Raw genomic sequence first — 57,671 nt, forward strand, 5'->3', positions numbered from 1 at the left:
ATCGAAGGCGCCATTTGCGAGGCGTTGTAGTTGAGAATGCGCCCGTCGGCCTCGACGCCGTAACGGCCGTTGAGGGATTCGAGGGGCAACCCGTAGAGATGGAAATGCAAGGTCGCCTGCTCGCCGTCCACGCGAATCCCGTGCAGATCCTCGCCGAGGAACGAAATCGATGTGCCAGGCTGCACGACCACTTCGTTTTGCAGGTGCAACGTGGTGTAACCCGGCTCGCGGCCTTCGTCACTGCGGGCATAGACGTAGTTGATTTCCTGACCCTCCACGGCGCTGATGATCGCCCAGGTCTCGTGGTTGTGAGGAAGGGTGCTTTTGCCCGGCAGCAGTGAATTCAGGTACAGCGTCGGCGTGTCGCCGTCATCGTTGAGACGGTAGCGAAACGCCGTGCTGCCCTGCCCCGGCACCGGCGCCGGGAACTGCTCGAAATTGAACAGATCACGCCGCTCGGCCAGCGCTTCGAGCAACACCACGATGTCCTTCAGGGCGGCGCGGTCGACGCCGCGTTGGTTGATGACGCGGACTTTCTTCAGGAAATCCTCGATGACATCGACTCGGTTTGCGGTACTCATTCAAAACTCCTCGGGTCAGACAGACAGGCTGTAGCGGCTCAGATTGCTCAACAGGTACGGGTCGTTCGCCAGCACCGGACGGCGGCCCGGATCGCCCAGAGCATGGCGCAGAAAGGTTCGGGTACGCTCGCTCGCGGGGTTCTGGAAAATCTGCGCGGTACTTCCGTGTTCGACGATCACGCCGTTCTCGGTGAAATAGACGACGTCGCTGATTTCTTCGGCAAAGCGCATCTCATGGGTGACCAGCACGCAGGTCATGCCCTCTTCGGTCAGTTCCCGAATTACCGTCAGCACTTCGCCGACCGTCTCCGGATCGAGGGCCGAGGTCACTTCATCGAACAGAATCAGTTCCGGGCGCATCGCCAAGGCACGGGCAATCGCCACGCGTTGTTGCTGACCGCCGGACAGTTGTCCCGGATAGGCATCGGCCTTGTGTTCCAGGCGTACCTTGGCGAGTAGCGCGCGTGCGCTTTTCTCGGCGTCGCTGCGGTTGTGGCCGAGCACCTTGCGCGGCGCCACCACCAGATTCTGCAAGACCGACAGGTGCGGAAACAGGTTGTATTGCTGGAACACGAACCCCACGCGCTTGCGCAATTCGATGCGCTGCGCTTCCTGCTGCAAGGTGTGCACGTCAGTGTTGCCGACGCGAATACTGCCGCGCTGGGGCTGCAACAACCCGGTGATGCAGCGCAGGATGGTCGACTTGCCCGAGCCGGACGGGCCGATGATCGATACCGCTTGCCCGCGATGCACGTCCAGGTCGATGCCTTTGAGCACCGGGTTGCCGGTAAACGACAGGTGCAGATCGCGCAGCCTGACCAGCGGTTCGCCGACGGATTCAATAGAAGGCATAACGGCGCTCCAGGGCTTGGGTGAGTCGGGAAATCGGATAGCAATAAGCGAAGAACAGCGCGAGCAGACTCAAGTAGATCACCACGGTGAACCCGGTCTTGTTCACGGTGTTGCTGGCGATCTGCGCGGTGTCGATCACGTCATGCACACCCACCAGCGACGCCAGCGCCGTGCCCATGGTGATCACCGCATACAGGTTCATCCACGGCGGCAGCATGCGTTTGAAGCACTGCGGCAGGATGATCGAGCGGAAAATCTGGCCTCGGGTAAAGGCCAGCGAACGCGCGGCCTCCCATTGAGTGGCCGGGATCGACGCCACGGCCCCACGGAAGATTTCCGCGATGTTGGCGCTGGCCGGCAGGGCCAGGCCGATGGTGACCTTGAGCCAATCGGGAAACGCGAAGTAGACACCGCCAATGCGCAGTTCGAACGGAAACACGTAGGTGGTGAAATAGATCAGCACCAGCCACGGTGCATTACGAAAGCACTGCACCCAGATCCGCGCCGGCCAGCGCAATCCACGCAGCGGCGACAACGCCAGAGCACCCACCAACAGCCCGAGCAGCGAGCCAATGGCGATCGCCACCAGACTGATCAATATGTTCTGCGCAAAGCCTCGCGCCAGTGCCGGCGACCATTGCAGCAAAGCCTTGGACACCGGGCTTTGCAGGGCGAAATACAGCAGCACCGCCCCCAGGCCGATCAACAGGAACAGTTTGCCGAGGTGGCGTCGCGGCCAGGCCGGCATCACCACGCCGGAAGCTTCAATGGCCATAACCGGGCATCCTCAGGCGCGCTTCAAGCAAACGCCCCACACAATTGACGAAGAAACTTAGCAGGCCGAAAAAGCCCAGGATCAGGATCATCAGTTCCAGCACGTTGTCGCTCTGGGTCCAGATCATGATCGCGGCGTAGGTGATATCGCCCACCGCGATGGCCGATGCCACGGCGGTCATTTTCACCAGGTCAATCAGGTTGTTGATCAGTGATGGCAAGGCAAAGCGCAGTGCCAGCGGCAATTGCACATTCCACAGCAACTGCCGCTTGCTGAAGGCCAGCGAGCTGGCGGCTTCCAGCGTCACGCTCGGTACGGTCTCGATGCCGGCACGCAGGGCTTCGGCATGGAACGCGCCCTTGTGCAGGGAAATCACGATCACCACCCAGGCGAACGGCGTCAGCGGATTGGCTGCGCCAACGGCCTGGGTCAGCAGCATGTTCAGCACCAGGAACGCGCAATACAGTTGCACCAGTGTCGGCGTATTACGGGTGACTTCGATGAACACCCGGGCCGGTTTCGCCAGCCACGGGTTGCCCGAGGTCAGCATCGCCGCCAGAGCGACCCCGGCCAGCAAGCTGCCGACGATGGTGAACGCGCACAACAGCAGCGTGGTCAGCGCGCCCTGCCCCAGGGTGCCGCGCTGGAAGGCGTCGAGCAAAAAGCCGTAATTCAAACCGAGGCCGCTCGCCCAGTGGACGAAAAGCTCAAGCCAGTGCCCCATGACTCAGGCGCCGTTCGCTTGAAACTGCTTTTGCAATTCCACCAGTGCCGGTGACGCGGGCGTAATGTGGTTGCGGGTCTGGGCGTCGATCAGCCAACCGCTGCGGTGCAGTTGCTTGATGATCGGATCGATACGGGCCTGAGTGTCCTGTTCGCCACGACGGGTCCAGATCACCGACGGCGCCGGGTTCAGCTCCGGGGAAATGGCTCGATAACCCTGCCATTCGCTGCTGTCGGCGATCAGCGGGTTGATCAGCGTTGCGTCATGTACCGCCGCGACGCAGTTGTTGCCGCGCAGCGCCAGCAAGGATTCCGACGAACTCTTGAAGGCCTTCAGCTCGGCGCCCAGTTCAGTCAGCGGCTTGATGTAGCTGCTGCCCTGGGAGGTGCAGACCGGTTGGCCCTTGAGGTCTTCCCAGCGGGTGATCTTGCTGTCCTTGAGCACGGCGGCCGTACCGCCCACCCGGTAAAACGGCGTCGGCACGAAACCGAGGATCTCGCCACGCTCAGCGGTCCATTCCATGTTGGCGATCAGCAGATCGACCTTGCCCTGCTGCAAAAACTGCACGCGATTGGCCGGCAGCACCGGCACCAGTTGCACCTCTGCTCCCAACTGCTTGCCCAGCTCTTGCGCCAGATCGACATTCAGCCCGCGCGGCTTCTGAGTGGCTGGATCAATGCCGCCAAACGGCCCACCCGACAGCAACACGCCGACCACCAGCACATGCCGTTGCTCGATCTTGTCCAGCGTCGCGTCAGCCTTGGCGGCAGCACCTGACAAGGCAATCAAGGAACCCAACATCACAGGCAAAAATCGTTTAACAGACACGCGCTTGAGCAACATGGGCTTCCCTTTCATGGACGATCGGCCAAGCCGATCCGATTGGGTCGCATCGTAGGTAGAGTGAATCGGCAACGGAAATTCTAAGATCTAATATCGTTATAACTTGCCGCGCGGCGAAAAATCACCCGAGCCTTAGATCCCAGTATTTATTGGGATTTCCTGCATTAGCGATTGTTAAATCCGCACTAATACATAACGATACGTGATGCTTATGTTTGCACCGCTGATGTAAAACACCTTCTGGAACCGAGCCATGTCGACGCTTGATCTCGAACTGCTGCGCACTTTCATCGCCGTGGTGGATCACCACAGTTTTGCCGAAGCCGGCGTGCATCTGAACCGCACGCAGTCGTCCGTCACCCAGCACCTGCAACGTCTGGAACAACAGGTTGGCGTGAGTCTGTTCGAGAAGCGCGGGCGACAAAAACACCTGACCGAATCTGGTTTGCAGTTGCTGCGCCACGCCCGGCAAATGCTCTCGCTCAACGACGACGCATTGAGTTCCCTGCGGGAAAACAGCTTGAGCGGGGTCTTGCGCATCGGCTCGCCCCACGACATCGCCGACACCATCCTGCCGCCGATCCTCAGCCACATCGCCCGCTCGGCGCCGCGCTTGCGTCTGGAGATCGATGTCGGTCGCAGCCCGTTCCTGATGGACGATCTGCACCGGGGCAAAGTCGACATGGTTATTTCCACCCGCTCCGACCCGAATCTTGAAGGGTTTGCCCTGCGCACCTCGCCGGTGTGGTGGATCTGCTCGGCGCAATACCTGCACACCCCCGGCGAACCGCTGCCGCTGATCCTGGTGGATGAGCCGAGCATCTATCGGCGTTACGCCATTGAAGCGCTGGAGCGGGCGAACATTGCCTGGCGCCAGGCCTATCTGGCCTCTAACCTGATCGGCATCAAGGCGGCCACCCGCGCAGGCCTGGGCGTCACCGCCCGCAGCATGGAAATGCTCGGCCCGGACATGCGCGTGCTCGGCGAAAACGACGGCCTGCCGCGCCTGCCGGACGTGACCTACCACCTGTGGATTCGCGCCAACACCGTCAACCCGCTGGTGCGCCGCGCCTATGAGCTGATCAGAAACAGTCGGGGGCTTTGACTGTCCGGCTTGCGTCGGAGCTGCCGACAACCCTGTATTCCGGCCGGGAATACGCCCATGAAAATCATGCATTTTATTTGTCGTCCGGGATCTCGTAGCGTGTCCCTTCCATGCATAAGGAGATCGCCCCGTGAACCCTTCCCCGCTGCGCCTGTATGTCGACGCCCAATTCACCAGCCCCTACGCCCTCTCGGCTTACGTGGCACTCCGTGAAAAAGGCCTCGAGTTTGAACTGAGTACGCTGGACCTCGACGCCGCCGAAAACCAGGCAGAAGGTTATGCCAGCCTTTCGCTGACCCAGCGGGTGCCGACCCTGGTCCATGGCGACTTCGCCTTGTCCGAGTCGTCGGCGATCACCGAGTATCTGGAGGACACGTTTCCTCAGTCGCCGGTCTACCCACAGGACCTGAAGCAACGGGCGCAAGCACGCCAAGTGCAGGCCTGGTTGCGCAGTGACTTGCTGCCCATCCGCCAGGAGCGATCCACGCTGGTGGTGTTTTATGGCCTCAAGTCCGGGCCGTTGTCGCCCGGCGCCGAATCAGCCGCGCGCAAGTTGTTCGCCGCCGCCCAGGCGCTGCTGGCCGACAGCCGCGAGCACCTGTTCGGCCAATGGTCGATTGCCGATGTCGACCTGGCCTTGATGCTCAACCGCCTGATACTCAATGGCGACGCCGTGCCGCCGGTACTGGTGGAGTACGCGCAACGGCAATGGCAGCGGCCGAGCGTGCAGGAGTGGGTGACGCGGCAGCGGCCTGCGCTGTAGACGTCACCCGTCGACTCAGCCCGCACTGCCAAGCAGGGTCTTTGGCTCCAGATACGCGCTCATCCCCCACTTGCCCATTTCTCGCCCGAGCCCCGAGTGTTTGAAGCCACCGAAGGGGGCGCGCGGTTCGTGGGACAAGGTGTTGATGAGCACGCGCCCCGAGTCGATCTGCCGGGCGATTCGTTCGCAACGCTGCGGATCCTTGCCCAGAACCAGAGCGCTGAGACCGTAATCGGTGTCGTTGGCGATGGCAATTGCCTCGGCGTCGTCCTCATAGCCGATGATGGTCAGCACAGGGCCGAAGATTTCCTCACGGGCAATGCGCATCTGATTGTTGGCCTGGGTAAACAGCGTCGGTTTCACGAACCAGCCAGCGTGCAAACCCTCGGGCCGGCCTTCGCCACCGGCGAGCAGTGTCGCGCCCTCCTCCTGCCCGAGACGGATGTAGCGCTGCACCCGTTCCCATTGCTTGCGGCTGACCATCGGGCCAATGTCGGTTTGCGCATCGCGCGGGTCACCGGACTGAATGTGCGAGACGGCGACTTTCGCCACTTGCTCGAACTCGGCCAAGCGGCTGCGCGGCACCAGAATGCGCGTACCGGCGATGCAGGCCTGGCCGCTGTTGAGGAAACCGGCGCCCAAGACCAACGGCATGACGGCTGCGAAGTCGGCATCGTCGAGCACCACGGTGGGCGACTTGCCGCCCAGCTCCAGGGTCACGCGCTTGAGCGTGGCGGCCCCGGCGCCCACCAGATGCTGGCCCACGGCGGACGAACCGGTGAACGAAATCTTCGCCACATCCGGATGACGGGCGATTTCCTCACCCACCACATCACCACGACCATTGACGACGTTGAACACACCCGGCGGCAAGCCCGCCTCGTGCAGCGCTTCGATCACGATCTGCGTCTGCAGGGCGCTCATCTCGCTGGGTTTGATGACGGCGGTGCAACCTGCTGCCAATGCGGTCGCGAGCTTGTTGCAAATGAAACCGGCATTGCTGTTCCAGGGCGTGATCAGACCGGCAACGCCCACCGGGGTCTGGATCACTTTCGCCGAACCGACCTGCTCTTCGAAAGCGAAGGATTCCAGCGCATCGATCGCCTGGGCGATGACATCGGCCGGATACGTCGCCATCCAGCGGCCACGGACCAGCGGCGCGCCGTATTCCAGCAGGATGGCCTCCATCAACTCGTCTTCCCGAGCGGCCACGGCGGCGTGCATCCGTTTCAGCACCGCAACGCGCTCCTCGCGGGAGGTCTGCGACCAGGTGCGGAAAGCAGCCTTGGCCGCCGCGATGGCGCGCTGCGCATCTTGGGCATCGCCCAACCGCACCTGGCCGATGACTTCTTCGGTGCTCGGGTTGTGGAGGTCGAACCATTCCTGACCGTGAGGCGTGACAAATTCACCGTTGATGTAGATGTGTTCGATGCGTTGCATGAGCGTTCCTCGTCAGAGGCTCTTTGAGAGCGAGCCGGTATGAAGCGGAGTCTAGGAATGCTTTACTGTTTCGATAAGACGCTCTTTCGCTGATGACATATCCCTGATTTCAGGACAATCCATGCACAAGACAGGAATGATCGAGCTGGAAGTGGTGCTGGCCGTGGCCCGCCGCAACAGCTTTCGCGGTGCCGCGCAGGAACTGGGCATGTCCACCACGGCGGTCAGCAGCGCAGTGGCCGGGCTGGAGGCGCGCTTGAAGGTGCGCCTGTTCAATCGCTCGACCCGCAGCGTGGCCCTGACCGATGCAGGCCAACGCTACGTGGAACGCATCGCCCCTGCGCTGGCGGAAATCAAAAGCGCCGGAGAGGAAATCGGCGCCGGCCCCGACCAGCCCAGCGGCACCCTGCGGATCAACGTCCCGTACGGCGCGGCGAATCTGCTGCTGGTGCCGCTGTTCGACCAATACGCCCGGCGCTATCCCGAGGTGTCGATCGATATCGTCAGCGAGTCGCGCCTGATTGACGTCGTCGCCGAAGGCTTCGACGCCGGTATTCGCCTGGCCGAATTCGTACCACAAGACATGATCGCGGTGCCGCTCTCGGGCGACACCCGCATGCGGGTGGTGGCAACCCCCGAATACCTCGAACGTCACGGCACGCCCGAGCACCCGCGCGACCTGCTCAATCACCAGAGCATCGGCATGCGCATGGCCCACGGCGGCCTCTATCACTGGGAACTGGAGCACGGCGAGCAGAAACTGCAAATGGACCTGCCAGTGCGCCTCGTCTTCAATGAGTTGCCGGCGATCAAGCAGGCGGTGCAGCTTGGATTGGGCATCGGTTTCATTTGCGAATGGTTCATTCAGGACGAATTGAAAACCGGCGCACTGGTGCCCGTGCTGACTCAGTGGTGCCCGCCGTTTGGCGGACTGAGGCTTTACTACTCGGGGCATCGTTTCGTGCCGGCGCGGTTGCGGGCACTGATCGATCTGGTGCATGAACTGCGGTTGGCTGAATCTTGAATCAGACAGCGCGTTGATCGAGCAACGGTGTCACAGAGTGGGTGAACTCAAAGATGGCTCAGTCCTTGTAACGCAGCGCATCAACCACGACGCCAAACGCCGACGAATGCTCCCGGCGGTTAGGGTAGTAAAGATGGTAACCGGGAAAAGGCTGGCACCAATCCTCCAGCACCCGAATGAGGCTTCCATCGGCCAGTTCTTTGACCACCATATCTTCCGGCAGGAAGGCCAGCCCACAACCGGCGACAGCCGCACGCAGGATCGGCATGCTGCTGTTGAACGTCCACTGGCCTTCGACACGTGCCTTCAACTCATGCCCGTCCTTCTCGAAATCCCATTGCAGAAGGCTTCCGTGGGTGGGCAGGCGCAGATTGATGCAGCTGTGTTCGGCAAGGTCGCCAGGCACTTTCGGCCAAGGTCGCCGGTTGAAGTACTCGGGGGAACCCACCACCGCCATGCGTAACCTTGGGCCGACCGGCACGGCAATCATGTCCTTGGCCACTTGATCGCCCAGACGTACGCCGGCGTCGTAACGTTGGGCGACGATGTCGGAGAGTGCGTAGTCGACGGTGATTTCAACTTTGATGTCCGGGTAGCCGGGAAGCACTTTCAACAGCTTCGGCCAGAGAATGTTGTTGGCTGCATGCTCAGAGGCTGAGATGCGCACGTTACCGGCAGGGGTATCACGAAACTCGCTGACCGCCGCCAATTCGAACTCGATTTCTTCGAAACGCGGTGCCATGGAAAGGTACAGCCGCTCGCCAGCCTCGGTCGGGGATACGCTGCGGGTGGTTCGGGTCAGCAACCGAACCCCGAGCCTTGCCTCCAGCGCACGCATTGTGTGGCTCAGGGCCGATTGCGAGACACCCAACTGTGCCGCAGCGCGGGTAAAGCTGCCTTCACGGGTGATGACCACGAAGGCTTGCAGGTCGTTGAGGTTGGCACGGGACATTGATGAGAACCTCTCATGAGGGGTGCTGGATTGTCCCATGTAATCATTCTCGGGCGGATACACGCACGAATTTCTGTTGATCTACACCCCTCAACAGAAATTCGCCGCGCACGCACGCGGGTCAGCGACCGGCTCTCGGTTGTGGCTGCTGAAGCTTCAAACCGCGTGACTTTCTGATCACAGGGTTCTCGCATAGAACGCGTTCAGCTTGTCCAGGGCCGCATCGACGTACCGGGGGACCCAGTAGGTTTCGATATGAGTGGCCCCCTCGATAATGAACAGTTCCTTGTCTTGAGTACCGGTGGCCTTGGGAAAGGCATCCTGAGTCATGTACAGGCTGTCGGCCTTGCTGCCCGCGATCATCAGCAACGGCTGATCGATCAATTCGATCTGGTTGGTGGCGTCGAAACGCATCAGATCCAGGAGACTGCTCGTGGTGTACTTGAAGGTAGAGTTCGGGTGCGCATGGGTCTTCCAGTAGTACTCGTAACCCTGGCGGTACAGCGCGAACGGCAGCCTGGCTATCTGCTCGTCGGTCAGGTTGGCATCCCCCGAGTAAAGCACCTCGCCGCCGGCCGCTTCCTGGGCACGAGCGGCAGACGCCTGTTGCAGGCGTTGCGCGATGGTGTCCAGTTGCGAGTCGTTGTAGCCGTTGCGACGAACCCGCCCGGAGTTGAACATGCTGACCGTCGCCAGCGACTTGAAACGCTTGTCGGTCTGCGCCGCCGCCAACGAATACCCTCCGCCGCCGCAGATGCCGAGCAAACCCAGACGCTTGCCGTCGACACCCGCGTACTGCGTGATGAAGTCTGCCATGCCGTGGATGTCTTCGATGCGGTACGCAGGCTTGTCGATACTGCGCGGCTGGCCGCCACTGGCACCCTGGTAGGCGGCATCGGCCGTAATCGTGATATAGCCCTGTTCAGCCAGTCGCTGCGCATACAAACCGGCAACTTGTTCTTTCACCCCACCGTTGGGATGCGCCACGACCACCGTCGGATAAAGCTTTTTCGCGTCGTAATTGGCCGGGGTGTAGACGTTGGCGGCGATGTCCAGACCGTTGAGTTTGTACGTGACCGGATGAATATTGACCTTGCCAGGCTCGTTGTGGGTGATGGCACCGTCGTAAACCAGCGTGAACGGGTTCTTTTTGTAATCGGCGGCGGCGACCTCACCGGCAGAAGCACCGACCATGGCAGCCATCAACGAAGCTTTCAGAATTTTGTTTCTCATGTGATTTCCCTGGGTGTCATTTGAAATGCGCGATGCCTGTTTTTTGGGGAGTCGCCTCGGGTTTCAGCGATGCTGACCCGATCAATCCAGGCCTTTCTCATGGAGAAAACCGGACACCAGATCGGCGATCTGAACGTTGTTCAAGTCCGACATCGGAAAGTGGGTATTGCCCTTGATGCCGATCTCCGGCAAATGAATCAGCCTCACATCGCCGCCGTGCCGATTGACGGCATCACGCCATAGCCGGGCCATCTCGAGTCGGGCGCGCCAACTGTCCTGCGCGGGCAGCTCCACGGGCTGCTCCGGAATGTTGTCGCCGTAGAGGACAAGGATCGGAATTCGCGTGAGCGCCTTGAACTGCTCCATTGGCACTGCTGCCCCTTGCACGGTGTCGAAAGCGCTGGGAATCGGCGCCGGCAGTTCACCTTCCGGGAAGACGAAACTGCTGCCCGGTTCGAAAGCCACAATGGCCTTGACCTGATTGTTCCTGATCGCCGTCAACCAGCCCGGGCCGCCACCTTGCGAGTGCGTGAACAGGATGCCCGGCCCGACTTTGTCGAAGACCGACGACACGCCAGCGGAGACCACGTTCATGTCGAACGCTCCAGTGTTTGGCGTCATTGCGCGGAAGAACTGATTGCGTGTCGACGCATCCTGCGCAACCTGAACACCGTCGAAATAGTTCGGCCACAGACCGATGCGGAACTGGTTGAACCACAATTGCTCGTCCGGTACAGGCTTGACCGTCGCCTCGACCATGCTGCGCCCGGCAGCGCCACGGCGCGGCTGATCGATCAGATACACGCCGAACTGGCGGCGCAGAAAAATGGTCTGGAACCCTTCCCGGCCATCCGCCGTGGTTTCCCAGGTTTTCGAGAATTGGCCGGCGCCGTGCCACATGACGATGGGCAGCTTCCGGGCATCGACCGGGATTTGATAGAAAGCGTAGGCATGGTCGCCGTGGTAGGTCTGACCATCAGGCGTCAGGGGCTTGTATGGGTTGAAGGTCCCGGGGGCGGTTGTCATTGTCCCGCCAGCCGCGAAGCTGCCCTGCTCCTGAATCACCAAGGGGGCAGTGACATTGTCCGGACGATCAGAATGAGCCGCGCAAGCGGCCAAGCTCGATACGAAGCCAAGGCACAGCGCAACGCGCGCACCTCGCGGCCGGGTCGAGCAATGAGCAGTGTCTGATTCAGACGTCATCGGAAAGTCTCCATTCATCTTGATCACTTGCTTTGGTATTGCGCATCCGAGACTTTTTCCGCCCATGTGACGGTTTTTCCATCCAGTGCTTCGGCAATTGCGATATGGGTCATTCCGGAATTGGCCGTCGCCCCGTGCCAGTGACGCACCTGCGGCGGGATCCAGACGATGTCCCCCGGATGGATTTCCCGACGCGGACCACCCTCTTGCTGCACATAGCCGACACCGGCCGTGACAATCAGCGTTTGCCCCAGCGGATGGGTGTGCCAGGCCGTTCTCGCGCCGGGCTCGAAGGTCACCGTAGCGCCGCCGGCACGGGCCGGCGGGTGGCCCCTGAACTGGCCATCGACACTGACTGAACCGGTGAAGTTTTCGGCTGCCCCCCGGATTGATGGCTGAGAGCCCGCAGTGCTGATCCGGATGTCGTCGGCAGCCTAGGCATCCCTGTCCCCAGCAAGAAGCGACAGGGCTACGAGTGGAGCGAGCAACGCGTTCATCGACGAATGCCTCCGCTTCATTTCGGTTATCGCCCGACTCGCGCCTTTAGGGCTTCGGGGTAGCGGTCACCTTGAACGGGAATCTGCGACAGCACCGAATCAATGGCGCCCAGATCCGCCGCATCGAGCGTGATCGCCGCACCACCGAGGTTTTCTTCCAGACGATGCAGTTTGGTGGTGCCGGGAATGGGTACGATCCAGGGGGCTTGAGCCAGCAGCCAGGCCAGGGCTATCTGTGCCGGCGTCGCCTGTTTGGCGGCGGCAATCTTGCGCACCTGTTCGACCAGGGCCTGGTTGGCCTGCAGCGCTTGCTGATTGAAGCGCGGCACGATGCTGCGGAAATCGTCGTTGCCAAAAGTGGCATCTGCGCCAATGGCTCCGGTCAGGAAACCCTTGCCCAGCGGACTGAAAGGCACGAAGCCTATGCCCAGTTCAGCAAGGGTCGGCAGAATTTCCTGCTCAGGTTCGCGCCACCATAGCGAATATTCGCTTTGCAGCGCGGTAACCGGTTGCACCGCATGGGCACGGCGAATGGTCTGCGCGCCCGCCTCGGACAGCCCGAAGTGCTTGACCTTGCCTTCCCGGATCAACTCCCTGACCAGTCCGGCAACGTCCTCGATCGGTACGTCCGGGTCGACGCGATGCTGGTACAGCAAGTCGATGTAGTCAGTCTTCAACCGTCGCAGTGATCCCTCGACAGCCATACGGATGTGCTCTGGCCGACTATTGAGAATCTGCTGCTTGTTGTCGGAGCCGAAGGTAAAACCGAACTTGGTGGCAATCACCACTTTGTGGCGAATCGGCGCCAGTGCCTGCCCTACTACCTGCTCGTTAAGGTAGGGACCGTAGACCTCGGCGGTGTCGAAGAAGGTGACGCCTTGATCAAACGCCGCGCGGATAAGCGAGACGGCCTCGGCGGTGTTGGTTGCCGGCCCATAACCGTGACTGAGGCCCATGCATCCGAAGCCCAGGGCCGAGACTTCAAGTGAATGGTTGCCGAGTGTGCGCTTGTGCATGTGCAGTCTCCCTGCTTGTGCTGACCAGCATTGAGCTGTCGAGAAAACAAGATCCGGCACCGCCTGATCCACGTCGGAACAGGTGCGATGCCACTGCATAAAACAGTAAGCGACGGATCAGCCAGGGACTAGACGGCTAAATCGGCAAGGCTTCGTGAGCTGAATTCATTAATCGGCGCAACTCAGTGATGTAGCTATTCTCTCGGCAAATCCGACAACTGAGCACATCAGCTCAATCCCGCTGCCCCGCTTCCATCGATCATTGATGTCTCGTTTGCAATCTCCGGCCACTGACCCATGATCGATTCGCGTATCACCTTGCTAGTGTTGTTGTGCGGGCTGGCCGAAACCGCTGCCGCGAGCGGTTTTCTGGACGACGCAAAGTCCGAAGTGCTCCTGCGCAACTTCTACCTGAGCAACGACTACCGCTCGCCCTCGCCCACCGACAAGAACTACAAACAGGAATGGGCTCAAGGGTTTATCGGTACTTTTTCATCCGGATTCACGGATGGAGCAATCGGTTTCGGGCTCGATGCCCACGCCTTTACGGGGCTGAAACTGGACGGCGGCAAGGGTCACTCCGGCACCGGCCTGCTGCCGGTGGACAGTGACGGGCGCAGTGAGCACGACTACTCCAGCGCCGGTGGTGCGCTCAAGCTGAAGGCCTCACGCACGACCCTGGCCTTCGGTGAAATGACCGTGGAAACGCCGGTATTCGACACCTCGGACAAGCGCCTGCAACCGGAATACGCCACGGGTTTCCTGCTCAACAGCCGCGAGATTGAAAACATGGGGCTGGTCGCCGGGCATTTCACCGCGTTCAAGAACCAGGACAGTTCATCGGGCAAGGGCGACTTTTATGGCTATGGCGCCAACACCGAGGCCGGCGCCATCAGTTTCATCGGTGCCGATCTGTTCAGCGATAGCCCGGTCGGCGGCGCGCTGTACGCCTCAGAACTGAGCGACACCTGGCACCAGTACTACGGCAATCTGCACTTCAAGCAGTCCGGCATGTTTCTCGATGCCAACCTCTACCACACCCGCGACACCGGCCGGGCGCTCGCCGGGGAAATCGACAACACCGCGTTCAGCCTGTCCGGCAAATACACCTTCGGTGCCCATGCAGTGATGCTCGGCTGGCAGCGGATCAACGGCGACACACCGTTCGACTTCGTCGGAGGCGACTCGATCTACCTGGCCAACTCCATCAAATACGCCGACTTCAACGGCGCCAACGAACGCTCCTGGCAAGCCCGCTACGACTTTGACTTCGGCGCACTCGGCATCCCCGGCCTGAACTTCATGACCCGCTATGTCTCCGGCAGCCACATCGACGGCACCCACGCCCCCAAGGGCGGCGCCTACAACCCGTTCGACCCCGACAGCGGCCAGTATCAACCGCAGCAAGGTGATGGCGGCAAGCATTGGGAACGCGATATTGATTTGCGCTACATCGTCCAGTCGGGTGCGGCGAAGGACCTGTCGGTGCAGTTGTCCCACGTTTCGCACCGGGCCAACACGGCTCAGGCGGGGGATGACATTGATCGGATTTATGTGGTGGTGCAGTACCCGCTCAAGTTCTGAAAAGGGGCTACACCACAACGTTACTGAGTCGAAGGACCCGCCGCGCCGATTGCATTGAATACCGCATATTTTTCTAGCTCAGCCTGGGTCAGTCTATGTATCGATGTCGAATCAACCTCCAGACTATCGCTTAGAAGACTTTGGTGAATCTCGGCTTCATCGGAACGGCCCAGCATGTCACGGTATCCCGAGGTGTAGAAATACGGCCAAAATTCGTTGAGCTTGAAATGGCATACGCATAAGTCCACCGGAACGCCTGAACGATGAACTCCAATATTGAAATCACTTCCCAAAGCAGTTCTTGTTTTCCCCATCAGAAGAAGGTACGGACAGGCGGACTGACATTGTACTTTTGAGGTTGTTACTCCGTTCTCGAGTTTGTAGCGCTCAGCAAGACATGTATTCAAGTTATTGGACTTGATCCAGTTGCCGATACGCTGTGCGGCATCAGCATTACCACCTGGACTGTTGAAGCATACGGTGTCGAACTTCGTCTTTTCAGCTACTTGCTCGACCGCACTCAACGTGCCATCGTCAATTGCGCCAATGATGATCAAGACATTTTTCTTGCAGTCCGTATTTTCCTTGTTGCAAGCGTCGCCAAGCATGGCCTTTTTTATTTCTATCGATTTGTCGGCCACTTCAACAGCTTCGCTAGGAAATATCGAGTGCCACAACATCGGGGCGACCGTGCAAACAGTCAACGCTCCCAAAAACAAAAAAAATGCCAAGAAAAATGCGTTTCTGATTAATACGAATATCTTTTTAAGCAAAACAGTCTTCCCTGAAAGTCATTTGGAAAATGTCGAAATAAACGCACTGCGGTAAATCGCCGTACGCGTTCAATTCGCAAAGAGTATGAGGAGATGGCAGGAGGAAACTTGTCATCAAGAGTGGCGCTCGGAGACCTCTCACCCACCCAAATGATGTCACATAGCCTTCATTCTGTGAATGACGCGCTTCCGTGCCATGAGCGCAGAGACGAAAACAAAAAATTCATCCAGCGAAGCTATGGCGGAAGGCAGCCGGAGTCGAACCTGCCCGGGAACGGATGCCGTCCCCAACCGGGTTTGAAGCCCGGCCGCGCCACCGGGCGCGATTGCCTTCCTTGAACTCAAGATGCGCCAGCGTTCGCCAACGCATTATCAAACCGAATCTGCCGTCGATCCCCGACTCGCCGGGTCAGACCAAGGCGATCAAAATATTCGAGAAACTGAATGCAGCGCTTGCGCCCCAAGCCTAGCGCATCCCGAAACGCCGTGACCTGAATCTGCGGATTTTCTTGCGCCAGACGTAACAGCACCGCCGCCATCTGCCGCAAAGCAACGTCGCTGACGAACAAATCCCGCACCACTTGATGCATCAACCCCAACCGTGCCCGCTTGCGCAGCAACAAACGCACGTCGGCATCCTCTCGCCCCACGACTTTCGCCACATCGCGCACCCACGGCGGATCGAACCCTGCCGCGTCGAACAGCGGCTGTACCTGCTCCCACAACACTGCGTCCTCGACACTGAGCCGCACCTGATGATCCGGCAGATGCAGCCAAGCGCCACTGGTGCTGATCGAGCCGGCGACGCGCAATTCTTCGAGCAGACTGACGAACGTCGCGCGTTCCAGAGGCAAACCGCTGAACCGGCGCAGACGATCACGATCCGGCCCCATCTGATCCGGTTCCTGCTCGTGGAATCGTGCCAGATGCTCAAGCAAGGTGAACTTCAATGTCCCCCAGCGCTGGGCGTTGAACAGAATCGGGCCTTGGCGGGTGTCGATCAGCCGGACGTTTTCCGGCAAGTTCCAGCCGTCACGCGGACGGTTGAACTGACGCTCAAGCCGTTGCGGGTCGAGGCCGCTCAAACTCTGGTCGAGCAAGGCCGGCAACAGCGTTTCAAGGCTGTTGCCATTCACCAGCGCCTTCAACTGCACCAGCCGCTCAGGGCTACGCCTCTGACGGGCCGGCGCAAACGGATCAAGAACACGTCCGCCGCCAAGGGTGCGCTGGGCGCTCTGGTCACGAAGGATCAACCGATCACCCTTCACCGCATGCACCGGGGTGTTGGTCAGCAATTGCGCAAACATACGCTCGCCCGGACTCAGGCGCGGGCCTTCCAGCAGCGCCACCCGCGCGATCACATCCTGGGTGCCCAGATGCACATGCACCGGATGGAAATGCTCGAACGCCCGCTCGCCAGGCAACAGATGAAATTCGATATCCAGTCGCTGCGTCGGGGCGAACAACCAATCGGCCAGTAACCATTGGCCGCGATGGATTTGCCCCAGTTCCAGCCGCTCAGCGCTGATATTCAGGGCGACCCGTTGCCCGGCAACCGCGTGCTCGGCGGGCTGGTTCTGCGCATGCAGACCGCGCACCCGCACGGCTTTGCCCGCCGTGCCGAGCGTCAGTTTGTCGCCCACCGCGACCGCGCCCGACAGCGCGGTGCCAGTCACCACAATCCCGGCGCCGGCCACACTGAACGCCCGGTCGATCGCCAGGCGAAAGCCGCCCGCCTGACTGCGCTCGCGCACCTCGCCCTGCGCTTCCAGCAAGGCCTCACGCAAGGTGTCGATCCCCTCGCCTGCCACGCTCGACACCGCAATCATCGGCGCCCCGGCAAACGGCCCTGGCGCCAATAACGCTTCAATCTGCTGCCGAACCTCGCGCACCCTGCCCTTGTCGACCCGATCCACCTTGGTAATTGCCACCAGCGCCCGTGGGATGCCCAGCAACTCGACAATCGCCAGATGCTCGCGGGTCTGCGGCATCACTCCGTCATCCGCCGCCACCACCAGCAACACCAGATCGATGCCTTGGGCACCGGCCAGCATGTTATGGGTGAATTTTTCGTGACCAGGCACGTCGATAAATCCGCTCAGTCCCGCCCCCGGCGCCAGTTCGGCGTAGAGATACCCGAGGTCGATGGTCATGCCCCGTTCGCGCTCCTGCGGGCGGCGGTCGCCGGTTTGCCCGGTGAGCGCCTGGAGCAGCGACGTCTTGCCGTGGTCGATGTGCCCGGCGGTGCCGACGATCATCCGGGCACCTGCAATTGATCGAGTTGGGCCAGCCACGCTGGCTCGTCATCGAGTTGGCGCAGATCCAGCCACAAGGCGTCATCGTCGATGCGCCCAAGCACCGGAATCGGCAAGGCCCGCAGCGCTGCTTCCAGATTGAGCAGGCAACGCCCGCGCAGGCGCCTGGAGACCTGTGGTCGCAAGCACAGCGCCGCACTCGGCAGGCGCGCCACCGGTTGGCTGCCGCTGCCGATCATGCCCAATGCGTCTACCGCGCTGACACTCCAGGGTTCGCCCACGGTCTGCGCCAGCACCGGTTGCAAGCGCTGAGCTTGCGCGAGGATGTCCCCCTGCGGCCGCGTCAGCAGGCGCAGGCTCGGCAGACGCTCGGCCAGACGATCCGGATCGCGGTACAAGCCCAGCACCGCCTCAAGCGCCGCCAGGGTCAACTTGTCCACGCGCAACGCGCGTTTCAGCGGATTCTTCTTGATCTTCGTGATCAGTTCTTTGCGCCCGACAATCAACCCGGCCTGCGGCCCGCCCAGCAATTTGTCGCCGCTGAAGGTGACGATATCGGCGCCATCGAGCAGCGCCTGCCGCACCGTCGGTTCCGCCGGCAAGCCCCAGCGCGTCAGGTCCAGCAGACTGCCGCTGCCCAGGTCTTCAAGCAGCGGCAGACCATGGCGGTGCGCCAGATCGGCCAGTTCGGCGGTCGGTACACGGGCGGTAAATCCTTCGATGCTGTAGTTGCTCGCATGCACACGCATGATCAAACCGCTGCGCGGGCTGATCGCCGCTTCGTAATCGCGGGCATGGGTGCGATTGGTGGTGCCGACTTCATGCAGGCGCACGCCGGCGCGGGCCATGATGTCGGGGATGCGGAACGCGCCGCCGATTTCGATCAGCTCGCCCCGGGAAATGATGCCTTCCTTGCGCGCGCCGAGGCTGTTGAGGGTCAGCAGCACCGCAGCGGCATTGTTGTTGACCACGGTCACCGCTTCGGCGCCGGTCAGCTCGCGGATCAGGCCTTCGATCAGATCGTCGCGGTCGCCACGCTTGCCGCTCGCCAGATCGAACTCCAGGTTCAGCGGATAACGCGCGGCCATTTGCACCGCATCGACGGCTTCTTCCGGCAACAACGCGCGACCGAGATTGGTGTGCAGCACCGTACCGGTGAGGTTGAACACCCGCCGCACCTGGCAGCGCTGCTGGATTGCCAGGCGCTCACCGGCACGCCCGGCCAGCGCTTCGGGGCTGATTTCGATGGGCGCCAGTTGCCCGGCCACCACCGCATCACGCAAGTCATCGAGCAACTGACGCAGGCACGCGAGCAAGGCCTCGCGCCCGTAGCGCTCGGCCAACGGCTGGCACGCTGCGTGCCGCAACAGACTGTCGAGGGATGGCAAGCGCAGGGCGACACTCACAGACATCGGGCACTCCCGGAATAAAGACTGTCCGGCGAGTGTAGACGCTGCGCTCATTCGTCTCCCGGTGCCAGCAGCAGATTCGGTGCCAGTCGCTGATAGCCGTCCTGGGCCAGGCGCATGTCGAGCAACAGGCTGGCGAGATCCGCCGACAACGCCTCGCCGTCGGCGTCGCTCTCCAGATACAGCAGTTTCAGATAGGTGTTGCAGCCCGGACAGACCTCCGCCCGCAACGGCGCCTGATTGGCGGCGTGCCGGTCGTCTTCGAGGCTCAGGTATTCCAGGCCCTTGCTCTGCTCGCAGTACACGCACTTGACCCGCACCACATGCCATTCGCAGGCACACAGCGAACACACCAGATAACGCAAACCGTTGTGTTTGCCGCGATGGCGGATCACCCCGGCCATGGCCGGCGAACCGCAGGCCGGGCATTGGCTGAGGCTGTTGCCAGGCGTCAATTGCAGGTTGGGCACGCTGAGCAGCCAATGACTCCAGGCAGTTTGCAGCGCCGCGCCAAGAAACGGCACCAGTGCCGCCGGCACCAAAGAATACTGGCCGCTGACCAACGCCACGGCCCAGGCGCGCAGTTGACCGGGACTGGCGACGCGCAACGTGGTCACCGCCTCTGCCACGGCGCCTTGCTCGGGAGCGATGTAACGCTGCAAAAACGCTTCGAGGTACGCCTGCCATGAATCTTCGCGAATCAGCGTATCGGCGGCGAATGGCGGCAAACCGTGCTGCTGGCAGACTTCTACCCGTTGCAGATCGATGGGATCGGCCAACGGCGGATCATCCAGCACCTGTTGCTGCGTCCGGCATAATCCGGCGATCAGCCGCAGGTAATCGGCCAGCGGATGTCCTTCGGCCAATTGTTCCAGCCGTCGGGCACGCAGGGAAAACAGATTGTGCGGCGGCAGATGCAGAAACGGCGGCGAACCGGCCGCCGCTTCGATTTGTCCGGGTTCGAGGATGGTTGGCAAACGTCAGCCCTTCTTGGTGGTCGGTCGCTCCGGCGCTTGCTCACGGGTCACTTCGCGATACCAGAGTTCATGGTGTTTCTTCGCCCAGGCGCGGCTGACCCAGCCGTGCAGCATGGCGTCCACCGAACCCTTGATCCACAGCCCGGCGTAGATGTGGATGATGATGCTGAGGATCAGCACAAACCCGGCCAGCGCATGCAGCAACATCGCCCAGCGAATCGTGGTGATGCCGAAGTACGCGCTGAAATACGCCCGCCAGATCACCAGACCGGTGAACAGCAAACCGAGCATGCACAACAGTAAAGTCCAGAACAGCAGCTTCTGCCCGGCGTTGTACTTGCCCACGGCGGGTACGGTTTCCTCGTCGTTGACCAGCACCCGGTCGATGCGTCGCAGCCATTTCCAGTCATTGTCGATGAAGAAATTGGAGCGCCAGAAACGAAACACCAGGCCGAGGAACAACACGAACATCAGCACGCCCATGAACGGATGCAAAATCCGCGTCCACGGCCCGCCGCCGAACAGGTGGGTCAGCCAGAACATCGACGGATGAAACAGCGCCAGGCCGGACAACCCGGCCATGAAGAACAGAATCGCCACCAGCCAGTGATTGGTGCGCTGGTTGGCGGTATAGCGCAGGATCGTCTTGTTGCTCATGGCCGGCCCTCCCCGCGAGGATCGAAGGTGTGTACCGCCGGATCAACCTGATGCACCGAGGTGTCCGGCACATCCGGGTGTTCATCTTCTTCGGTCCGGTTCGGCCCGATGCGCACGTAATGGAAGAACCCGGCCAGCACCGCCGCGCCCATCGCCAGCAGGCCCAGCGGTTTGCTGATGCCTTTCCACAATCCTACCAACGGACTGATCGCCGGGTTTTCCGGCAGTCCGGCGTAGATCTTCGGCGTATCGGCGTGATGCAGCACGTACATCACATGGGTGCCGCCAACGCCTTCGGGGTCATACAGACCGGCGTTGTCGAAGCCACGGCTCTTGAGATCGACGATGCGCTCGGCGGCGTGGGTCTTCATGTCTTCCTTGCTGCCGAAGACGATGGCCCCGGTCGGGCAGGTTTTCACGCAGGCCGGTTCCAGCCCCACCGCGACCCGATCCGAACACAAGGTGCATTTGTAGGCCTTGTGATCCTTCTGCGAGATGCGCGGAATGTTGAACGGGCAGCCAGTGATGCAATACCCGCAACCGATGCAGTGATCCTGATCGAAATCGACGATACCGTTGGCGTGTTTGATGATCGCGCCGGGGCTCGGACACGCCGCCAGGCAACCCGGCTCGGCGCAGTGCATGCAACCGTCCTTGCGGATCAGCCATTCAAGGTTGCCGGCGTCGGTTTCGTGCTCGGTGAAGCGCATCAGCGTCCACGACTCTGCAGTGAGATCCTGCGGATTGTCGTAGGTGCCGTGGTTGTGGCCGACCTCGTCGCGCAATTCGTTCCATTCCGAACACGCGACCTGACAGGCCTTGCAGCCGATGCATTTGGTGGTGTCGATCAGCTTGGCGACGGCTTCCTGATTGCGTACCGAGGGTGCCGGCGTCGTGGTGGCCGAGCGGGCAATAATGTCTTGGCTGGCCATTCAGATTTTCTCCACGTTGACCAGGAATGACTTGGATTCCGGGGTCTGAGTGTTGCCATCGCCGAGGAACGGCACCAGGGTGTTGGTCAGGTAACCGTGACGGGTCAGACCGGTGAACCCCCAGTGCAGCGGAATGCCGATCTGGTGGACGACCTGATTGTTGACCTGCAGCGGCCGAATCCGCTTGGTCACCACCGCGACGGCCTCGATGAAGCCGCGCTTGCTGCTGACCCGCACGCGGTCGCCGGCGGCGATGCCCTTCTCCTTGGCCAACACTTCACCGATCTCCACGAACTGCTCGGGCTGGACGATCGCATTCAACCGGCAGTGCTTGCTCCAGAAGTGGAAATGCTCGGTCAGCCGATAGCTGGTGGCGGCGTACGGGTAGTCCTTGGCGAGGCCGAGGCTGTCCCACACCGAATCGAAGATCCGTGCCGCCGGATTGCTGGTGGCTTTCTTGTTTTGCGGATGCAGCGGGTTGATCCCGATCGGCGTTTCGAACGGCTCGTAGTGTTCCGGGAATGGCCCTTCGTTCATCTTGTCGACGGCAAAGAACCGTGCCACCCCTTCGGGGTTCATGATGAACGGGTTCATCCCGGCTTCCGGCGGCACATCGGCCTTGTAGTCCGGCACGTCGGTGCCGGCCCAGGCCTTGCCGTTCCACCACACCAGGCGTTTCTTCGGATCCCATGGCTTGCCTTGCAGGTCGGCCGAAGCGCGGTTGTACAGAATCCGCCGGTTGGCCGGCCACGCCCAGGCCCAGTTCTGGTGCTGATGCATGCCGTACGGGTCGGCGTTATCGCGCCGGGCCATCTGGTTGCCGGCCTCGGTCCAGCTACCGGTAAAGATCCAGCAACCGGACGCCGTGCTGCCGTCATCCTTCAACTGAGCGAACGCAGCCAGTTGCGAGTTGCCCTTGATCGCCGCGCCCGTGGCGTCGGTGAAATCGGTGGTGGCGTAGCCGTTGACCTCCTTGGCGATTTCCTCCGGCGACGGCTCGTCGGGGATCTTGTACGGCCACGACAGTTTCAGCAGCGGATCAGGGAATTTGCCGCCCTCGGCCTGATAGCGCTCGCGCAAGCGCAGGAACAGCCCGGTCATGATCTGCACGTCGGTGCGCGCCTCGCCGGGGCCATCGGCGCCTTTCCAGTGCCATTGCAGCCAGCGGCTGCTGTTGACCAGCGAGCCGTCCTCTTCGGCGAAACAGGTGGTCGGCAGGCGAATCACTTCAGTCTGGATGTCGGCGGTTTTCACATCGTTGAACGGCCCGACGTTTTCCCAGAACTGCGAGGTTTCGGTCGCCAGCGGGTCCATCACCACCAGCCACTTCAACTTCGCCAGCGCGGCCATGACCCGGTTTTTGTCCGGCAACGCGGCAATCGGGTTGAAGCCCTGGCACATGTAGCCGTTGACCTTGCCCTGGCCCATCAGGTCGAAGACCTTGAGGATGTCGTAGTTGGGAATGTCCAGTTTCGGCAGGTAGCTGTAGGCCCACTGGTTCTCAGCCGTAGCGTTGGCGCCATACCAGGCTTTCATCAGGCTGACGTGGAACTTGCTGTAGTTCTGCCAATAGGACAGTTGCCCCGGCCGCAGCGGTTTTTGCGTGCGTTTGGCGATGAAGGCGTCGTAGTCCTGTTCGGCGTCGGTCGGCAGGGTCAGGTAGCCCGGCAGCGAGTTGGACAGCAAGCCAAGGTCGGTCAGGCCCTGAATGTTCGAGTGCCCGCGCAAGGCGTTCACACCTCCGCCCGGCATGCCGACGTTGCCCAGCAGCAATTGCACCATCGCCGCGCTGCGGATGATCTGCGAGCCGATCGAGTGCTGGGTCCAGCCCAGCGCGTAGAGGATGGTCATGGTCTTGCCCGGTTGCGAGCAAGTGGCGATTTCCTCCCAGATCTTTTTCATCGCATCGACCGGCATGCCGCAAATCTGGCTCGCCAGATCGATGCTGTAGCGGCTGTAGTGCTGCTTCATCAACTGATAGACGCAGCGCGGGTCCTGCAAGGTCGGGTCGACCCTGGCAAAGCCGTCTTCACCCAGCTCATAGCCCCAGGTGGATTTGTCGGTGTAGCTGCGCTTGTCCGCGTCGTAACCGGTGAACAGACCATCCTCGAAACCGAACCCGGCTTTGACGATGAACGACACGTCGGTGTAGTTGCGCACGTATTCGTGCTGGATCTTGTCCTCGGTCAGCAGGTAATTGATCAGCCCGCCCATGAAGGCGATGTCGCTGCCGGTGCGAATCGGTGCGTAGTAATCGGCGACCGACGCGGTACGGGTGAAACGCGGGTCGACCACAATCAGCCGCGCGGCGTTGTGCGCCTTGGCTTCGGTCACCCATTTGAAGCCGCATGGATGCGCTTCTGCGGAGTTGCCACCCATCACCAGGATCAGATTCGCGTTGGCGATATCGGTCCAGGTGTTGGTCATGGCTCCACGGCCGTACGTCGGGGCAAGACTTGCCACCGTCGGGCCGTGTCAGACACGCGCCTGGTTATCGAACCCCAGCATGCCGAGACTGCGCACCACCTTGTGGGTGATGTAACCCGCTTCGTTGGACGCCGCCGACGCTGCGAGAAAACCGGTGGTCAGCCAGCGATTCACCGTTTGCCCTTGGGCGTTCTGCTCGATGAAGTTGGCGTCGCGGTCGGCCTTCATCAGGTCGGCGACCCGGTCGAGGGCTTCGTCCCAGCTGACTCGCGTCCACTCATTGCTGCCGGGCTTGCGCACCTGCGGGTACTGCAAGCGGCCGGGGCTATGGATGAAGTCCAGCAGGCCCGCGCCTTTCGGGCAGAGGGTGCCGCGATTGACCGGGTGGTCGGCGTCGCCCTCGATGTGGATGATGTTTTGCGCAACGTTCTTCGCGGCATCGCCCTGGCTGTACATGATCAAGCCGCAACCGACCGAGCAATACGGACAGGTGTTGCGGGTTTCATGGGTATGGGCGAGCTTGAAGTGGCGCACCTGCTCGGCGAAGGCCAGCGTCGGGGCCATGCCCAACGCGCCCAGGCTAGAGCCTGCAAGGCCGATACCGGCGACCTTGAAGAACTGACGACGGCTGAGATCCATCGTGCACTCCTGATCAGGTGGAACCCGGTACTTGTGCCGGGTCTGTTCTGGACAATCACGGTGGCGGCACGACGGGTGCCGACCTCTTCACTGTAGACAATGACCTTACAGTCTGTGTGAAAACCGACCGTCGGCGAGCAGCGGTCATTCGCGAACCAGCCCGTGCCCACGCAGGATTTCAGGTGCTTGTCCTACCGGGCGGGCTTATCATGGCGCCCATCCACGACCCCGCTTTCACGAGACTGCGCATGACTTTCGATTTTGATCAGGTATTCGACCGCCACGACACCGGCAGCACCAAATGGAGCCGCTATGCGGCCGATGTGTTGCCGATGTGGGTCGCTGATATGGATTTCGCCGCGCCACCGGTGGTGATCGAAGCACTGCAACAACGTTTGCTGCACCCGCTGGTGGGTTACAGCGTGGCCCAGAACGATCTGCGCGAAGCCATCGTCGCCGACCTGTGGGCCAAGTTTGCCTGGCGCGTACAGCCACAGGAGTTGATCTTCCTGCCCGGCGTCGAGTCGGGTTTCAACATGGCGCTCAAGGCGCTGGTGCAGCCGCAGCAGAACGTCGTGGTGCAAACGCCGAACTACCCGCCACTGCGCCACGCGCCGGGCCATTGGGGCCTGAACAAAATCGAGCTGGAGTTCACCCCGCAGGCCGATGGCACCTACGCCACGCCGCTGGATACCCTGCGCGAATCCCTGAGCGGTGGCGGCGCCCTGCTCCTGAGCAACCCGCATAACCCGATCGGCAAGGTTTTCGGCCGTGAAGAGCTGCAAGCCGTAGCGGACATCTGCGTGACGCAGGACGCCTGGATCATCTCTGACGAGATCCACGCCGAACTGTGCTACGACGGCCGCGTCCACATTCCGACCGCCTCCCTGAGCCCGCAAATCGCCGCCCGCACCATCACCCTGATGTCGGCGAGCAAGGCTTACAACATCGCCGGCCTCAAGACCTCGTTCATGATCATCCAGGACGTCGCCCTGCGCGAGCGGGTCAATCACGCCCGTTGCGGCATGGTCGACAGCGTCAACCCGCTGGGCATGGAGGCCACCCGCGTGGCCTACAGCGAAGCCGGACCGTGGCTCAAGGAACTGAAACAATACCTGCAAGCCAACCGTGATTATCTGGTCGACGCGGTGCGCAGCCGTCTGCCGGGCGTGCAGATCAATGTGCCCCAGGGCACGTACCTGGCGTGGCTCGATTGCTCGGCGCTGGACCTGGGCGATCCGCAGAAATTCTTCCTCGAACAGGCCCGTGTCGGCCTCAGTGCAGGTCTGGACTTCGGCGACCACAGCCAGCAGTTCGTGCGCTTGAACTTCGGCTGCCCGCGTGCGCTGCTTGAAGAAGGCATCGCGCGGATGGAGCGGGCGCTGGCCTCTCGCTGATCCTCACCCGGTGATCGTTCCCACGCGCAAAGTGGGGACGATCCGCATCGTCAATCCAATCGAACTCGCGGCAAACGGGCCGGGTCAACCGCCCATACCCGCCATGAGCCCGGAGATTGACGATGACTGACTATCCAAACTATCCAAAACCACCCTTCCCGAAACAGGCCCAACCGGTGCCCGGTTCCCAACGCAAAATGGAACCGTATCCCGATTGCGGCGAACAGAGTTACGTCGGCTCCGGTCGACTGGCCGGCAAGATCGCGCTGATCACCGGCGCCGACAGCGGCATCGGCCGCGCAGTGGCGATTGCCTTTGCTCGTGAAGGCGCCGATGTCGCGGTCGCCTACCTCAACGAACACGAAGACGCGAAGGAAACCGCACGCTGGGTCGAACAGGCCGGTCGCCAGTGTCTGTTGCTGCCCGGCGACATCGCGCAGAAGGCCCACTGCCAGGCGTTGGTGGACGACACTGTCGAACGCTTCGGCCGCATCGACGTACTGGTCAACAACGCCGCGTTCCAGATGACCCACGAAACCTTCGAAGAAATCCCCGACGACGAGTGGCTGATGACCTTCGACGTCAACATCACCGCGATTTTCCGGCTGAGTCAGGCGGCGCTCAAACACATGCGCGCCGGCTCGTCGATCATCAACACCAGCTCGGTCAACTCGGACATGCCCAAACCCACCCTGCTCGCCTACGCCACCACCAAAGGCGCCATCGCCAACTTCACCGGTGGCCTGGCGCAGATGCTCGGGCCGAAGGAAATCCGCGTGAATTGCGTGGCACCAGGACCGATCTGGACGCCGCTGATCGTCTCGACCATGCCCGACGAGGAAGTGCAGAACTTCGGCGAACACACCCCGCTCGGCCGTCCAGGGCAACCGGTGGAGGTCGCGCCGATCTACGTACTGCTGGCCTCGGACGAAGCCAGCTACATCACCGGCCAGCGCTACGGCGTGACCGGCGGCAAACCGATGCTCTGACCGCCTCGGCGATAGCCCTTGCGGGAGCAGGCTTGCTCGCGAAAGCGGCGTTTCAGTCATCCATGATGTCGACTGACCGTCAGCCTTCGCGAGCAAGCCCGCTCCCACGGGGACTTGCTCAGATCAAGAAAAAGTGAACCCGCAGACAGCCCCGCCTCTCAATAATTTTATGGCCCATCGGGTCGCGAGAGATCAGGAGGTCGTCATGTCCGCACCTATCGTCAAGCTCTTCACCCAACCCAACTTCGCCTGGACCGACATCCGGCGCGAAGAAGAGGCTCATCCACGGCATTACCTGGCCCACCTGCTGTTGCTAGCGTTGATTCCGGCGGTGTGCCTGTTCATTGGCACCACCTACGTCGGCTGGAGCCTGGCCGCCGGAGAAACCGTCAGGCTCAGCAGCGCCAGTGCCCTGCAACTGAGCGTGCTGCTGTACATCACCATGGTCGCTGGTGTTGCAATCATCGGCGGCTTCATTCGCTGGATGTCGCGCACCTTCGAGGCCCGGCCGACGCTCAATCAATGCATCGGCTTCGCGGCCTACACCGTCACACCGTTTTTCATCGCCGGGATCGCCGGTCTTTACCCCAGTCGCTGGCTAGCGATTCTGGTACTCGGCGCCGCTTCGCTGTACTCGACATTCCTGCTGTTCGTCGGCCTGCCGACCTTCATGCATGAACGCAAGGAACAGGGCCTGCTGAACGCCGCCAGTGTCTGGGGCGTCGGCTTGCTGGTGCTGGTGACCATTCTGGTGTCGATGATCCTGCTGTGGTTCAACGTCCTGACGCCTGAGTACCTGCGCGCGCCGCTGGGTTAACCCCTCGGCGATGAGTTTCATTATCTGGGTCACAGTGCTGGGCGCCGTGCTGTTGACCCTGGCGCTGACATCGTCGTACCTGCGCTGGATGCCGGTCACGACGTCGGCGGTGTGCCTGCTGCTGGGCGTCGGCATCGGCCCGAGCGGGCTCGACCTGTTGAAGCTGCCGCTGGACGACGCTTCGTTGTGGATGGAACACCTGACGGAAGTCGCGGTGCTGTTTTCGCTGTTCGTCTGCGGTTTGAAGCTGCGCCTGCCCTTGCGCGACAAAAACTGGCGGATCGCATTTGGCCTGGCGGGTCCGGTGATGGTGCTGACCATCATCGGCGTCTGTCTGCTGCTGCATTTCGGCCTGACACTGGCGTGGGGGCCATCATTGCTGATCGCGGCGATTCTGGCGCCCACCGACCCGGTACTCGCCGCCCTGGTACAGGTCAACGACGCGCGGGACATCGACAGCGTGCGCTTTGGCCTCTCCGGCGAGGCCGGGCTCAACGACGGCATTGCCTTTCCCTTCGTGATCCTCGGCCTGTTGCTGTTGCATGGCGACGGATTGGTTGCCGAATGGAACGACTGGCTGCTGCAAAGCGTGCTGTGGGCGGTCCCCGCGGGGCTATTGACCGGCTACTGGATGGGACGCGGTATCGGCCGCGTCACCCTGGCGCTGCGCATCCGCAATGAAGACAGCACCGTGAGCCCCAACGATTACCTGGCGCTGGCCTTGATCGCACTGGCCTATGTGGTGGCCGAATCGATAGAGGGCTACGGCTTTCTGTCGGTGTTCGCCGCCGGTCTGGGCTTGCGTCAGGTCGAGGTGAAATCCACCGGCGCCAGTCAGCCGCCGGCCGAGCATCTGGTGCAACCGGTGGTCGGCCACCAGAACGTCGAGCCGCAGCACGCGGTCCATGGCGACACCGCGCGCTTGGAGGACAGTCAGGTGGCCGCCGGGATCATGATGGGCGACATGCTGGCGTTCGGCAGCCTGGTCGAACGGGCCATGGAAGTGTTTCTGGTCACCCTGCTTGGCGTGGTGCTGGTCACCCATTGGGATTGGCGGGCGCTGCTGGTCGGCGCTGTGCTGTTCTGCGTGATTCGTCCGCTGTGTGTGGCGGCCATGCCGTGGGGATCGCTGCTCGAGGGGCGTCAGCGCCTGCTCATCGGCTGGTTCGGCATCCGTGGCATCGGTAGCCTGTTTTATCTGTTCTACGCCTTGAACCACGGCCTGACCAACACGGTGGCGACCCTGTGTACCGACCTGACCTTGTCGGTAGTGGCCTTGAGCATCCTCGCTCACGGCATCAGCACCCAGCCGATTCTTGCTCGCTATGAACAACGTAAACAGCGAAAAACCTGATGTGTGACAGCCGCGTTACCCACTTCGATCATCAAACATTTGTCTGGAAAAAAATGGAGTCATCTCGACTACCGGCAGTCACAACCTTAATACCCTCGCCAAATTCCGAAGAGTAAGGTCACGGTCATGAAAGAATGCTCGACGTCCGCACAAATCAAAGCATGCAGAACCCTCGCCCTGGAACGCAACCACCACTTGTTCGAAGAGGCCAGCGCGCTGAACCGCGCTGCCCATGAACTGCTGGAAGCCGATCATCTGGATCTCGCACAATTCGACCGTTATCGCGAGCTGCGCCGTAAGGCCGACTTGATGTTCGAGGATGCCATCCAGCATCTGTGCGTGCTCAACGAAGACTTCCCGCCGATCCCGATGTCGCCACGCAACTCCCAGGCGCTGCGCCAGCGACTCGAAACCAGCGCTTGATCCAGACAAAAAAAGCCCGACCTGATGGTCGGGCTTGTTGTTTCTGCGTACAGCCTCACTTCATCGACTGAGCAATGATCGCGGCCAGATTGAGCTGGGTGAAGGGTTTGGGCAGGCGCGGCAGCTCGGCGGCGAACCCCTCCAGGCGTTCGGCATAACCGGTCGCCAGAATGATCGGCAGATCGGGCTTGAGCAGACGCACGGCATGGGCCAGTTGCGCGCCGCTCATCTGCGGCATGGCCATGTCGGTAATCATCAGGTCGATGACCTCCCCCTCATCGAACAACGCCAGCGCCTGGGCGCCGGACACCGCACTCACCACGCGATGGCCGAGGTCCTCGAGAAGCAACGTGGTGCTGGTCAATACCAGACTGTCATCGTCCACCACCAGCACGCTGAGACGCGGCACACACGTCGAGTCGGCGGTGGTGTTTTCAGTCCGGGCCTGGGCCCTGTGATCGGCCACCGGCAGCCAGAGCTCAGCGGTGGTGCCATGGCCCTTCTCACTCTTGAGGATGAACCGGCCGCCCAACTGCTCGATGAACCCGTGCACCATCGACAACCCGAGCCCGGTGCCCTTGCCCAGGCCCTTGGTGGTGAAAAACGGGTCCATCGCCGACGCCAGGGTCGCCTCGTCCATGCCTTCACCGGTGTCGGTGAGGCTCAAGCACACATAACGCCCTGCAGCGACCGGTGAATGGGCCTGCTCCAGCACCACCTCCGGCTGGGCACTGATGATCACCCCACCGCCCTCAGGCATCGCGTCACGGGCGTTGGTCGCCAGGTTGAGCAGCGCGAGTTCCAGCTGGTTGGTGTCGGCCAACACCGCTTCGAGATCTTCCGCAAAGCGGGTTTCGATCGTGATACCGGGACCGAGCGAACTGCGCAACAGACCGGTGATGCCCTGCACCAGTTGCGTGATATTGACCGGCTCGGTCTTGAGTTCCTGGCGGCGGGCGAACGCCAGCATGCGTTGGGTCAGGGAGACACCACGCAATGCGCCCTGGGTGGCGTTTTCCAGCAGACGGCTGACCTTCGGATCGTCACCGACCCGCTTACCGAGAATTTCCAGGTTGCCCAGAATCACCGTCAGCAAATTGTTGAAGTCGTGGGCGATACCGCCGCTAAGTTGACCGATGGCCTGCATCTTCTGCGCCTGGAACAGCGCCTCACGGGTCTTTTCCAGGGCCAACTGCGCCTGCGTGGCCTCGGTGACGTCGCGGGTGATCTTGGCAAAACCAAGCAAGGCACCGGTTTCGCCGCGAATCGCGTCAACCACCACATGCGCCATGAACCGCGTGCCATCCTTGCGCATCCGCCAGCTCTTGTTTTCGAAACGTCCTTCGCGCACGGCGGTTTCCAGCGCCCGTTGCGGCTCGCCAGCCTCACGGTCCTCCGGGGTGTAGAACATCGAGAAATGCTGGCCGATGACCTCTTCCGGCGTGTAGCCCTTGATCCGCTGCGCGCCGGGGTTCCAGTTGGTCACCCGGCCTTCGGGGCTGAGCATGTAGATCGCGTAGTCCGTCACCCCCTGCACCAGCAGGCTGAATTGCTGCTCGCTTTGCTTGAGGGTTTCTTCAGCCATCTTGCGGTCGGTCAGGTCGCGGGTGATCTTGGCGAAACCGAGTAATTGCCCGCTCGGGCTGAAAATCGGGTCGATCACCACATGGCACCAGAAGTGCGTGCCGTCCTTGCGTACCCGCCAGCCTTCGCCCTCGAAGCGCCCCTCGCGGATCGCCGTGTCCAGCGCCCGTTGCGGCAGGCCGGCGGCGCGGTCCTCATCGGTGTAGAAGCGGGAAAAGTGTTCGCCGATGATTTCCGCTTCCTCGTAGCCCTTGAAGCGTTTGGCGCCCGAGTTCCAGCTGTTGATGATGCCCGTCGGATCGATCATGTAGATCGCGTAGTCGACCACCGCATCGATCAGAAGGCGAAAGCGCATCTCTTCAGTCGCGGCGGTCTTGGTGTTATCGGTCATCGGGCTTGGCTCAACGCAAATGTTCAATAGTGGGAGTATGCGTCAAACCGGCAGATTGGAAAGCACCCTGTGACTGATCGAGCTGCCACCAGCGTGGCAATAGCTGCTGCACGCGGCTCTCGGCGAAGCGGTCATCGATCAGCATCACCACCCCACGATCCTGCTGCGTGCGGATCACCCGCCCGGCGGCCTGCACCACTTTCTGCACACCGGGATACAGGTAGGTGTAGTCATATCCGGCCCCGAAAATTGCCGCCATGCGCCGTTTCATCTGCTCGTTGACCGGGTTGAGCTGCGCCAGCCCCAGGGTGGCGATGAACGCGCCGATCAGCCGGGCGCCGGGCAAATCGATGCCCTCGCCGAACGCCCCACCGAGCACGGCGAAGCCGACACCCCGACTGTCAGCGGTGAACTGGTCGAGAAAGGCCTGTCGTTGCTCTTCGGCCATGCCCCGGGATTGTTGCCACAGCGGAATTTGCGGGTGGCGCTCGGCGAGCAACTGCGCCACCTGTTGCAGATAATCGAAGCTGCTGAAAAACGCCAGGTAGTTGCCCGGACGCTCGCCGAACTGGCGGGCAATCAGCTCGACGATCGGCTCCAGCGATGCTTGACGATGGTTGAACCGGGTGGAAATCCGGCTGACGACCTGCACCTGCAACTGCTCGGCGTCGAACGGTGATTCGACGTCGATCCACACTGTATCCGCCGGCGTGCCAAGCAGATCGGCGTAATAGCGGCGCGGGCTCAGGGTCGCGGAAAACAGCACGCTGCTGCGCGCGGCCGTCAGGCGCGGGCCGATCAGCGCGGCCGGCACCACGTTGCGCAGACACAGTTGCGACAGCGGTTTTTTCCGCTCCAGGTCGCGCTTGCTGATATCGAACAGATAGTGAGCGTCGAACAGTTCCGCCACCCGGCCGAACTGCAGCATCTCGAAGTAGAAGTTCTGCAGGCCGCTGTCGAGGCCTTGCGGGTGATCGTTGAGGTAATCGCCAATGCTCGCGCTACACAACGAGATGGCCGACAGCAGTTTTTCCGGGGCCTTGTCATAGGCCTGATACGGCGCCAGTTGCGGGGCGTGCAGCGTGTTCCATTCGCGATTGACCCTTTGCAGGGCCTTTTTCAGCACGTCGGGCGCGGTTTTGCGCACGCTGTTCAACGTGCCCTGATCGAGCGTTGCGCTGTACATCTGCCGGCCACGCTCGACAAGGTTGTGCGCCTCGTCCACCAGGGTTGCGACTTTCCATTGGTTGAGCTGGGCCAGACCGAACAACAGCGCGGTGAAATCGAAGTAATAGTTGTAGTCCGCAACAACCACGTCGGCCCAACGGGCCATTTCCTGGCTCAGGTAATACGGGCACACCGCATGCTGCGCGGCGACCTGGCGAATCGCCGATTGATCCAGCAATTGCAATCGACTGGCGGCCTGCCGCGCGGCGGGCAAACGGTCGTAGAAGCCTTGCGCCAACGGGCAGGACTCGCCATGGCAGGCCTTGTCGGGATGCTCGCAGGCCTTGTCCCGGGCGACCATTTCCAGCACCCGCAATGGCAGGCTTTCATTGCGTTCGAACAGCACTTGCGCCGCGTCCAGCGCCAGTTTGCGCCCGGGGGTCTTGGCGGTGAGGAAATACACCTTGTCCAGTTGCTGCGGTGCCAGCGCCTTGAACAGCGGAAACAGCGTGCCCAGGGTTTTGCCGATGCCGGTGGGCGCCTGGGCCATCAGGCAACGACCGGTACTGACCGCCTTGAACACTGACTCGGCCAGATGCCGTTGGCCGGGACGAAAACCGGCATGGGGAAAGGTCAGTTGTTGCGCGGCGCTGTTGCGGGCCTCTCGGTGGGCCATTTCCTGTTCGGCCCATTGCAGGAACAACAGGCACTGTTGCTCGAAGAACTCCCGCAACGCGCAAGCATCGAAGGATTCGACCAGGCAGGTTTCCTTCTCGCTGACGATATCGAAGTACACCAGCGCCAGATCGATCTGTTCGAGCTGCAACTTGCGGCACATCAGCCAGCCGTAGATTTTCGCCTGCGCCCAATGCAACTGCCGATGATTGGCCGGTTGCTTGCTCAAGTCACCGCGGTAGGTCTTGACCTCTTCCAGGCAGTTTTGCGCCGGGTCGTAGCCGTCCGCCCGGCCCTTGACCTGCAACTGGCGGAACTCGCCTTCCAGTGCCACTTCGCTCTGATAGCCTTCGCTGCGTCGCGAGGCCACGGTGCGGTGGCCGGCGATGCCCTCCAGCGCGGTCGGTGACGGCGTGAAGCGCAAGTCGAGGTCACCGCGCTTGGCCGTGAACTCGCACAACGCCCGCACCGCAATGCTGTAGCTCAAGCGTCCTGCTCCGCCCATTGCACGTAACACACGGCGACCGGCATCTGGTGCGCGTCGCAGAACTCCAGCCAGCGCAACTGGTTGTCCTGCAGGCGATCGCCGGGGCCTTTGACTTCGATCATCCGGTAGGTCTTGTGCTGCGGCCAGAACTGGATCAGATCCGGCATCCCGGCGCGATTGGCCTTGATATCCAGCAACAGCCGGTTGAACCAGTGTTTGAGGTGTTCGGCCGGCAGACACGCCAACGCCAGTTCCAGCAGCTCTTCATTGAGCGCCCCCCAGAACACGAACGGCGACTGCACGCCCCATTTGGCGCTGAACCGCTCGCGAATGGTCTGCGCATAACGGCCATCGTCAAGTTCGGCCAGACAGGCTTGAAACACCGCGCTGCGGCGCGAATGGAAATCTTCGTTGAGCAAATCCACCGGCCCGCGCTGAAACGGGTGAAAGAACGCCCCCGGCAACGGCGCGAAGATCGCCGGCCAGCACAGCAGGCCGAACAGCGAGTTGATCAGGCTATTTTCCACGTAATGCACCGGGCCGGTGTCTTCGTGCAGATGCGCCTGCACGTAATACTCCACCGAAAGCGCCGGATCGCTGCGCAACAGCTGCAAATCCAGACGCTCCACCGCTCGCGGCGCCACACGTTTGAGCGGCGGGCCGCCGAGCTTGCGGCGCAGACGTGGCAACAGCCGTTGCAGGCCCTGTTGTTCGCTGGCACTCTCCGGTGCCTGCTCGGCCAACGTAGCGAGTTCCAGCGCCAGGGCATATTCAGCGCAGCGCTCCAGGACACGGATCATCCGCAGTCGCGCACCGGGATAGGCGCAATCGCGATAAACATTCAGCGCCAGGGCGAACTCGCTGATGCGCTCGCAATACTGGCCGATCTGGAACAACAGCTTGCCGCGTCGGCGTTGCAGCCACGGGTTGTCGAAATGCAACGCGCTGATCTGCTCAATGATTGGCTCCAGCACCTCGCCCGCCTCGAAGCGCTGCTGGCAGTCGTGGAGGAACAGGCAGGCATCGACGTCGGCGCGGCTGCGCAAGCCCCGGGAGTCGGCGCTGAACTCGACTTTTTCGTAGGTGAAGATGCCAAGGTCGGCGAGAACGAATTCCGACCAGTCCTGATACAGATTGCCAAAGAACATCAGACGAAAACGGTCGCACAGGTGCATCAGGGTCAGGCTGAACAATCGATCCGCCAGTTGCGGGCACCAGTCGACCAGGCTGCGCGGTTCGGGGAATTGCTCGTGCAGGGTCGCCAGCCAGTCGGTTTTTCGGCCTTTGGGCTGCTCGATGAACGCACCGAAGGCTTGCAGGATCTCGGCCTTGAGCAGCACCTCGAACAGTTCGCTCATCGACAGCGGCGCGCGTTCATCCAGCCAGCCATGGTCGAGCAACGGTTGCGCCGCTCGGGCGATGTCGCCGATTTCCGGATAATTGAGTTTGCCGGCCCGAAAATGCACGCCCTTGCGCATCACCATCCGCACCAGCAGGCCTTGCGAGGCCTGGGGTAAGGCCCGGAAGTCGCGGAGGAAGGCATGCTCCGTTTCGCTCATCACATCGGCATAACGAAGCTCAAGCCAGTCAAGCACTTGCCGGAAGTTGTTGAGGTAATAGAACGGGTCGTCGAGGGGATTGGCAGTCACGGTCATCGCAAGGGCTAGGGTGGGCAAATACTGGTTATGCGTACAGATACCAGCTCAGCCCCGCCCGGTGCAAACGGAAAAGGATCAATGGCGGCGGCAAAGCGTTTTTTTTCAGTAGTCCATCGAACTTTTACCGGCGAATTGGCACCAACCGCGTTAGAGGGCCGGCAACGGTCAAAGATCGGGAATGAGAGGTGTATATGAAATTCAAGACATTGGGCCTGCCACTGGTTGTGGCCGCCCTGCTGAGCCTGGCCGGCTGCGCCACCCCGACCGTGGTGACCCTGCAGAACGGCACCCAGTATCTGACCGAAGACATGCCGAAAACCAAGACCGAGGACGGTTTCTACGAGTTCCGGGATATTTCCGGCGCGAAGATCCGAGTGCGGGCCGATGAAGTGGCCACCGTGCGCAAGGAAGACTGACGAAGGCCAGCCATCTTGATCGTTCCCGCTCAGCGCGGGAACGATCAACCCACTTGAAAATTAATGCGGCTGGGTCCAGCCCATGCCCGGAAGGCTGTTGTCGCAACTGAAGTACTGCCCGCCCCGCCGGGCCACTTCGCCCTGCAATCGCTGGCAACGCTCGCGATCCTGTTGCGCCATGCGATCAATGCTCAGGTTACCGGTGGTTTCCGGCTGTTTGCCGTCGCCCAGGCGGATCGTCACGAACGGTTGTTCGGGCTCGATATGAAAGCGGCTTTTCTCTTCGACCGGTGGCTCTTCATCGGTGTGGGCCGGCGCCGGCAATTGGTCGGTGCTGACCCCGTAACGGCTCAGAATCGAGCTGTGAGGCAGATCGGCCCAGGCATTGGCCGATAACAGCGCCAGTCCAGCGATACCGATATACCCCTTGAAACCTTTCACGTTTGAATCTCCTGTACTCATTGGCGGCCTTTACATAACGAATGGTTCGTTAGTGGCTTTAGGCCGCATTTCCTGATGGTGCAGAGGTTTGAGTCAGGGAATGGCTCTCGGGTCACTTTCAGAACCGCGTTATCGTTCTTCGCGAGCAAGCCCGCTCCCACAATTGCAAAATGTGAGAGCGGGCTTGCTCGCGAAGAGGCCCTTACTGGCGCCACCTGAACATCAGGCGATGACGATCCCGTCAGCACTCAGGCTGCTCAGCGCAACCCCGACCAGGGTCACCGAATCGCCGCCGAACTTGAGCACCGTGTCCTGCCCCACCGCCGTGGCGTGGGCGCGGAAGTCGTCGTTGGGCAGCACGCCCTGCACGCCGAGGAACACCAGTTTGTCGTTGGCCGTGTAACCCACCACCCGATCCTGGCCAAACGCGCCGTTGAACAGGAACGTATCCGCCCCGCCCCCCGACTCCATCAGATCATTGCCGGCGCCGCCGACGAACACGTCATTGCCCGCGCCGCCGATCAAGTGATCGTTGCCGTCCAGGCCAAACAGCCAGGCGCCGCTGGCGCCAGCCTTGAGGGTGTCGACGCCGGTGGTGCCTTTGACGCTCGTTTCGTACTGGGTGACGTTGTTACCGACCTTCAGGCCGCTGGCCGTCACGCTGTGCGTCACATCGTCCTTGAACAGGCCCCAGAGGAAACCCGGCTCCTTGGTGACGATGCTGCCGATGTCGCGGGTGATGCTGATCCCGCCGTTGGCATCGCGGATGTACAGGTTGCCGGCGCCGTCATTGGCGAAGTCGAAGCTGTTCACCGACTTCTGCAACTCCAGGGTGTTGCTGCCCGAGCCGCCAAGCATGATGTTGTAGCCCCCGCTGTCGCGGAAGGTGTCGTTGCCGGCGCGGCCTTCCAGATAATCGTTGCCGCTGCCGCCCTGGATCAGATCGTTGCTGTCGCTGCCGATGATAAAGGTGCTGCCCTTGTGGGTTTCAGCGTTGCGGTTCAGGTCCTGCACCCAGGTGTTGGCCCGCGCCGGGTCCGACAGGTTCGCAACGATGATCGTCGAGTCTTTGCTGGTCAGGTCGTAGAATTTCGACTCGATTACCCGGTTCATCCCGTCGCCATAAGCGGTGGGCAGGTGCGAAATCCAGGTCGGGATATTAACGATGGAGAATGGCAACACATTCCACGCCGTCGAGGCGTAGTGATCGTTGAAGCTGACAATGTTGTCGGTCGTCGATTCCTTGGGCGCATCGTGGACACCGACCGAAGCCGTGGTGAACGTCGAGCCGTCAAGGGCACGGAACACCGGGTCGTTCTCGTAACCGACATTGAGCACCTTGTCGGTGCTGCTCTGGGTCGGCGAGGCATAGGCGATGTAGTTGGAATCGGCGAAGAACCCGCCCCACTTGCTGCTGCTCAAGTCGGCCAGGCTGTTGACCGCCAGACCGCCGAGGCTGTGACCGCTGACCAGCACGTCCTTGCCGGTCAGCCCATTGGCCTTGGCGAAAGCCGCGACATCGGCGAGCAACTTGCCGAACGCTTCGCCGGCGTAATTCTTGGCGTAGTCCTTGGGACCGAATGCCGCCAGCAGGTCGTTGATCGCGTCACCGATGGAGTCGCCGATCAGGATTTCCCTCGGGCCGCTGGTGCCGCGAAAGGCAATGCCGATTTCAGTGAGATGGCCCTGGGCGTCGTACTTGCCGAGGATTTCCACCTGGGCGCTGGTGTAGCCGGCCTTTTCGCCGAAGAAGGTCCCGCGTGCGTCAGTTTTGCCGTCGTAACCCAGTTGCGAGGCGGTGATCGGCGTCCAGCCAGCCTGTTTCACGGCGTCCAGCGCGGCTTTTTCCGAGTCGGGGTTCCAGGGAATCCCGGGAATCACCCCTTGCGAGTCGGTCCCGCCGATCAGCGCGCTGACCAGGGTTGCCGGCAGCCCGAGGCCGAAGCCGTTGTGCTGATAACCGACGGCAAAGCCGTTATCGAGGTTGTGATAGGAATACAGCGTGATCGCCATGGCGTCGCTGAACAGCGCCTTGGATTCCGTGCTGCTGAAGTTTTTGTAGTCATACACACCCATTGCTGTTGCCTCTCTCTTTGTTGGAATTGTTCAGAGATAGCTCACAACCAGGGCGCCCCACGGGGGCACCCCGGAGCATTTCGTTACTACATACACATCAAACTTGTGGGAGCGAGCTTGCTAGCGAAGGCGGTGCGTCAGCTACAAAAACGTCACTGATACAGCGCCATTCGCGAACCAGCCCACTCCCACAGGTATTTCCTGCGGCGTTGTCAGGCGAAGACGAAACCGGAGTCCGACAGGTTAGCCACTCCAACCCCCACCAGGGTTACGGCAAAATCGCCAATCTTCAGCACGGTATCCGCCCCGGACTGGGAAGCGTGCTGCTTGATGTCATAGCCCTGCCCCGCGCCTTCGACACCCATGAACACCAGTTTGTCACCGCCCTGATAGCCATTGATCGCGTCAAAACCGAAGGCGCCGCTGAACAGGAAGGTGTTGTTGCCACCCACCGCCGTCATCACGTCGTTGCCGGCGCCGCCGACGAAGGTCACATGGCCCTTGTCGCTTTGCAGATGGTCATTGCCGCCGAGACCGAACAGCCAGTCGCCATCAGCCGTCGCGTGCAGCGTGTTGCCGGAGAGGTCGCCGCTGAGGGAATGGCTGTACGGGGTCAGCTCGCTGCCATTGCTCAAGCCCTTGGCGGTGACGGTCCAGGTGATCTCCTTGCTGCCCCACCACGAGCCCGACTCTTTGCTCACCAGTGCGCCGATGTCGCGGGTCATGCTGATGCCGCCGTAGGCGTCGCGCACGTACAGCGTGCCGTCGCCATCGTTGGCGAAGCTGAAATTCTGCAACGGATTTTGCAGCTCGAAGGTGTTGTGACCCTGGCCACCCAGCAGGATGTTGAAACCACCGTCGTCACGGAATCGGTCATCGCCGCCGCGCCCTTCAAGGAAGTCGTTGCCCGCCCCGCCCTTGAGCCAGTCGTTGCTGTCGGTGCCGATGATGAAGGTACTGCCGGTGTGCGGCTCGCCGCTGCGGCCCAGGTCCTCGACCCAGGTCTTGCCCCGGGAGGCCTCTTCCAGGTTGGAGACGATGATCGTCGAATCCTGGCTGGTCAGGTTGTAAAACTTCGAATCGATCACCCGGTTCAAGCCGTCGGCATAGCCCAGCGAGCCGTGGGCCGACCAGTTCAGCGGATTGAGGATGCTGAACGGCACCAGGTTCTGCGCAGTCGAGGCGTACTGGTCGTTGAAGTTGACGATGTTGTCGGTGGTCGACGCATGCGGGCCATCGTGCTTGCCCAGCGAACCACTGCTGAACGTGGTGCCGTCGAGCACGCGGAACACCGGGTCGTTCTCATAACCGATGTTCAGCACGTTGACGCCGGTGCTGCTCTGGGTCGGTGACGCGAAGGCGATGTAGTTGGCGTCCTTGTAGAACCCGCCCCAGTTGCTGGCGCTCAGCTCGGCCACGCTGTTGACCCCAAGGCCGCCGAGACTGTGGCCGCTGATAAGCACGTCCTTGGCCGCGATGCCGTGGGCCACGGCGAACGTCGCAACCGCCTTGAGCAGATTGTCAAAGGCGTTTTTCGCGTAGTTGGTCGCGTAATCCACCGGGCCGATGGCTGCCAGCAGGTTGTTTTTCATGTCGCCGAAAGTGTCGCTGTAACCGAGTCCGCCGGTGCCGCGAAACGCCACACCGATGCCGATCAGCTTGCCCGCCGCGTCGTACTTGCCGAGCACTTCGGCTTCGGCGCTGGTGAAGCCGTCCTTCTCGCCGAAGAACGTGCCCTGCGCCCCGACCTTGCCCTGATAACCCAGCGCCGTGGCGGCAATCGGTGCCCAACCGGTGCCCGGCAGCGCCTGGCCGGTCGGCGTGTAGGCGTACAGCGTCAGCGCGATGGCATCGCTGTACAACGCTTTGCCATCGGCTTTTTTGTAATCGAACAATCCCATGTCGTGCTCTCTCTTCCCTCAAGTAAAACCGGCAGTTCCAGGTGGAACTGCCGGTGTCCGTCAGAACTGCCAGTCGAGGGTCAGGCCCACTCCGTGATCCTTCTCGTTCGAACCGATCAGCCCGTTGTAATCCAGATTCACCCGTACATCGCGATTGAGCGCCAGACCGGCACGCACGCCGACCGCCGCCGCATCACGGTCCATCGACACGCTTTGCACCTTGAACGCGCTGTCGCCATTGGCGAAGGCCAGGTGATTTTGCGCATCGACGCTGCTCAGGTTGTGCTGCCAGCCGAGGCTCGCGCCCAGCTCCAGCTGATGCTTGTCCGACAGGGCAAACGTGCGCTTGGCCCGCACACCCAGAGTGGACAACACCACATCGCGATTGTCCTCGCCACCTTTCAGCGCGGCGGCGTCACCCTTCTCGGTGAAACTGTCGCTGTTCAGGTGAACGTAAGCCAGGTTGGCGAATGGCTCCAGGTTCATCGGTTGCAGGCCCAGGTCATAGGCCGCTTCGGTGAACAGTTGTGCGGTGGTCGCATCGCGCTTGGTTTTCTGCTTGCCACTGACACCGGCGAATTGCAGATCACGTTTGACGTCGATGCGATGCCAGCTATAGGCCGCACCGGCGGTCAGGCGCAGGGCATCGATTTCATGCCCCAGGTAGGCGCCCAGGTGATAACTGTCGATCGACGCCGACGAATGCGTGCCCGAACCCATGCTCAGCGAGCTGTCGCTATAACCGGTGACGAAACCCAGACGGGTATCTTCAGCAATCAAGCCGTCGACGCCCAGCAGCAAGCCACCGATGGAGCTGTTGGTGTCGGCGTTTTTATGGCCGCCATCGCTTTTGCCCCAGGCGCCGAGGACTTTCATCCAGACGTTGCTGCGGTCATCGGTCGGCGCACCAGCGTCGAACAGGTCGCGCTCGCGCAGGCGCTCACCCACGGCATCGCGCAGGTAGCGGCTGTCGTTGACCAGCAGCGTGCCAATCGCCGGATGGATCTCGCCGGACAATTGCTGGAACGCGTCCTGGGCAACGGCAGCAGTGGGCGACAGCAACAGCGTTTCGAACAACGCGTTGCCCGCGCCCAGACGCTCGGCGGCGGCACCGACGGCGCGCTGGTTCGGGGTCAGGCCGACGCTGGCGAACGAAGCACCGTTGCGGCCGACCGCCAGTTGCACACCACCCGCCGAGTAATCCAGGGTGCCGCCGAGGAACGCATAGCTCGGCAGAACCTGGCCAAAACGTCCTTGAATGCCGCCGGCCGCTTGCAGGATGTTGAACTGGCTGCCAAGCAAGGACTTGACCTCGCCGGTGGTCAACAGCGTCGGGCTGTTCTCCAGGGACAGCGCGACGGTCGCACCCTCAATGGTCGCGATGCCGCCAGCGACAATGCGGTCGCTGCTGGTTGGCGAGACTTCGACGGCGTAGGTCGACCCCGGCTCGAAGGTCACGTCACCGGCGACATTCAAGGTGCCGATGGAGTTGCCCGGGGCGACGGTGCCGCCGCTTTTCGCGGTCAGCGCGCCGATCCGGCCGTTACCGCCGAGGATGCCGCTGTCGTTGACCGTGACCGCTGAGGCCAGGGAACCATTGATCGCCAAGCGGCCCTGATTGACCAGGGTCGGGCCGCTGTAGGTGTTGGCGCCGGTCAGCACCAGAGTGCCGATGCCCTGCTTGGTCAGGCCACCGTGGCCGGAAATGTCGTTGCGCCAGGTATCGAGGCCGCAGGTGATGTCGTTGCACACCCGCTGGGTCGGTTTGCCCGCATCGAGAATCGCGCCGATGCCCGGCAGATCCGCGACGAACTGGCTGGAGCCGTAAGCCCCCTCGATGCGGAACTCCTCGGGAATGTCCTGCTCGGTGACGAACATCGCCGGGCCGTCGATGCCCTTGCGCAGGTTGATCATGCCCCAGCCATACAATGCGTCGACACCCGGTGCGCCGAGGTCGGTGGCGGTGGTGCGCAATACGCTGGCGACCTGCGCGCCGGTCATGTAAGGGAAGCGCTCCATCAGCACGGCCATGGAGCCGGCCACGTGTGGCGCGGCCATCGAGGTGCCGTTGTAGTTGGCGTAACCGGTGGTCAGGTTATCGGCGTTGGTGCCGCTGATGATCGAGCTGTAGATCCGCGTACCGGGCGCCGCCACGCAGAAACTCGCGGTGTAGCCGCAGCGCGAGGAAAACGTACTCATGATGTACGGATTGGCGCTGGCCTGGTCCGGGTTCCTTTGCAACGCGGCGACGGTCATCCAGTTCGGCGCGATCTCCGGGACGAAGTAACCGAGGCCGGCGATGGCATCCGGGTTATTCAGGTTGTAGTCGTTACCCGCAGCGAAGATCGTCACGATGCCGCTGCGCGCGGCGGCGATTGCGCCGTCATAGGCGCCACCGGGCTTGGTCCCGAGCAGCGTGCGGATCTCGTTGAACTGCACTTGCGCGTCGTTGACGGTGAAGTGCGGATACGCCGGGTCGCGGCCACCGAGGTCGAACCGGTCGGTGATGCCGATGCCCCAACTGTTGTTGATGATCCGCGCGCCACTGGCGATCAGCGCATCCCAGCCGGCCTTGTACACCGCGCCGTCGTTCCCCCGGACAATGCCGTCTTCCGGGCCGGGGTCGCCGTTGTCGGCGCTGATGATCTGCGCGCCGAACGCCACGCCGTGCATCACCCCGCCATCGCGGCTGCCGGCGGCGATCCCGCCGACGTGGGTGCCGTGGGCGCCGAGCTTGCCGTCGGAGCCGACCGAGGGCGAACCGTCATAGCGGAACGCATCGCCGGCCTTCACCGGAATGTACGGGTCGGTGTATTCGCGAATGCCGCTGGTGACCAGCGTGACGACTTTGTTGGTGCCGGAGAACTCCGGGTGCGCGGCATACACCGGCTGGTCGAAGATCCCGAGCTTCACGCCCTTGCCGGAATACCCGGCAGCATACGCATGATCCGCACCGATGGCGCCCAGGCCCCAATCGGCCTGGAACTCGGTGCTGCGCCAGCTGGCGGGATCGCCCAGCCGGCCGTTCTCGGCATAGGGCGCCGCTTGTGCGCTGCCCCAGCCGGTGAGTGCGCACAGAACGGCGCAATGCAAAGTTTTCAGGCGAAAGCGGCCACCCGATTGCGCGGGGGTGTTGTTGTTTTTCATCCAGCGACCTTCCTTAGTGATGTTGCTAAAAATCCGTTTCATGCGCTGCGCAACGCTTTGCAGGAGCGCAGCCTCAGAACTGCCAGTTCAGACTCAAGCCGACCCCGTGATGCTTCTCGCGGCTGGCCAACTGGCCGCTGTAATCGACATTCACCCGCACATCGCGGCTCAGCGCCAGGCTGGCCTGCACGCCCACCAGCGCGGCATCGCGCACCTGTGGCGAACTCTCGACGGTGTACGGCGCACTGCTGCTGGCGAAGCGCAGATGCTGTTCGGATTCGATGTCGGTAAGGCTGTGCTGCCAGCCGACGTGCCCACTCAGATCGAGCGTGTGCGCGGAAGTCAGGTCAAACCTCTTGATCGCCCGTACCCCGAGGGTGCTCAGCACCGCGTCACGCTGGTCATCGCCGCTTTTCAACGCGGCCGCATCGCCCTTCTCGGTAAAGCCATCGGTGTCCAGATGCACGTAGGCCAGGTTGGCGAACGGCTCCAGCGCCACGGTTTGCACAGGCAGCCGGTAAGCCGCCTCACCGAACACCTGAGTGGTGGCGGCATCGACCTTGGCTTTCTGCCGGGCGCTGACGTCGCCGTATTGCAGATCACGTTTCACATCGGCGCGATGCCAGCTGTAGGACGCACCGCTGCTCAGGCGCCAGGCGCCGATATCGTGGCCGACGTAAGCGCCGAGGTGATAGCTGTCGACCTTGGCCGAAGAATGCGTGCCCGAGCCCTGGCTCAGCGAGCTGTCGCTGTAGCCGGTGACCAGACCGATTCGGGTCTGCTCGTCCAGCGCACCGTCGACGCCGGCCAGCAACCCGCCGATCGAGGTGTTGTAGCCGGCGGTGTCGTGGCGCGAATCCGTGGTGCCCCAGGCGCCGAGGGCCTTGATCCAGCCGTTGCTGTGCGCGGTTGGCGCGTCGTGCAGGCGTTCGCCGATCGTGTCGCGCAATTGCCGACTGTCATTGATCAACACCGACCCGAGGGCCGGGTAGATTTCCCCGCTCAACTGCTGGAAGGCCTGTTGCGCTGAACTCGCGTCGGGGGACAGCAGCAGGCTTTCGTACACCGAACTGCCGGCGCCCAGACCTTCGACAGCGGCGGCCACGGCGCGTTGATTTGGGGTCTGGCCAATACTGGCGAAGGACGTTGCGTTGCGCTCGACCGCCAATCCGATGCCATTGGCCGTGTAGCTCAGGTTGCCGCCGATGAAGAGGTAGTCCGGCAGCACCGCTCCAAACTGCCCCTGAATGCCACCGGCCGCTTGCAGGATGTTGTACTGGCGGCCGAGCAGGCTTTTCGCTTCGGTGGTGCTGAGCAAGGTCGGGCTGTTTTCCAGCGCCAGGCTGACGGTGACGCCGCTGACGGTGGCGGTTCCTCCAGCGACAATACGATCGCTGCTGTTCGGCGACAGCTCCACGGCGTAGGTCGAACCGGGCGCGAAGGTCACGTCACCGGCCACGTTCAAAGTGCCGATGGAGTTACCTGGCGCCACGCGAGCGCCGCTGTTGGCCGTCAGCCCGGCGATTCGACCGGAGCCGCCAAGGGTGCCGTTAGCGTTGACGGTGACTGCCGACGCCAATGAGCCGTTGACCGTCAGCAGACCGCCATTGACGGTGGTCGGGCCGCGAAAGGTGTTGTCGCCGGTCAGCACCAGGCGCCCGGCGCCGGACTTGATCAGGCTGCCCTGGTAAACGCGATTGGCCGCTGCGGCATTGCGGGCCATGCCCACGGCGTAATCGGTCTGATCCTGTTGGCTGGCGCCTGCCGGAACGCCGTTCTGCCAGCCTTTGCTTTGCAGGGTCTGTTGCCAGGCCGTATGTTCGGCGAGGTCTTCACTCTGGCGCTGGAGCAACGCCTTGTCGGAGATGTCGTTGCTCCAGACGTCACGTTGACCCGTCGCCAGATTGGCATCGAACGCCCCGAGCAACTGCCCCGGTCCGCGCATCGCCCGGTTCAGGTTCGCCACGCCCCAGCCGACCCGTTCGGTCGGTGCATCGGTCACTGAGCCATCGAGCTGCGTGGCGGTGGTCAGCAGCACTTCGAGCGCCTGCTGATTGTTCATGTAGGGGTAGCGTTCCATCACCAACGCCAACGCGCCGGTGGCGTGGGGTGCGGCCATTGAGGTGCCGGACTTGATCGCGTAGCCGCCATCGGGAATGGTGCTGTCGATCTTCGCCCCCGGCGTGGTGATGCACCAGTATTTGGCAATGCCGCACTGGTTGTACTTCTGCTGATTGCTCTGATCCAGCCCCGACACAGCCAGCCAGTGACCCTCGAGGTCCGGCTGAAAGTACGGCAGCGCCGAACGCACACTGGCATTCGGGTAGCCGCTGTTGCCGGCGCTGAACACCTGGATCACACCGCGACGTGAAACGTCCGCCGCTGCGTCGAGCCAGGTGCTCTGGTTCCAGTGCTGGGCGTAGGCCGCGTGCAGATCGGCGAGGGTCCGGTAGCTGACATCCGGCGGCTGACTGCCCCAACTGTTGTTGATCGCCCGCACACCGGCGTCAGCCAGGGCGTCGTACACCGCTTTGAAATAGCGCGGATCGGGTTTGGGGCCGAACAGGAAGCTGTCGTTCTTGTTGGTGTTGCCGACGAAAATCTGCGCGTTGTACGCCACGCCATGCATGCCGTTGCCATCACGGGACGCGCCCATGGTGCCGACGACGTGGGTGCCGTGGGAGTCGTTGTTGGGGTTGAGCGTGCCATTGACGTTGAACAGCGAACCGTCAACGTAACTGCCGGACGCCAGCACCGGGTGATAGCGGTCGGTGGCGAATTCGGGGTGGGCGGCATCGAAGCCGGAGTCGAGGGCACCGATTTTTACGCCTTTACCGGTGATGCCGGCGGCGTAGGCTTGATCGGCCTGCATGCGCCCCAGGCCCCAGTCGCGCAGGAATTCGGCCGAGCGCCAACTGCCGGGATCGCCGGGTTTGCCTGACTCGAGGTATTGCGCCTGGGCCTGCGTCGCAGAAATCACAAGCAGCAGGGTGCCGACCGAAATCGGCTTGATGTGTACGTCCATGTTCACCACTCATTTTTTATTGTTTGGTTTTGCGGGTTTCAGTTATTCCTGCAGTGTCTGCCCCCTCATCCCAGCCTCTCCCGGAGGAGAGGGAGCCGGTAGGCGGTCAGTCCCCTCTCCCTCCGGGAGGATTAGGGTTAGGGTTAGGGTGAGGGCTGGCCCTCAAGCCGGGCACGTCAGGGCCGTCCGACCCCGAACGCTTCGTCCACCCGCGCCAGATCCTGCTCGCTCAAGGTGCCCGCGTAGTAATGCAATTTGGTCCACGCCATCAGGTAGTCGTACCGCGCCTGCGCCAGATCGCGGCGGGTGGTGAACAGTTGTTGTTCGGCGTTCAGGGCATCCAGATTGGTTCGCTCGCCACCGAGAATGCTTTGTTTGGTCGAGACCACCAGCGCCTCGGCCGAGGTCAGCGCCTTCTGATAAGCACGCAGTTTGCTGACGCCGGACAGGCAGGCGCTGAACTGGCGGCGCAACTCAATCAGGGTCTCGCGGGTCTTGCCGTCGAGTTCGTACTCGGCCTGCTCCATGGTGCGGCTGGCCTGGCGGGTCGATGCCGACACCCCGCCACCGGCATACAACGGCACGCTGACCTCGAACCCGATGGTGTTGGTCTCGTAGCGCTGGTTGTAGGTGTTGCCGCTTTCCGATTCGTTCTGGCGCATCGCCGCATAGGCGTTGACTTTCGGCAGGTGGCCGGCGCGATTGCGCTCCACTTCGTAACGCGCGACTTCCACCGCCTGACGCTGCGACGCCAGGTTCGGGTTGTTGCTGATCGCCAGCTCGTGCCAGGTGTCGTAGTTGGCCGGTTGCAGGGTGAATGTCTGGAAGTTCTGATCCAGCGGCGCAAGGTCGCTGATGTCCACCGCCGGCGTGCCGATCAGAGCGCCCAGCTCACGCAACGCCGCGTCCTGCTCGTTGCGCGCCTCGATCTCCTCGGCGGTCGCCAGCTCATAGCGCGACTCGGCTTCGAGGATGTCGGTGCGCGTGCCCTCGCCCTGGCGGAACATGTGTTCGTTCTGCTGGAACTGTTGCTCGTAGGCCTTCTTCTTCGCCTGGGCGATGTCGATCTGATCCTGGGCAAACAAGGCCTTGGTGTAGTTGTCGAGCACCCGCACCAGCAGTTCCTGGCTCTTGCCACGGAAGTTCTCGTCGGCAAACAGCGACTGCGCCACGCCTTTGCGATACGCCGCGTAGGCTTCGTAGTCGAGCAACGGTTGTTGCAGGGTCAGGGTCGAGCCATAACTGTTGTAGTTGCGGTCTTCGGTACGATTGCGAGCGCGCTCGTCGAGGGACGTGGCCTTCGACGTGTTGTGGCCCTTGTTGTAGTTGTAACCCAGTTTCGGCAACAGCCCGGCGCGGCCAATGGCGCGGTTTTCCAGGCCGGCGTCACGCTCCTTGATCGCACCGAGGAACACCGGGTCATTGCGCAACGCCTGTTCGTAAATCTCGAACGGCCCCATGGCCGCCACTGCACTGTTGCCCGCCAGCAGCGCGAACGCTGCCGCCAGCATCGGAAGCTTATTCATACAGCCGAACATCCTTATTCCTCGGTCAACGCGGAGCCGGCCCGGTCGAGCAGCGGTTTGAACAGATAGTTGAGGAGTGAACGTTCGCCGGTGCGCACGAACATTTCCGCAGGCATGCCGGGCTTGATCACCAGACCGTTGAGTTTCTCCATGGCCTGATCGCTGACGCTGGTGCGCAACACGTAATACGGCGCGCCGGTTTTCTCGTCGATCATCTGGTCGGCGGAAATCAGGCTGACTTCACCGGCCACTCGCGGGGTTCTGCTCTGGCTGAACGCGGTGAACAGGATGTCCACCGGCAAGTGCGTGCCGACCTTGTCGATCAGGTTGGTCGGCAGGTGCCCTTCCACTTCCAGTTGCGTGCCTTGCGGAACGATCTCCAGCAGGGTTTCGCCCTGACGCACCACGGCGCCTTCGGTATGCACACCGAGATTGACCGCGACACCGTCGGAGGTAGCGAGGATTTCGCTGTGCTGCAGGTCGAAACCGGCGGACGTCAGTTGCTCCGACAGGGTGACGCTTTTCAGTTGCGCGTCGGCCAGTTGGCTGCGCACCTCTTTCTGATACTCCTCGCCATGCTGTTGCAGCTTCAGCCGCGACTCGAGGATGCCCTGCTCCACCCGACCGCTTTCGCCGGTGTTCTCTGCCAGTTGCTGCTGCACTTGCGAGAGCTGACGCTGGTACTCCATCAAGCGGTTGCGCGGGATGTAGCCGTTGTCCGCCAGCGGTTGCAGGTTTTTCAGCTGCTGTTGCAGCGAGTCGGCCTGGGCGTTGAGGTCGGTGCGGGCGCGGCGCATGCCGGCCAGTTGCGAAGTGGCGCCTTCAATGCTGGCGCGCAACCCGGCCTGCTCGCGGGAATAGGCTTCGCGGCGGCTGCTGAACAGTTGCCGCTGGCCTTCGAGCACCAGCGCCAGACGTGGGTCCGGGTCGCTGCTCAGCTCGGCCGGGAATGTCACCTGCTTGAGGTTGTCCCGCTCGGCCTGCCAGCGCGCCAGACTGGCCCAAGCCATGCGGTACTGGGCCTGCAGCGACTGCACGTCGGCCGCGACCTGGGTCTGATCGAGGCGGAAAAGTGGTTGCCCCTGCTTCACGATCTCGCCTTCGCGCACCAGAATCCGGCTGACCACGCCGCTGCTCATCGACTGCACGGCTTTACGCTTGCCGGACACCACCACCGTGCCCTGCACCGGAATCCCTTGATCCAGCGGCGCCAGTGCCGCCCAGGTGAAGAAACTGCCGGCGCCGACCAGCGCCAGAATCCAGCCCATGCGGGCGAAAAACTTCGCGTCGCGTTCCGGGCGCTCGGTGATGTAGGCGTGTTCCATGGTCGCTTCGTTTTCCGTGTTCATGCTTGCGCTGCTCATACACCCGAATTCCTTGTCGTGGGCTGGTACTGCCGGCTCATGCTGAGCCCGCCCGGTGCCTGCGCAGGTTTTTCACGTTGTTGTTCCTGGTGGCCGGACAGTGCCTTGAGCACGTCCTGGCTTGGGCCGAAGGCTTGCAGACGGCCATCGTTGAGCACCAACAGCTTGTCGGCCTGGGCCAGCACCGAAGAACGGTGAGTCACCAGCACCACCGTAGTGCCCTGAGCCTTGAGCTGGACAATCGCGCTGGACAACGCAGCTTCGCCGACGGTATCGAGGTTGGAGTTCGGTTCATCCAGCACCACCAGGCTCGGGTTGCCGTACAGCGCACGCGCCAGGGCCACCCGCTGTTTTTGCCCGCCGGACAGGCCGCTGCCGTCCTCGCCCAATTGGGTGTCATAGCCTTTGGGCATGCGCAGGATCATTTCGTGAACGCCGGCCTGTTGCGCGGCAGCCACGACTTTCTGCGGATCGGCTTCGCTGAAGCGCGCGATGTTCTCGGCGATGCTGCCGCTGAACAGCTCGATGTCCTGGGGCAGATAGCCAATGTATGGACCGAGCTGATCGCGATTCCAGCGATGGATATCGGCGCCGTCCAGACGCACGGTGCCCGCCAGGGTCGGCCAGACGCCGACCAGCACCCGCGCCAGAGTCGACTTGCCGGAGCCCGAGGCGCCCAGCACGCCGAGCACTTCACCGGCCGCCAGATTGAAATTGACCATGTGCAGCGTCGCCGCGTGCTGACCGGGCGGGCCGGCGCTGACCTGTTCAAAACCGATCTGGCCTTTCGGCGCCGGCAATGCCATGGCCTCGTCGCTTGGCGGAAACGCCTGGAGCAGCGCGTCGAGACGACGGTAGGCGAGCTTCGCCCCGCTCCACTGCTTCCACACCGCGATCAACTGGTCGATCGGGCTCAGCACGCGGCCCATCAGGATCGAACCGGCAATCATCATCCCGGCAGTCATGTCGCCCTTGATCACCAGCAAGGCACCGAGGCCCAGCACCAGCGATTGCAGGCACAGGCGTAGGGTCTTGCTCAGCGAACTGATCACCGCGCCGGTATCGCTGGCCTGGTTTTGCAGGCCGAGGAAGCGCGAATGCACGTTGAACCAGCGCTTGCGCAGCGAACCGAGCATGCCCATGGCTTGAATGGTTTCGGCGTTGTGCAGGTGGCTGGTGGCCAACTGGCTGGACTTCTGCGAGAAGCCAGCGGCCTCGCCCAGCGGCTTTTTGGTCATGTATTCGTTGAGGATCGCCAGGGCGATCAGCAGCACCGCGCCGGCGGTGGCGAGTACGCCGAGCCAGACGTTGAACAGGTAAATCACAAACAGATAGATCGGGAACCACGGCGCATCGAAAAACGCGAACAGCGCAGGCCCGGTGACGAATTGGCGGATGTGGGTCAGATCGCCCAGGGATTGCCCGGCGTTGCCCTCGCCCTTGAACAGGTTGCGCTCGAACGCCGCCTGATAGACCCGCAGGTTGAAACGACGCTCCAGCTGGCTGCCGATGCGGATCACGATAAAGCTGCGCACCACTTCCAGCAGGCCGATGAAGGCGAAGAAACCGACGACCATCAGCGACAGCATCGCCAGGGTCGTTTCGTTCTGTGAAGACAGCACCCGGTCGTAGACCTGAAGCATATATATGGAGGGCACCAGCATCAGCACGTTAATCAGTGCAGTAAAGCATCCGACGCTGATCAGAATGCTCTTATAGTCACCCAATGCCTTGAATAAGGGAGCGGTGGCTGGGGCCTTCGCCATCTTCATTGATTATTCCTGAAATGATATTCCCCGCCATTCTTTGGCGAGACGCTTCAATTATTGATCCGTGCAGTTGCCGGAATATGTTTTGCAAGTTTTCTGCTTACACTTCAATAACAACTTTTCTCTTCCAAAGAGCATTCGCGTTATTGATGCACTGCTTATAACTGCAACGTGGCACCTTATATTCAACTTGCAGTCATTACCGATGTTCATGGCTGTTGCGCGGCGCGTTTCAGCGTAATCACCAGGCCCGACTTCAAAGTGCTCAGATAAAGCCCATCACGTTGTCGGCTGAAGAACTGGATTCTTGAGCCTTCCTTGCCGGTGATCGACAGGCCGTCAGGGTCGGGAAACCAGCCGATCGGCGTCTGCTCCAGCCAGGCTCCCAGGCAATCGGCACCCTTGCCCAAGGTCTGGTCGGGTTCAAGGTCGATCTGACAGGTGTTCGAGGGCTTGTCTTGCAGTGCCTGGGCATCAGCGGCGTCAGTGGGCGCGGTCAAAGTTGCGTGCCAGTGGCCGGCGAATGCCGAGGGATCTTCGAGCCTGAGGCTGCTTGCCATGGTTGTTTCTCCGGAAATCATCAGCATCGGCAGCAAAAAGGTCGCGGCCATGCGGGTAAAAGCCTTTTCGATCATGGGAAATTTCGCTCCGAAGCGTAGCCTTGCTGACGAATCAAGGCGATGCAAGTGAAGAAAGCGGCGCATCGAGCGCCGCTTTCCCGTTTCACATCACGCCACGATGTCGCTGAGCGCTGCCTGGCCTACGGTGCTGACCTGGAAATCAGCCACGCCATGCCCGGAGAAGTCCACCGACAGCAGGCTGTTGCCGCCCGACGAGGTCAGGACTGCGTCGCCCGCCGCGCCGGTGAAGGCGCTGACGAAGTGCAGGCCGGCACCTTTGGTGATACCGGTCAGGTCGATTTTGTCCAGACCGCTGACAAAATCGAGGATCTGATCGATCGCACCCGGCTTGGAGTCGGAGCTGGCCGCGAACACGAAGGTGTCCGAACCTGCGCCGCCCCACAGCTTGTCGGCGCCACCGGCCCCGTAAATGATGTCGTTGCCGGCACCACCCTTGAGCTCGTTGGCCACGCTGTTGCCGATCAGCAGGTCGTTGCCCGAACCGCCGATGGCGTTCTCGATGGTGACGCCCTTGGCGATGGACACGTTGCCCACCAGGCCGCCAACGTCCGAGAACGAGGCTTCATTGAGGTTGATCTTCTGGTTCTGGGTGAAACCCGAGAAGTCGAAGGTGTCCTTGCCGCCCGCGTCCCAGACCGAGAACACCAGCTTGTCGGCCGACGACGAGGCGCTGAGGAAATCGCGACCGGCGTTGGAGTTGAAGCCGTAGGTGGTGTCACCGGTACGGGTGGTCATGTTGGCGCCGTAGAGCTTCTGGATCGCCGCGATATCGTCCATCAGCGGACCGGACGAATAGGCTTCCACCCCACCCTTGCTGAAGTTCTGGCTGGTGTTGCTCTCGCTCCAGTAACTCATGACGCTGTAGCCGCGGGTGTCTTGCCCGTAGGTGGCGTCGTTGTAGGTCGGGTTGCCGTTGCCGGCGTTGTAGTCGCCCGGATGCGCAAGGCCCAGGGTGTGACCGATCTCGTGGGTCAGGGTCTGACGGCCGTAGTTGTTCAGGTCCGGGGTCTTGTTCGGGGTGTAGCTGCTGTTGATCAAGTACCACGAAGTACCGTCATAACCGGCACCGGTGCCTGGCAGATAGGCGAACGCCGCAGCGCCGTCCTGGCCGCCACTGTAGTTGCCGAAGGTCATGTGACCGTCACCGCCCGAGGCTTTCTCGGTGAAGGTGACGTTGGCCACATCGGCCCAGGATTGCATGGCGAGCTTGGCCTGGGTTTGTTGTTGTGTACTGAACTGACTGAACCCGCTGATCCCGTGCTTGTTCATCGTGCTGGACGATGCCGAGGTCAGGAACGTGTAGGTGAGTTCGATCTTGCCGCTGCCATCCTTGTCCTGATAGGCAGCGCCGTCGCGCAGCAACTGGGTTGCGGCCTGGTCGACGGAAAAGGAGGGTTTGCCATTGACCGTGAGGTTGCCGCCACGATCGTATTGATGGCTGAAGCTATTGATCTGGTTATACGCCGTGCTGGCGGCTGCCAGAGGTTGCGGCGCCGCGCCCAGCTGGAAAGCCTGTTCGGCGGTATCAATAGCGTTAGCTTTTACTTTCGACATAAACACACTTCCTTGTTTAGCAATGGAACAGTTTTTGTCCGATAGCGACAATCTCTGGCGAGATCGTCCTATCACTCGCCCAATGAAGGCGAAAGAAAACTGACACAATTTGAAATCATGCGTCTAGCGTTTTTTTGAGTTCAAATCGGGCTGTTCCGGGGAAACTCCCGTAAACAATGCTTATGCCGCAGAAAGAATGTTTAATTATTGGTACATTTGCCTAATTGTCTGACGATTTCTTATTTAAATATTAAATATCGGTAAGTTATTTTTTGTTATGCACGTCTCGTTTCTGCACTTTATCAGTGCAAATGCCAGTGTATTGATATCAATCAACTAACAGACGCCGGAAAAAGCTTTTGCGGGAGCGGGCTTGCTCGCGAAGAGGTCGTATCAGCCAGCATTGTTGTGACTGACACACCGCCTTCAAGGGCAAGCCCGCCCCGACAAAAGGGGGGATGGCGGATTTTCAGTTGCCGGTACGAATCTTGTTCCACACCCGCGTGCGAATCCGGTCGATGTTCAGCGGCATCGCTTCCAGTGCGAACAGCTTGCCCATCATTTCGGGGCTTGGGTAAACCTTGGTGTCGTTCTTGATCGCCGGATCGATCAGGCTGTCGGCCTGCTGGTTACCGTTGGCGTAGTGGACATAGTTGCTGATGCCGGCCATCACGTCCGGACGCAGCAAGTAGTTCATGAAGGCGTAACCGGCCTTCTCGTCCGGGGCGTCGGCGGGCATGGCAACCATGTCGAACCAGATCGCCGCACCTTCCTTGGGAATCGAGTAGCCGATATCGACGCCGTTTTTCGCCTCTTTGGCGCGATTCTCCGCTTGCAGGATGTCGCCGGAGAAGCCGACCGCCACACAGATATCACCGTTGGCCAGGTCGCTGGTGTACTTCGAGGAGTGGAAGTAGCTGACATACGGCCGCACTTTCATCAGCAACGCTTCGGCCTTCTTGTAGTCCTCGGGGTTCTTGCTGTGGTGCGGCAAACCGAGGTAATTGAGCGCCGCCGGGAGCAGTTCCGGACCGTTGTCGAGAATCGCCACGCCGCACTTTTGCAGTTTTTCCATGTATTGGGGCTTGAAGATCAGGTCCCAGGAGTCCACCGGTGCATCATCCCCCAGCACGGCCTTGACCTTGGCGATGTTGTAGCCGATGCCGGTGCTGCCCCACAGATACGGAAAGCCATGTTCGTTACCCGGATCATTGGTCTGCAAAGCCTTGAGCAGTACCGAGTTGAGGTTCTTCCAGTTGGACAACTGGCTCTTGTCGAGCTTCTTCAGCGCCCCGCCCTGGATTTGGCGCGCCATGAAATGGTTGGAGGGAAACACCACGTCATAACCGGATTTGCCGGTCATCAGTTTGCCGTCGAGGGTTTCGTTGCTGTCATAGACGTCATAGGTGACGCCGACACCGGTTTCTTTCTCGAAATTTTTCGTGGTATCCGGGGCGATGTAGTCGGACCAGTTGTAGACCTTGACCGTATCCGCCGCATGAGCGAGGGACACGGCGAACATCAGGGGCGCCAGAGCGAGGGTCTTTCGGATCATGGATCGATTCCTGTGTGGGCTGTTGTCTTTTTTGTTGAAGCTGGCAGGCAATCAAAGGATCGGAGAATCAGAAAATCAGGACGTAGGTCTTGCGCACGGTTTCCTGGATATCCCAGACGCCGAGCGTGTTGGCCGGCAACATCAGCGCGTCGCCACCTTGTATGTGCAGGGTTTCGCCTCCGCCATCCGGGGTGAAGGTGCAGCGCCCGGAGATGAAATGGCAGAACTCCTGGGCAGTGATCTGTCGGCGCCAGCGACCGGGGGTGCATTCCCAGACGCCGGTTTCGACGCCATCGTCGCGCTCGACGCTGGTGGTCGAGGCGATGGCCACCGGCGTGCCGATCGGCACGGCCACCGGGTTGGATTCGTCCAGTTGCAGGCTGGCGGTGTTTTTGAATTGGGTGATGCTCATGGCGTTACCTGTCTTGGAGAAAAACGACGTTTAGTGCATGAAACCTTCCATGAACCCGGCCACGCTGCTGGCGAGCTTGCGCCGCCATGGCGCGGTCGCCGGGTTGGCGAGGGTCTGGTCTTCGTGAACGAAGCTTTTGATGATCGCGTTGTAGCCGAGCCAGCGGCACGGTTCCGGCTCCCAGGCCCGCAGCGCATGAATACCGCCGTCGGGCAGCACCCAGGGCTGGCGCACCAGGTCGGTGTCGCGCTCGAGAATCAGGTCGGCCAGGGTACGCCCGCCCAGGTTGCTGGCGCCGACACCCTCCCCGCCGTAGCCGCCGGACAGCGCGATGCCGTTGGCCCGGTCGCAAAGCATGTTCGGCTTGAAATGCCGGGACATGGCGAGATTGCCGCCCCAGGCGTGGGTGATCTGGACGTTTTTCAGCTGGGGGAACAGTTCGCCGAACAGATAGCGGCGCAATTCCACCTCATCCCGGGTCAGGTCGAAGTTGTGGCGCAGTTTGCCGGCGAACTGATAACCGCCCCGAGCGCCGAAGATCAGTCGATTGTCGGCGCTGCGCTGACCGTAAGTGACCTGGCGGCTGAACTCGCTGAAGGCCTGGCCGCGATTGAGGCCGATTTCGTCCCAGGTGGCCGGCGACAACGGTTCGGTGGCGACAATCAGGCTCTGCACCGGCAACTGATAACGCCCCAGCGGCGGCAGCGTCACCGAATAACCTTCGATGGCCGGCACGATCCAGCGACTGCGCACACTGGCCTTGGCGGTGCGCAGGCTGCCGGCCCGCCAATGGGTGACCGGGCTGTTTTCGTAAATCTTCACGCCCATGTTCGCAACGGTCCGTGCCAGACCCCGCACCAGTTTCGCCGGCTGAATGGTCGCCACATGCGGCGCATAAATCGCACCGTACGGTTTGGCGATGCGCAACTGTTGCGCCAATTGTTCAGGGTTCAGCCAGCGGTAATCGTCGTCGGTCAAACCCTGGGCATACAGCTCGTCGAGGTAGCGGCGCAGGCTCGTCTCCTGCTCCGGGTAACGCGCGGCGCAGTACAGCGCTCCGCCCTTGCGGTAATCGCAGTCGATGCCTTCACGTTCGAGGACGATTTCCACTTCATCGGGAATGCTGTGCAGCAAATCGAAGGAGGCTCGGCGCTGTTGCGGCGAGAGCCCAGCGAGCAGGCGATCCTCGCCGAGCAGATTGCCCATCAGCCAGCCGCCGTTGCGTCCCGAGGCACCGAAACCGGCGGTCTGCGCCTCGATAATGGCGATGTCCAGGCCCGGCGCGAGTTTCTTCAAGTAGTACGCCGTCCACAGACCGGTATATCCGGCGCCGATGATTGCCACATCGACATCCAGGTCCTGCTCCAGCGCCGGGCGCGCGGTCAGCGGCTCGTCGAGTTGGTCCATCCACAAACTGATAGTGCGCCACGCCGGCATGCAAGACTCCGCCAATCAAACTTTCGATGGCGTCGATCCTAGTGGCTGACCTCAGGGACTGTCTTGCGCGCGTGCCCGCAAAGAAATTTGTTTGGCGTAGGCCTTGGGCGACTGGCCGGTGTGCTGGCGGAAACAGCTATAGAACGCCGACAACGAGTTGAATCCGGCAGCGAACGCCAGCTCATCGATGCGCAGCGGCGCCGGAGCGCCATCGAGCGAGCGCAGCAGATGCTGCAACCGCGCATGATTGACGTAACGATAGAAGCTCTGCCCCAGCACCTGGTTCAACAGGTAGGAAATCTGATTGCGGCTGTAACCGCACTCCTTCGCCACCCGCTGCAGATCAAGCTCGGGGTCCAGGTACGGTTGCTGGCGCTGGAAATACTGCTGCAAGTCATCCGCCATGAAGCTCAGTTGACGCGGTGACAGGCCAAGGCGGCTTTCCGCCGGACGCTGATTCGGCACCTTGGCGCGGGACGTTTCGCCGCGAACCAGCGAAGCGTATTCGTTGACGCGCCAGATCAGCCCTTCCTTGACCGTGATCGCTTCGCTGGAGCGAAACGACACCAGGCCATCGCCACCTCGCAGCGTGACTTCGTATTGAATAAACGCCGTGTTGCCATCGATGCGGATGCGGTCACAATGCTCCAGCGCTTCGTCCGACTCGCGAGGCATGCTCACGCGCACGTACTCACGCAGTTCGTCGAGGCCAAGCACCCGGTTCTGAAAAAAATCGTTGTACTGGATGTCCGGGTGATACAGCGCCATCACGCCATCCAGGTCCCGATGTTTCCAGCACAGGTG

Annotated in this window: 45 protein-coding genes and 1 tRNA gene (2 of these 46 running past the window's edge); 10 read left to right on the forward strand and 36 right to left on the reverse strand. The window is 61.7% G+C overall.

The annotated features are described in order from the left end of the window. The 5 genes in view from N8H74_RS05995 to N8H74_RS06015 are tightly spaced (at most 15 nt apart) and all read right to left on the reverse strand, a layout consistent with a single transcriptional unit that may run on beyond the window. On the reverse strand, nt 1-581 hold the 5' portion of the coding sequence (locus N8H74_RS05995) for a cysteine dioxygenase (protein WP_262146562.1). It extends 16 nt beyond the left edge of the window; only the first 581 of its 597 coding nucleotides appear in the window; the start codon lies at nt 579-581; its stop codon lies beyond the left edge, outside the window. 15 nt (nt 582-596) lie between these two features. Then, on the reverse strand, nt 597-1,433 hold the full coding sequence (locus N8H74_RS06000) for an amino acid ABC transporter ATP-binding protein (RefSeq protein ID WP_262146563.1): 837 nt from the start codon (nt 1,431-1,433) through the stop codon (nt 597-599). After that, nucleotides 1,420-2,208 (reverse strand): amino acid ABC transporter permease, encoded by a 789-nt coding sequence (locus N8H74_RS06005; protein ID WP_262146564.1) that lies wholly within the window; start codon nt 2,206-2,208, stop codon nt 1,420-1,422. The genes N8H74_RS06000 and N8H74_RS06005 overlap by 14 nt, the downstream gene beginning before the upstream one ends. Then, nucleotides 2,198-2,932: an amino acid ABC transporter permease gene (locus N8H74_RS06010; RefSeq protein WP_262146565.1), complete on the reverse strand. Its 735-nt coding sequence runs from the start codon at nt 2,930-2,932 to the stop codon at nt 2,198-2,200. The genes N8H74_RS06005 and N8H74_RS06010 overlap by 11 nt, the downstream gene beginning before the upstream one ends. A 3-nt stretch (nt 2,933-2,935) precedes the next feature. After that, nucleotides 2,936-3,775 (reverse strand): transporter substrate-binding domain-containing protein, encoded by an 840-nt coding sequence (locus N8H74_RS06015; protein ID WP_262146566.1) that lies wholly within the window; start codon nt 3,773-3,775, stop codon nt 2,936-2,938. Nucleotides 3,776-4,028: 253 nt separating this feature from the next. Here N8H74_RS06015 and N8H74_RS06020 point away from each other — a divergent pair, with 253 nt between their 5' ends. Together N8H74_RS06020 and yfcF are read left to right on the forward strand one after the other, a co-directional pair. Next, nucleotides 4,029-4,880, forward strand: coding sequence for a LysR substrate-binding domain-containing protein (locus N8H74_RS06020; RefSeq protein ID WP_262146568.1), 852 nt, complete (start codon nt 4,029-4,031; stop codon nt 4,878-4,880). Between the two features lie 130 nt (nt 4,881-5,010). Continuing rightward, a complete protein-coding gene (gene yfcF / locus N8H74_RS06025; protein ID WP_262146569.1) occupies nt 5,011-5,643 on the forward strand; it encodes a glutathione transferase in 633 nt (210 codons plus the stop codon). 15 nt (nt 5,644-5,658) lie between these two features. Here yfcF and N8H74_RS06030 read toward each other — a convergent pair whose 3' ends face one another. Further along, complete coding sequence (locus tag N8H74_RS06030; protein WP_262146570.1) at nt 5,659-7,083, reverse strand: aldehyde dehydrogenase family protein; 1,425 nt, start codon at nt 7,081-7,083, stop codon at nt 5,659-5,661. 121 nt (nt 7,084-7,204) lie between these two features. On the opposite strand from N8H74_RS06030, the gene N8H74_RS06035 reads away from it, so the two are divergent. Next, a complete protein-coding gene (locus N8H74_RS06035; RefSeq protein WP_262146572.1) occupies nt 7,205-8,107 on the forward strand; it encodes a LysR family transcriptional regulator in 903 nt (300 codons plus the stop codon). Between the two features lie 58 nt (nt 8,108-8,165). Here the strand turns inward: N8H74_RS06035 and N8H74_RS06040 are convergent, their stop codons facing one another. The 5 genes from N8H74_RS06040 to N8H74_RS06060 all read right to left on the reverse strand — a co-directional run bounded on the left by N8H74_RS06040 (nt 8,166) and on the right by N8H74_RS06060 (nt 13,008). After that, on the reverse strand, nt 8,166-9,059 hold the full coding sequence (locus tag N8H74_RS06040) for a LysR family transcriptional regulator (RefSeq protein WP_262146574.1): 894 nt from the start codon (nt 9,057-9,059) through the stop codon (nt 8,166-8,168). 177 nt (nt 9,060-9,236) lie between these two features. Next, nucleotides 9,237-10,292 (reverse strand): alpha/beta hydrolase, encoded by a 1,056-nt coding sequence (locus tag N8H74_RS06045; protein WP_262146575.1) that lies wholly within the window; start codon nt 10,290-10,292, stop codon nt 9,237-9,239. Between the two features lie 81 nt (nt 10,293-10,373). Beyond that, complete coding sequence (locus N8H74_RS06050; RefSeq protein ID WP_262146711.1) at nt 10,374-11,495, reverse strand: alpha/beta fold hydrolase; 1,122 nt, start codon at nt 11,493-11,495, stop codon at nt 10,374-10,376. A gap of 23 nt (nt 11,496-11,518) precedes the next feature. Further along, the gene (locus N8H74_RS06055) at nt 11,519-11,917 is read right to left on the reverse strand and encodes a cupin domain-containing protein (protein WP_262146712.1); all 399 of its coding nucleotides are present in this window, start codon (nt 11,915-11,917) and stop codon (nt 11,519-11,521) included. A 101-nt stretch (nt 11,918-12,018) separates the two neighbouring features. Beyond that, entirely contained in the window at nt 12,019-13,008 is a 990-nt protein-coding gene (locus N8H74_RS06060; protein ID WP_262146576.1) for an aldo/keto reductase, read from the reverse strand. Nucleotides 13,009-13,305: 297 nt separating this feature from the next. Here N8H74_RS06060 and N8H74_RS06065 point away from each other — a divergent pair, with 297 nt between their 5' ends. Next, nucleotides 13,306-14,592: an OprD family porin gene (locus N8H74_RS06065; protein WP_262146577.1), complete on the forward strand. Its 1,287-nt coding sequence runs from the start codon at nt 13,306-13,308 to the stop codon at nt 14,590-14,592. 20 nt (nt 14,593-14,612) lie between these two features. Here N8H74_RS06065 and N8H74_RS06070 read toward each other — a convergent pair whose 3' ends face one another. The 8 genes from N8H74_RS06070 to fdnG form a co-directional block, all read right to left on the reverse strand. Beyond that, nucleotides 14,613-15,365: a hypothetical protein gene (locus tag N8H74_RS06070; protein WP_262146578.1), complete on the reverse strand. Its 753-nt coding sequence runs from the start codon at nt 15,363-15,365 to the stop codon at nt 14,613-14,615. Between the two features lie 239 nt (nt 15,366-15,604). Further along, a tRNA-Sec gene (locus N8H74_RS06075) sits at nt 15,605-15,700 on the reverse strand. A 6-nt stretch (nt 15,701-15,706) separates the two neighbouring features. Continuing rightward, on the reverse strand, nt 15,707-17,623 hold the full coding sequence (selB, locus tag N8H74_RS06080; protein ID WP_262146579.1) for a selenocysteine-specific translation elongation factor: 1,917 nt from the start codon (nt 17,621-17,623) through the stop codon (nt 15,707-15,709). After that, a complete protein-coding gene (gene selA, locus N8H74_RS06085; protein WP_262146580.1) occupies nt 17,620-19,032 on the reverse strand; it encodes an L-seryl-tRNA(Sec) selenium transferase in 1,413 nt (470 codons plus the stop codon). Before selA ends, selB begins: the two co-directional genes overlap by 4 nt. 47 nt (nt 19,033-19,079) lie before the next feature. Then, nucleotides 19,080-20,006: a formate dehydrogenase accessory protein FdhE gene (fdhE, locus tag N8H74_RS06090; RefSeq protein ID WP_262146581.1), complete on the reverse strand. Its 927-nt coding sequence runs from the start codon at nt 20,004-20,006 to the stop codon at nt 19,080-19,082. Between the two features lie 3 nt (nt 20,007-20,009). After that, on the reverse strand, nt 20,010-20,663 hold the full coding sequence (locus tag N8H74_RS06095; protein ID WP_262146582.1) for a formate dehydrogenase subunit gamma: 654 nt from the start codon (nt 20,661-20,663) through the stop codon (nt 20,010-20,012). Then, the gene (fdxH, locus tag N8H74_RS06100; RefSeq protein ID WP_217831192.1) at nt 20,660-21,595 is read right to left on the reverse strand and encodes a formate dehydrogenase subunit beta; all 936 of its coding nucleotides are present in this window, start codon (nt 21,593-21,595) and stop codon (nt 20,660-20,662) included. The genes N8H74_RS06095 and fdxH overlap by 4 nt, the downstream gene beginning before the upstream one ends. Continuing rightward, nucleotides 21,596-24,661, reverse strand: a complete 3,066-nt coding sequence (gene fdnG, locus N8H74_RS06105) for a formate dehydrogenase-N subunit alpha (RefSeq protein WP_262146583.1) — start codon at nt 24,659-24,661, stop codon at nt 21,596-21,598. A gap of 248 nt (nt 24,662-24,909) precedes the next feature. Between fdnG and N8H74_RS06110 the strand changes: the two genes are divergently transcribed. From N8H74_RS06110 to N8H74_RS06130, 5 genes are all read left to right on the forward strand, one after another. Next, a complete protein-coding gene (locus tag N8H74_RS06110) occupies nt 24,910-26,058 on the forward strand; it encodes a PatB family C-S lyase (RefSeq protein ID WP_262146585.1) in 1,149 nt (382 codons plus the stop codon). Between the two features lie 122 nt (nt 26,059-26,180). Further along, nucleotides 26,181-27,047 (forward strand): glucose 1-dehydrogenase, encoded by an 867-nt coding sequence (locus N8H74_RS06115; protein WP_262146586.1) that lies wholly within the window; start codon nt 26,181-26,183, stop codon nt 27,045-27,047. A gap of 205 nt (nt 27,048-27,252) precedes the next feature. After that, entirely contained in the window at nt 27,253-27,864 is a 612-nt protein-coding gene (locus N8H74_RS06120; RefSeq protein ID WP_262146587.1) for a Yip1 family protein, read from the forward strand. Nucleotides 27,865-27,874: 10 nt separating this feature from the next. Continuing rightward, nucleotides 27,875-29,218, forward strand: coding sequence for a cation:proton antiporter (locus N8H74_RS06125; RefSeq protein ID WP_262146588.1), 1,344 nt, complete (start codon nt 27,875-27,877; stop codon nt 29,216-29,218). Between the two features lie 126 nt (nt 29,219-29,344). Beyond that, nucleotides 29,345-29,641, forward strand: coding sequence for a hypothetical protein (locus tag N8H74_RS06130; RefSeq protein ID WP_262146589.1), 297 nt, complete (start codon nt 29,345-29,347; stop codon nt 29,639-29,641). A gap of 55 nt (nt 29,642-29,696) precedes the next feature. Here the strand turns inward: N8H74_RS06130 and N8H74_RS06135 are convergent, their stop codons facing one another. The 3 genes from N8H74_RS06135 to N8H74_RS06145 are packed head-to-tail and all read right to left on the reverse strand — an operon-like array spanning nt 29,697 to nt 35,594. Continuing rightward, nucleotides 29,697-31,616 carry a PAS domain-containing sensor histidine kinase gene (locus N8H74_RS06135; protein WP_262146591.1) on the reverse strand — a complete coding sequence of 640 codons (1,920 nt, stop codon included), beginning with the start codon at nt 31,614-31,616 and terminating at the stop codon, nt 29,697-29,699. A 10-nt stretch (nt 31,617-31,626) separates the two neighbouring features. After that, complete coding sequence (locus tag N8H74_RS06140; RefSeq protein ID WP_262146592.1) at nt 31,627-33,945, reverse strand: ATP-dependent DNA helicase; 2,319 nt, start codon at nt 33,943-33,945, stop codon at nt 31,627-31,629. Then, entirely contained in the window at nt 33,942-35,594 is a 1,653-nt protein-coding gene (locus tag N8H74_RS06145; RefSeq protein ID WP_347710399.1) for a VRR-NUC domain-containing protein, read from the reverse strand. The genes N8H74_RS06140 and N8H74_RS06145 overlap by 4 nt, the downstream gene beginning before the upstream one ends. 200 nt (nt 35,595-35,794) lie before the next feature. On the opposite strand from N8H74_RS06145, the gene N8H74_RS06150 reads away from it, so the two are divergent. Then, nucleotides 35,795-36,019: a YgdI/YgdR family lipoprotein gene (locus tag N8H74_RS06150; protein ID WP_217831201.1), complete on the forward strand. Its 225-nt coding sequence runs from the start codon at nt 35,795-35,797 to the stop codon at nt 36,017-36,019. 60 nt (nt 36,020-36,079) lie between these two features. Here the strand turns inward: N8H74_RS06150 and N8H74_RS06155 are convergent, their stop codons facing one another. The 14 genes from N8H74_RS06155 to N8H74_RS06220 all read right to left on the reverse strand — a co-directional run. Next, nucleotides 36,080-36,460 (reverse strand): hypothetical protein, encoded by a 381-nt coding sequence (locus tag N8H74_RS06155; RefSeq protein ID WP_217831202.1) that lies wholly within the window; start codon nt 36,458-36,460, stop codon nt 36,080-36,082. 222 nt (nt 36,461-36,682) lie between these two features. After that, the gene (locus N8H74_RS06160) at nt 36,683-38,536 is read right to left on the reverse strand and encodes a polyurethanase (RefSeq protein WP_262146594.1); all 1,854 of its coding nucleotides are present in this window, start codon (nt 38,534-38,536) and stop codon (nt 36,683-36,685) included. A gap of 212 nt (nt 38,537-38,748) precedes the next feature. Continuing rightward, on the reverse strand, nt 38,749-40,437 hold the full coding sequence (locus N8H74_RS06165) for a polyurethanase (protein ID WP_262146595.1): 1,689 nt from the start codon (nt 40,435-40,437) through the stop codon (nt 38,749-38,751). Nucleotides 40,438-40,497: 60 nt separating this feature from the next. Further along, nucleotides 40,498-43,584: an autotransporter serine protease gene (locus N8H74_RS06170; protein WP_262146596.1), complete on the reverse strand. Its 3,087-nt coding sequence runs from the start codon at nt 43,582-43,584 to the stop codon at nt 40,498-40,500. Nucleotides 43,585-43,657: 73 nt separating this feature from the next. Next, complete coding sequence (locus N8H74_RS06175) at nt 43,658-46,609, reverse strand: autotransporter serine protease (RefSeq protein WP_262146597.1); 2,952 nt, start codon at nt 46,607-46,609, stop codon at nt 43,658-43,660. Nucleotides 46,610-46,785: 176 nt separating this feature from the next. Next, nucleotides 46,786-48,147 (reverse strand): TolC family outer membrane protein, encoded by a 1,362-nt coding sequence (locus N8H74_RS06180; RefSeq protein WP_262146599.1) that lies wholly within the window; start codon nt 48,145-48,147, stop codon nt 46,786-46,788. Nucleotides 48,148-48,149: 2 nt separating this feature from the next. Further along, nucleotides 48,150-49,499: an HlyD family type I secretion periplasmic adaptor subunit gene (locus tag N8H74_RS06185; RefSeq protein ID WP_262146601.1), complete on the reverse strand. Its 1,350-nt coding sequence runs from the start codon at nt 49,497-49,499 to the stop codon at nt 48,150-48,152. After that, complete coding sequence (locus N8H74_RS06190) at nt 49,496-51,271, reverse strand: type I secretion system permease/ATPase (protein ID WP_217831209.1); 1,776 nt, start codon at nt 51,269-51,271, stop codon at nt 49,496-49,498. The genes N8H74_RS06185 and N8H74_RS06190 overlap by 4 nt, the downstream gene beginning before the upstream one ends. Nucleotides 51,272-51,477: 206 nt before the next feature. Next, nucleotides 51,478-51,903, reverse strand: a complete 426-nt coding sequence (locus N8H74_RS06195) for an AprI/Inh family metalloprotease inhibitor (protein ID WP_217831210.1) — start codon at nt 51,901-51,903, stop codon at nt 51,478-51,480. A 93-nt stretch (nt 51,904-51,996) separates the two neighbouring features. Next, nucleotides 51,997-53,463 (reverse strand): serralysin family metalloprotease, encoded by a 1,467-nt coding sequence (locus N8H74_RS06200; protein WP_217831211.1) that lies wholly within the window; start codon nt 53,461-53,463, stop codon nt 51,997-51,999. A gap of 469 nt (nt 53,464-53,932) precedes the next feature. Further along, entirely contained in the window at nt 53,933-55,018 is a 1,086-nt protein-coding gene (locus N8H74_RS06205; RefSeq protein WP_262146602.1) for a polyamine ABC transporter substrate-binding protein, read from the reverse strand. A gap of 67 nt (nt 55,019-55,085) precedes the next feature. Continuing rightward, nucleotides 55,086-55,430 (reverse strand): cupin domain-containing protein, encoded by a 345-nt coding sequence (locus tag N8H74_RS06210; RefSeq protein WP_262146603.1) that lies wholly within the window; start codon nt 55,428-55,430, stop codon nt 55,086-55,088. Between the two features lie 30 nt (nt 55,431-55,460). After that, on the reverse strand, nt 55,461-56,867 hold the full coding sequence (locus N8H74_RS06215; RefSeq protein WP_262146604.1) for an FAD-dependent oxidoreductase: 1,407 nt from the start codon (nt 56,865-56,867) through the stop codon (nt 55,461-55,463). Between the two features lie 51 nt (nt 56,868-56,918). Next, a protein-coding gene (locus N8H74_RS06220; protein ID WP_262146605.1) for a helix-turn-helix domain-containing protein crosses the window boundary here: on the reverse strand, nt 56,919-57,671 show its 3' portion. Its footprint extends 63 nt past the window's final position; 753 of the gene's 816 nt are visible here — the last part of the coding sequence; its start codon lies off the right edge, out of view; it ends in the stop codon at nt 56,919-56,921.

Source organism: Pseudomonas sp. B2M1-30, from assembly GCF_025447575.1.
In the GTDB taxonomy this organism is placed as follows: Bacteria; Pseudomonadota; Gammaproteobacteria; order Pseudomonadales; family Pseudomonadaceae; genus Aquipseudomonas; species Aquipseudomonas botevensis.

Bases quoted from the DNA above. Each gene is read 5' to 3' on its own strand.
- N8H74_RS06000 (WP_262146563.1), bottom strand. From the start codon at position 1,433: ATGCCTTCTATTGAATCCGTCGGCGAACCGCTGGTCAGGCTGCGCGAT.
- N8H74_RS06005 (WP_262146564.1), bottom strand. From the start codon at position 2,208: ATGGCCATTGAAGCTTCCGGCGTGGTGATGCCGGCCTGGCCGCGACGC.
- N8H74_RS06010 (WP_262146565.1), bottom strand. From the start codon at position 2,932: ATGGGGCACTGGCTTGAGCTTTTCGTCCACTGGGCGAGCGGCCTCGGT.
- N8H74_RS06015 (WP_262146566.1), bottom strand. From the start codon at position 3,775: ATGTTGCTCAAGCGCGTGTCTGTTAAACGATTTTTGCCTGTGATGTTG.
- N8H74_RS06020 (WP_262146568.1), top strand. From the start codon at position 4,029: ATGTCGACGCTTGATCTCGAACTGCTGCGCACTTTCATCGCCGTGGTG.
- N8H74_RS06030 (WP_262146570.1), bottom strand. From the start codon at position 7,083: ATGCAACGCATCGAACACATCTACATCAACGGTGAATTTGTCACGCCT.
- N8H74_RS06035 (WP_262146572.1), top strand. From the start codon at position 7,205: ATGCACAAGACAGGAATGATCGAGCTGGAAGTGGTGCTGGCCGTGGCC.
- N8H74_RS06040 (WP_262146574.1), bottom strand. From the start codon at position 9,059: ATGTCCCGTGCCAACCTCAACGACCTGCAAGCCTTCGTGGTCATCACC.
- N8H74_RS06045 (WP_262146575.1), bottom strand. From the start codon at position 10,292: ATGAGAAACAAAATTCTGAAAGCTTCGTTGATGGCTGCCATGGTCGGT.
- N8H74_RS06050 (WP_262146711.1), bottom strand. From the start codon at position 11,495: ATGACGTCTGAATCAGACACTGCTCATTGCTCGACCCGGCCGCGAGGT.
- N8H74_RS06060 (WP_262146576.1), bottom strand. From the start codon at position 13,008: ATGCACAAGCGCACACTCGGCAACCATTCACTTGAAGTCTCGGCCCTG.
- N8H74_RS06065 (WP_262146577.1), top strand. From the start codon at position 13,306: ATGATCGATTCGCGTATCACCTTGCTAGTGTTGTTGTGCGGGCTGGCC.
- selB (WP_262146579.1), bottom strand. From the start codon at position 17,623: ATGATCGTCGGCACCGCCGGGCACATCGACCACGGCAAGACGTCGCTG.
- selA (WP_262146580.1), bottom strand. From the start codon at position 19,032: ATGTCTGTGAGTGTCGCCCTGCGCTTGCCATCCCTCGACAGTCTGTTG.
- N8H74_RS06095 (WP_262146582.1), bottom strand. From the start codon at position 20,663: ATGAGCAACAAGACGATCCTGCGCTATACCGCCAACCAGCGCACCAAT.
- fdxH (WP_217831192.1), bottom strand. From the start codon at position 21,595: ATGGCCAGCCAAGACATTATTGCCCGCTCGGCCACCACGACGCCGGCA.
- N8H74_RS06110 (WP_262146585.1), top strand. From the start codon at position 24,910: ATGACTTTCGATTTTGATCAGGTATTCGACCGCCACGACACCGGCAGC.
- N8H74_RS06115 (WP_262146586.1), top strand. From the start codon at position 26,181: ATGACTGACTATCCAAACTATCCAAAACCACCCTTCCCGAAACAGGCC.
- N8H74_RS06120 (WP_262146587.1), top strand. From the start codon at position 27,253: ATGTCCGCACCTATCGTCAAGCTCTTCACCCAACCCAACTTCGCCTGG.
- N8H74_RS06125 (WP_262146588.1), top strand. From the start codon at position 27,875: ATGAGTTTCATTATCTGGGTCACAGTGCTGGGCGCCGTGCTGTTGACC.
- N8H74_RS06130 (WP_262146589.1), top strand. From the start codon at position 29,345: ATGAAAGAATGCTCGACGTCCGCACAAATCAAAGCATGCAGAACCCTC.
- N8H74_RS06135 (WP_262146591.1), bottom strand. From the start codon at position 31,616: ATGACCGATAACACCAAGACCGCCGCGACTGAAGAGATGCGCTTTCGC.
- N8H74_RS06150 (WP_217831201.1), top strand. From the start codon at position 35,795: ATGAAATTCAAGACATTGGGCCTGCCACTGGTTGTGGCCGCCCTGCTG.
- N8H74_RS06160 (WP_262146594.1), bottom strand. From the start codon at position 38,536: ATGGGTGTGTATGACTACAAAAACTTCAGCAGCACGGAATCCAAGGCG.
- N8H74_RS06165 (WP_262146595.1), bottom strand. From the start codon at position 40,437: ATGGGATTGTTCGATTACAAAAAAGCCGATGGCAAAGCGTTGTACAGC.
- N8H74_RS06170 (WP_262146596.1), bottom strand. From the start codon at position 43,584: ATGAAAAACAACAACACCCCCGCGCAATCGGGTGGCCGCTTTCGCCTG.
- N8H74_RS06175 (WP_262146597.1), bottom strand. From the start codon at position 46,609: ATGGACGTACACATCAAGCCGATTTCGGTCGGCACCCTGCTGCTTGTG.
- N8H74_RS06180 (WP_262146599.1), bottom strand. From the start codon at position 48,147: ATGTTCGGCTGTATGAATAAGCTTCCGATGCTGGCGGCAGCGTTCGCG.
- N8H74_RS06185 (WP_262146601.1), bottom strand. From the start codon at position 49,499: ATGAGCAGCGCAAGCATGAACACGGAAAACGAAGCGACCATGGAACAC.
- N8H74_RS06190 (WP_217831209.1), bottom strand. From the start codon at position 51,271: ATGAAGATGGCGAAGGCCCCAGCCACCGCTCCCTTATTCAAGGCATTG.
- N8H74_RS06195 (WP_217831210.1), bottom strand. From the start codon at position 51,903: ATGATCGAAAAGGCTTTTACCCGCATGGCCGCGACCTTTTTGCTGCCG.
- N8H74_RS06200 (WP_217831211.1), bottom strand. From the start codon at position 53,463: ATGTCGAAAGTAAAAGCTAACGCTATTGATACCGCCGAACAGGCTTTC.
- N8H74_RS06205 (WP_262146602.1), bottom strand. From the start codon at position 55,018: ATGATCCGAAAGACCCTCGCTCTGGCGCCCCTGATGTTCGCCGTGTCC.
- N8H74_RS06210 (WP_262146603.1), bottom strand. From the start codon at position 55,430: ATGAGCATCACCCAATTCAAAAACACCGCCAGCCTGCAACTGGACGAA.
- N8H74_RS06215 (WP_262146604.1), bottom strand. From the start codon at position 56,867: ATGCCGGCGTGGCGCACTATCAGTTTGTGGATGGACCAACTCGACGAG.